The sequence below is a fragment of the Kitasatospora sp. NPDC127060 genome, from assembly GCF_042724935.1.
Lineage (GTDB): Bacteria > Actinomycetota > Actinomycetes > Streptomycetales > Streptomycetaceae > Kitasatospora.
Genome location: NZ_JBHXEG010000005.1, coordinates 74435 through 115538, shown reverse-complemented (window position 1 = coordinate 115538; position 41104 = coordinate 74435). Strand labels below are relative to the sequence as shown.

Here is a 41104-nt window from a genome sequence, read left to right as displayed (position 1 = left end):
GATTGACCGGGGACTGCTCTGCCGGACAGATCCCGTTTCCCGCCCCGGTACACCGGGGACGGCGCCCGGCCGGAGCGGGGCGCCGCCTGGTGTTCGGCCCGTGTTCAGCCCACGATCAACGCCGGCCGACCGGCTCCGGCGACATCGTGGCGCCGACCCGCGGGGCGTGGCCCGCACCCGGACGGGCGTCGCCGCCGTGGCCGGGCCACCACGCGCGCCGGCCGAGCAGCGCCGTGACGGACGGGGTGAAGAACATCGCCATCACGAAGGCCGCCAGCACGATGCCGAAGGCCAGCGAGAAGCCCAGCTCCATGAAGAGGACGTTGCCCGCGAGCATGAAGGTCGCGAACGAGGCCGCCAGGATGAAGCCGGCCGCCGCCACCGTCGGGCCGCCGTGCTTGACGGCCTCGCGGGCCGCCTCGCGCGGGCTGCGGCCCTCCCGGGCCTCCTCCCGGAGGCGGGCGATGATCAGGATGTTGTAGTCGGTGCCGATCGCCACCACGAAGAGGTAGATGAAGATCGGCAGCATGAACATCAGCCCCTCCTCACCCTTGATGTTCTGGAACAGCAGGGTGGTGGCGCCGAGGGTGGCTCCGAAGCCGAGGCCGACCGAGGCCATCAGGTACCACGGTGCGACGAGGCTGCGCAGCTGGAGACCCAGGATGATCATGATGAGCAGCGCGGCGATCGGGAAGACCAGCTTGTAGTCGTGGGCCATCGCGGCGTTGATGTCCTTGAAGACGGACGTCATGCCGCCGACCAGGGCCTTGGTGTCGGCGGGGGCCGCCGCGTGCGCGGCGTCGCGCAGCTTCACCACGGTGTCGATGGCCTCGTTGGTGGCCGGCGCGTCCTTCAGCTCCACGGAGAAGTCGGCGGTGGCGCCGTCCTTGCTGAGGCCGCGCTCCTTGGTGGGCATGACCACGTTGGCCACCCCGGCGACGCCGCCGATCCGGCCGGCGAAGTCCTTCAGCTCGGCGTCGTTCAGCTTGGCGCCGTTGGTGCTGGTCAGGAAGACGTGGCTGGGGTCGGTGGCACCGGCCGAGAAGGCCGTCATCAGCTTGTCCTGGACGACCATCGACTCCTTGTCCTTGGGCATGGAGCTGCCGGCCAGGTCGTAGGTCCCGGTGTAGTTGATGCCGGCCAGGGCGAGGACGACCAGCAGACCGCCGGAGACCAGGGCGACCAGGCCGGGCTTCTTGCCGGTCATCCGGCCGAGCGCGGCGAAGCGGGCGTTCTGGGGCTCCCGCATCCACTTCCGGCCGGGCCAGAACACGGCCCTGGAGGGGATCACGGCGAGCACGGCCGGGGCCAGGGTGAGCATCACGAGCGCGGTGGCGAGGACGGCGATGGCCAGCGCCGGGCCGAGCGCGGTGAACATGCCGAGGCTGGAGAGGATCAGCACCGCGAAGGCGACCGCGACGGCACCGGCGGCGGAGGCGATCGCCTCGCCGACCCGGCCGACCGCGCTGGCCACGGCCTGCTTGCGGTCGTCACCGGCCCGCAGTCGCTCCCGGTAGCGGAACGCCAGGAAGAGGAAGTAGTCGGTGCCGACTCCGAGCACCACGATGATGAGGATCGCCGAGGTCATCGGCGTGGTCTGCAGGTCGAACGCGCTGATCGCGTCGTTGATCAGCCCCTTGGAGACCGGCATCGCGACCACCAGCGAGAGCAGCACCGGCAGCAGGCCGGCCAGGATGCTGCGGAAGATGATGCCGACGATCACGATGACCAGCACCAGACCGCCGAACAGCACGATGGCGTCGGTCGAGCCCGAGGAGTCCTTCTGGTCCAGCTGGCTCGCCGCGTCACCGCCGACCCGGAACTTCAGCCCGGTGCCCTCGGCGAGCTTGGTGCCGTCGTCACGCAGCTTCTTGGCCGCGTCGGTGAACTGCGGGTCCTGCTGCTTGGTCTGGTCGATGGCGACCTGGGACAGCGCGTACTTGCCGTCCTTGGACTTCGACTGGTCGAGCACCGGCAGGATCTGCTGGACCAGCGGGATCTGCGCGTCCGTCAGACCCTTGACGACCTTGTCCATCGAGGCCTGGTCGTCCTTGGTCAGCTGGCCGCCGTCGTTGCGCTCGAAGAGCAGCAGGGCGGACGGCGTGAAGCTGGACGGGAAGGCCCGTGACTGGAGTTCCGAGGCCTGGATGGACTCGTAGTGGGTGGGCAGGAACTTCGACTGGTCGGTCTGGTCGACGACCTTCGCAGCGCTGATCGATATGACGACCGCCCCGACGATCCACGCGGCGATCACCCACCAGGCGCGGCGAACGACGAATTGTCCTAGTCGGTGGAACATGCTCGATGCCTCCTGGGCATGGTTCACCGCAGCCCTTGGGGGACGGGACGCTGGGCGACGGCAGGACCGGCGGGTCACACGCGTCGGCGTGCCCTTGCCGGTCGGCAGGTAAGTAGGTCTGGGCGTCGTCCTACGAGTACGTGCTCGCCCTCGGCAAGGCGCCCCCGTGGTCCAACCCCCGTTGCGGGCCGCCCCGAAGCAGCCCCGACCCAGTCTCTCCCGGGCCGTACCCCGTTGACCTCGTACTCCGGGTGGAGTCTCCTCCCCCTCAGGGTGGAGCCGACCCCCTACCTCCGAGGAGGAGGGCTCAGGGTCCCGAGTGAGGGATGACCCCGCCCCGCCCCCGCCCCGCCCCCGGATCGCCGCGGGCCCCGGGGTCCGTCCGTCATCGCGTGCGTCATGATGATCACCGTCCGGAGTCCCCCGGACGAGCGGATGAACGACGGCGGAACGGAGCCCAGCCATGATCCCCTTCGACGAGGGCCGCGCCCGACTGCTGCTCGCCCGGGCCTGCGAGGCCGCCGGACTACCCTCCCCGGACGGGGCCCGGCTGCTCGCGCTCGGCGAGAACGCCGTCTTCGACCTCGGCGACCCGGCCGTGGTCGCCAAGGTCGGCCGCGGCCCCGAACTGTACGAGCGGGCGCAGCGCGAACTGGCCTTCGCCCACTGGCTGGCCGACCAGGGCCTCCCGGTGGTCCGCCCGTACCGGGGGGTGGCGCCCGGGCCGCAGTCGGCGCACGGGCACCCGGTCACCTTCTGGCACCGGCTCGCCCCCGCCGTCCGCCCGGCCCGCCCGGCCGACCTCGCCCCGCTGCTGCGCACCCTGCACGCGCTGCCGCTGCCGCCGTTCCCGCTCGGCCGGCGTGACCTGCTGGCGCCGGTCGAGCGCTGGCTGGCCTCCGCCGAGGGTCAGGTGGACCCGGCGGACGTCGCCTTCCTGCGCGAGCGCCGGGACGCCTTCGCGGCCGCCCTGCCCGGCCTGGAGCCGCGGCTGCGGCCCGGGGTGATCCACGGCGACGCGCTGCCGCGCAATGTGCACGTCGGCCCGGACGGACCGGTGCTGCTCGACCTGGAGACCTTCTCGCAGGACCTGCGCGAGCACGACCTGGTGGTCCTCGCGCTCGCCCACGACCGCTACGGCGTGCCCGGCGAGGAGTACCGGGCGTTCACCGAGGCGTACGGCTGGGACGTCCGCGACTGGCCCGGCTTCGCGGTGCTGCGCGGGGCCCGGGAGACCGCCAGCGCCTCCTGGGTCGCCCAGCAGGCGGCCGGTAACCCGGCGGCGCTCGCGGAGTTCCGGCGCCGGGTCGACTCGCTCCGCGACGGGGCGACCGGGGTGCGCTGGTACCCGTTCTGACGGGGCGGCCCTACCCGGCCCGAGCGACGGCCGCCAAGCCCGTCGAGTGTGAGAAGACTCTTAAGCGGGATCGGTCCGGCGCGCAACCGGGACACGTACGATCGGCGTCCTATCGCACAGTCATCCTGACCGATGGATCGGCACCCCTCTCGCCCTCAGGAGCCGCCGCCATGCACCGGACCGCCCCTCGCCACCCCTCCCACCCGACCCGTACGGCCACCGGTCGCCGCCGGCTGATCGCGGGCTGCGTCGCGGTGGCCGCCGTCCTGGGGCTGGCCGCCTGCGGCACCGCCAGCGGGGCGCTCCAGCCGAGCAGTTCCACCAGCGCCACCGGGGCCGCCGGAGCCGCCGGCAGCACCGCGGCGGGCACCGGCACGGGCAGCGCCGCCCCGCAGCAGCCGACCGGCGCGCCCACCGCCGGCTCGGACGCCGTCGACACCGGCACCGGCAGCGGCAGCGGCAGCGGCGCCGACCATGCGGCCCCGCCGGCCGGCGCCAAGGCGCGCACCCCCGCGGCCCCGGTGGCGTCCGGCCGGCCCCAGCCCACCGGCACGCCCGCGCCGCCCGCGCCGCCCGCCCACCCCGGATCGGCCACCAAGGTGATCGGCTCCACCGCCTCCGGCGGGCGCACCGTCGCGCTCACCTTCGACGACGGCCCCGGCCCGGCCACCGGGCAGGTCCTCGACCTGCTCGCCCAGTACCACGTCAAGGCCACCTTCTGCGAGATCGGCCAGAACGCCGCCGCCAACCCGGCCCTGGTCAAGCGGATCCTGGCCGAGGGCCACCGGCTCTGCGACCACAGCGTCCACCACCCGCAGCCGTTCGAGAAGCTCCCGCACGACAAGGCGGTGTACGAGATCGGCGCCGCCCGCGACATGATCGTCAAGGCCGGCGGGCCGGGCACCCGGATCGACTGGTTCCGTGCCCCGGGCGGCGGCTTCAACGCCGACAACGAGCACATCGCGGCCGGCCTCGGGATGGACTCGCTCGGCTGGTCCGTCGACCCGCGCGACTGGTCCCGCCCGGGCGTGCCGGCGATCGTCTCCACCGTGCAGAAGCAGCTCAAGCCCGGCGGGGTGATCCTGATGCACGACGGCGGCGGCGACCGCAGCCAGACCGTGGCCGCGCTCAAGCAGCTGCTGCCCTGGCTGGTCTCCCAGGGGTACACCTTCGACTTCCCTGCCTCCTGAGGCAGTCGGGCCGCCCGACGGAGTCCGGGGCAGCGACCGTAGGGTGGGCGCCGTGACCGCCACCGCGCCCAGCGCCGCCGACCTCGTGGCCGCCGTCCCCGGCCTCGCCCGCTACCTGCGGCCGGCCACCCTGCTGCACCCCCACCCCGGCCCGCCGCCGCCCGGGGCGAGCCGGATCGGCGGGCCGGCCGAGTGGCCGGCCGGCGCCCCCTGGCCGCACTGCACCGCGCACCACCCGGACGACGACTTCGGATACCCCCGACCGGCCCCCGCGGAGTCCCCGGCCACCGCCCTCGTCCCGGTCGCCCTGATCCGCGCGGAGGACGCCCCGCACCTGCCCTGGCCGGAGGGCACCGACCTGCTCCAGGTGCTCTGGTGCCCCAACGACCACGACGACCTCCAGGGCGAGCGCTACTACTACGGCCCCGCCGTCGAACTCCACTGGCAGCGCGCCGCCGCACTCGCCCCGGCCACTCCCCCGCCGCCGCTGCGCAGCGCCGGGGAGTACCTGCCCGAGCCCTGCGCGGTGCGCCCCGAACAGCTCCTCGACCTGCCCGACCGGGACGAACTGCCCGGGGAACTCGCCCGCGCCATCGCGGAGTTCGCCGAGCGGCGGGGCGTCGAGTACGAGCGCGACCACGGCCGCGCGGACGGCTGGAAGCTGGGCGGCTGGCCGTCCTGGCACCTCACCGACCTGCTCCCGGTCGACTGCGGCCGCTGCGGCGAGCGGATGACGCACCTGCTGACCGTGGAGAGCGGTGACGGCCCGGACCTGTCGGTCGGGCGGCACGGCGAACTGCACGTGTTCGTCTGCCCGGTGGACGTGACGCACCCGGTGGGGCTGGACCTCCAGTAGGACCGGCCGCCCGGATGCCGCCGGTCCGGAGAGCGCCCCCGGGCCGTCAGGTCAGGTCAGGTCGGCTGAGGCCGGGCCAGGTGAGCTCAGACGCAGCCGGTAGACCTGGCGGGAGCCGCCCTCCGGGCCGGGGTCGGTGGGTTCGGCCGGGGTGAAGCCCAGCCGTTCGTAGAACAACCGGGCACCGCTGGTCACCGCCCCCGGGTGGTCCGGGCCGAAGGTGACCACCTCGACGATGGCCGGGGCGCGGACGTGGCGGCGCAGCGCGTCCTCGACCAGTGCCCGGCCGACGCCGGTGCCCCGGGCGCGTTCGGCGACCACCAGCCAGTGCAGGTGGTGCGGCCCGTCCGGCTCGGTGCCGAACAGCAGGCCGCCGAGCGGGCCCCGCTCGTCCTCCGCCACGGTGGCGAGGCCCCGGGCGGCGGTCCTCCGCACCGCGCGGTGGAAGCCGGGCTCGGCCACCATGGGGCCGAACCAGTGCTCGACCTCGGCGGCGAGCGCGAGGAAGCCGGGCAGGTCCTCGGGGCGGGCGAGGCGTACGGTCGTCACCCGTCCCCCGGGTCCGGCCTGGACGGCCAGCGCGGGTCGACCACCGCGAGCGGGTCCTTGCCGCGGCGCAGCCAGTCCTGGAGGCCCTGGGCCCACTCCCGGTACCAGCCGATCTGCCGCCGGTGCAGCTCGGCCGGGGCCACCTCCCCCACCTCGGCCGGGTAGCGGGCGGCCAGCGCGACGGCGACCCGGACGGCGGCCAGTGCGTCGCTGCCCGCCTCGTGGGCGTCCGTCAGCTCCACCTCGTACACCTCGCACACCCGCTGGAGGGTGCGGGAGCCCTTGCGGTACTTGTCCACGGTCCGGTCGATGACCAGGGCGTCCAGCACCGGCCCGACCGGGGCGCCGAGGCGCTCGGCGAGCGTGGGCAGCCCGTAGCGGCGCAGCTCGGCGTCGAGCAGTGAGAGGTCGAACGGCGCGTTGAACGCCACCACCGGCCGACCGTCCGCGATCCGCGCGCACAGCGCGGCGGCTATCTCCTCCACCGCCTCCTTGGGCTGCCGGCCCCTGCTGCGCGCGACCGCGTCGCCGATGCCGTGGATGGCCTCCGCCTCGGCGGGGATCGGCACTCCGGGATCGATCAGCCAGTGGGCGGCCTCCACCCGGACGGCGCCGACGGTGTCCACGAGGGCGGCCGTGACGATGCGGTCCACGGCCGGGTCGGTGCCCGTGGTCTCCAGGTCGAAGCCGACCAGTGGCTGCTGCCACCAGGTCATCAGGTCTGTCCTTCCGTCCGCCAGCGAAACAGCCCCTATCATCACCCGCCCCACCGACAACCCGGCCGTCAGGGCGGCCGTCACGGTCCCGGCCGACCGGCCAGGGTCAGGGGCGTGTCTGACAACTCCCGCTGATCCGACGCGAATTGTCAGACACGCCCCGGCCGCCCGGCCAGCGCGAGCCGGCTGGGCAGCACGCTGGCCGCCGCGGCGAGCAGCAGGCACACGGCCGCGCCCGCGCCCAGCGGCAGCCAGGGCAGCCGCAGCGCCACGCTCGCCTGCCCGGCCAGGATGCGGTGGTTGAGCAGCGCGGTGGTGCCGTACTGGGTGAGGGCGGTGACGGCGAGGGCCAGCACGGCGGCGGTGGCCACCACCAGGACGGCCTCCAGGGCGACCATCTGGAGCACCTGGCGGCGCACCGTCCCGGTCAGCCGCAGCACGGTGAAGTCGCGGCGGCGGTCGGCGGCGCTCATCACCATGGTGTTGACGATGGCGATCAGCGCGTAGAGCAGGGCGGGGCCGAGGATCGTCGTGGTGGCGATCCAGGCGTAGTGGGCGTTGGGGTCGGGCCCGGGGTCGTGGGCGTCGGTGAGGGCGCCGCCGAGCCGGTCGGCGGGCTCGGCGCTGAGGTGGACGGCGCCGGGGCGGGCGCCGCCCAGGTGGCCGGCGACGGCCTCGCCGCTGAGCAGGACCTCGTCCAGGCCGAGCTGGGTGCGGTAGACCAGGGCGAGCCGCAGGCCGGTGACGGTGCCGTCGGCGAGGCGCAGGTTGACCTGGTCGCCGAGCTTCCAGCCGTGGCCGCGGGCCTGGTCGGTGGAGGCGGCGAGGGTGGCGCCGTGCAGGTCGGCGGGGCTGCCCTGGACGGCGGGCAGGGTCCAGGCGGTGGCGAGGTCCCCGTCGACGACGGTGGCGGCGGAGGGCACGGTGGCGGGCGAATCCTCGCCGTGGTCGTCGAAGGCGGGCCGGTCGGCGCCGAGGCCGGTGACCACGGTGGCGGTGGTGGCGGTGGCGCGCAGACCGGGCTGGGCGGCGGTGAGCCGGTGGGCGGCGTCGGCGGGCAGCGGCTGGCCGCCGGGGCGCAGCACGTACCGGGCGGCGGCGGTGGCCCCGGCCTGGGCGGTCATGGCGTCGGCGAAGGCGGCGGTGGAGCCGACCACGGTGCCGGCGAGCGCGATGGTGAGGAAGGCCGGGGTGGCGGTGGAGACGGTGCGGCGCACCGCGGTGAGCGCGTTCTGCCGGGCGAGCAGCGGGGCGGCGGCGGTGAGCCGGGCCAGCGGGGCGCTGAGCAGCCGGACCAGGGCGGGGACGACCACGGGCGCGAACAGGGCGAGGGTGGTGATGGTGATCAGGTCGGCGCCGAGCACCCACTGGGAGGCGAGTTGGGGGTCGTCCGGCTGGTCGCCGGGGGCGGGCGGCATGGTGGCCGCGGACAGGTAGTAGGCGACGGCGCCGGCCAGGGCGAGCAGCGAGAGCAGGGCGAAGGCCCAGCGCGGCTTGGTCATCACCGTGCGGTCGACGGCGGCGTCACCGAGCGCCTCGACGGCCCGCACCCGCCCGGCCCGGAGCGCCGCGGTGACCGCGCCGAGCAGGGCGACCAGCAGGCCGACGGCGGCGGCCAGCAGCATCGGCCCGACGGCGGGCCGGGCGCTGAACCCCTCGGGGGCGGCGCCGCGGGCGACCAGCCAGGCGGCCAGCGCGGGTGCGCCGGGCAGCGAGAGCAGGCAGCCGCTGACGGCGGAGACCAGGGCGACGACGGCGGCCTCGCCGGTGATCAGCCAGACGATCTGGCGGGGCGTGGCGCCGACGGCGCGCAGCATCGCGATCTCCTGGCGGCGCTGGGCGACGGCGAAGGCGAAGGTGCCGGCGACGACGAAGACGGCGACGAACGCGGCCATCGCCGAGGTGAACTGGAGCACCTTGTGCAGGGAGGGGGCCCCGAGCGGGGAGTCGTCCCCGGCGGTGTCGCCCAGCAGGGTGCCGGTGGTGGCGACCAGGGTGACGCCGAGGGTGAGGGCGACGTAGGAGCCGGCGAAGGCGGCCTTGCGGCGGCGCAGGCTCGCGGCGGCGACGGGCAGCAGGGTGCCGAGGGACGTCATGCCGGCGTCCCCGCCGTCTCCAGGGCGGTCATCCGCTCGGCGATCCGCTGGGCGCTGGGGCCGGTCAGGTCGTCGACGATCCGGCCGTCGGCGAGGAAGAGCACCCGGTCGGCGCGGGAGGCGGCGACCGGGTCGTGGGTGACCATGACGGTGCTCTGGCCCTCGCGGTCGACCAGTTCGCGCAGCAGGGCGAGCACGTCGCGGCTGCTGGAGCTGTCCAGGGCGCCGGTCGGCTCGTCGGCGAACAGCACCCGGGGCCGGGTGATCAGGGCGCGGGCGATGGCGACGCGCTGCTGCTGGCCGCCGGAGAGCTGGGACGGCAGGTGGCCGGTGCGCTCGCCGAGGCCGACCTGGGCGAGCGCGCGGTTGACCTCGGCGCGGTCCGGCCGGCGCCCGGCCAGGCGCAGCGGCAGGCCGACGTTCTGCTCGGCGGTGAGCGAGCCGACCAGGTTGAACGCCTGGAAGACGAAGCCGAGTCGCTGTCGGCGCAGGACGGTCAGCTGGGTCTCGGTCAGCCCGGCGAGGTCGGTGCCGTCCAGGACGACCCGGCCGCTGTCGGGGCGGTCGAGGCCGGCGCCGCACTGCAGCAGGGTGCTCTTGCCGGAGCCGGAGGGGCCCATCACGGCGGTGAAGGTGCCCCGCTCGAAGGTGACGTCCACCCCCCTGAGCGCCCGCACGGCCTCCGGGCCGGTGCCGTAGGTGCGGTGTACGTCTTCGAGGCGCAGTACGGCCCCGTCATCCCCCGTGATCTTCACGGGGCCTACACCTACCACGGCCGTGGCCGCGTCGACCAGGGGCTTTGGGAGAATCGTTACTCCACGTGACGAGCCCGCGTCGGCCGTCGGGCCTCGGCGCGGATGCCCTCGTCCCGTTGCTCCCGGCTCCGGCGGGCTTCGGCGGGGGTCACCGGGCCGGCTCCCGGAGCATGAAGACGTCGATCGGGTCCTCGTGGACGACCCTGAAGCCGTGCCGCTGGTACAGCCGCTGGGCGGCGCTGCCCTGCAGGACGTTCAGGCGGACCGGTTCGCCCGCCGCGTCCGCCTCGGCGAGGAGGTGGCGCAGGACGGCGGTGCCGAGGCCGCGGCCCTGGAGGTGCGGGGCCAGGTAGAACAGCTCCAGGTGGCGCCCGCCGTGCTCGTCGGGTCGGATCGTCACCGAGCCCGCGAAGGCTCCTTCGACCCGCAGCACGGACGTGTGCCGGGTGGAGAAGGACTTCCGCACGCGGTCCCGGGAGCGGTCCGGGTCCCAGCGCCCGAGGCGTTCCAGGTCGGTGCGCATGACCTGGGCCTTGAGCTCGACGATGGGTTCGAGGTCCTTTGGTCCGGCGGGTTCCAGGGTCCAGGCGGGGAGGCTGTTCACGGTGCGCAGTGTTCCACCGCCCGCACGGCCTCCACCAGCGGTTATCTCATGATGCGGACCGTCAGGAGACGTTCCGGGCGTCCGCCCAGACCCCCTCGAACTCCTCCCGGTACACCTCCAGCAGCCCCGGCTCGGTGCCGCCCGGCTGCTGGCCGGCGCCGCCTCGCAGGATGAGTGCCGGGGACTCCATGCCCCGGGAGCGGCGCAGGTAGGGCTGGATGACGCCGAGGTCGCGGCTCTGCCGGCGGCCGGCCACCGGGCCGGTGGGGCGGGGGCCCTCGACCAGGTAGGCGGTGAAGCGCGGGGTCTCGTCGAAGACCCGGATCTCGAAGCCGCCCTGGTCCCGCAGCCGGGCCCGGACCCGTCGCACGTGCATGATGTTCATCTCGATCGAGCGGGACAACTCGCCGCGCGAGAGCCCGAGTTCGCGTTCGCGGCGGCGCACCGCGCTGCTCGCCGGGTTGAGGAACAGCAGCCGGACCCGGCAGCCCTCGCCGGCGAGGCGGACCAGCCGTTTGCCGGTGTAGTTCTGACAGAGCATGCCGAGGCCGATGCCGAGCGCGTCCAGGCGCCGGGCGCCGTCCAGCAGGTCCTCCACCGGCAGGTCGCGCTGCAGCCGGACCCGGTCGGCGTGCACCGCGACCACGTCCGCGTAGCGTCCGGCGACCAGCGACTCCACCACGTCGGCGGGCACCCCGCCCGCGCCGCCGTCCAGGACGGCGAGCAGCCGGGCGGCGGCGCGTTCGGTCTGGGCCAGCACGGTCTGGGTGAGCACCCGGTTGCGGGAGACCACGTGCCGGGCCACCTCCAGCTCGTCCAGGGCGAGTTCGATCTCGCGCCGGTCGGCGAGGAAGGGCTCGAAGCAGGGCCAGTGCTGGACCATCAGTTCGCGCAGCTGGGGCAGGGTGAGGAAGACCAGCGGGTCGTCGTCGGCCGGGTCGAGGAGGTAGCCCTTGCGGCGGCTGACCTCGCGCACCGCGCCGGCCCGGTGCGCCCACTCCTCGCCGGCCGGACCGGCGGCGGCGGTGACCCAGTCCTCGCCGTGGGCGGGGGCGTAGATGGGGTGCAGCACCTCGTCGACCAGGGAGCGCAGCCGCTGCTCGACCAGGTTGAGCCAGACGTACGCGCGGCCGGACAGCCGGACCCGCTGGTAGGCGTCCTCCCACTCGCCGGCCGACCAGGCGAGCGCGGGGACCTCCACCGGGCCGCTCTGGGCCGGGACGAGCGCGCGGCCGGTCATGGTGGGGCGCATGACCACCGTGGGCGCCTCGCTGCGGGCACCGCCCCGGTCGGGGCCGTCGGGCCCGGAACCACGGCCGCCGCCAGCGGGGAACACCATGCGCCACCTCATCTGCGGCTGACCCCCGCGGGCGCGGGGACCATTGACGGGCCGTTGACTAGCACCGGTCGGCCGGGGCGGCCGGACGATCAAGGGTACTGCCCGCCGCGAGCCGCCCGCAGCCGGATGGCCGACGGGCTCCCGCGCACCACCGGCCCGGCTCGCGCGCACCACTGCCGCCGGACGGGCCCCGACCCCACTCTTCACACGAATGCCCGCCGGACACCCGTTCGGCCCAACCCCGGCGGTACCTCCCGGCCGTCGGGGAAGGGCTCGGGGAGTATCTCCGGGAGTGTGCGGGCTGTGCGCGCGTCACGGCGCGCGGGCGCCGCACATGCCCGGCCGCCCGGCCGGGAAGAGAGCGTCCGGGTCCGGGCAGGTTGTCGGACACCTGTCGGACTACACATCAGTTTCCGCATGTCACAAGGAAGTTGAGGACTCATGCAGGTCTGGCCCGGAAAGCCCTACCCCCTCGGCGCCACCTACGACGGGGCCGGTACCAACTTCGCGGTGTTCTCGGAGAGTGCCGACCGGATCGAGCTGTGCCTGATCGACGAGGACGGCTCGGAGACCGCCGTCGAACTGCGCGAGACGGACGCCTTCGTCCGGCACGCCTACCTCCCCGGCGTCCAGCCCGGCCAGCGCTACGGCTTCCGGGTGCACGGCCCGCACAATCCGGGCCTGGGCCAGCGGCACAACAGCGCCAAACTGCTGCTGGACCCGTACGCCAAGGCGATGAGCGGCCACATCGACTGGGACGAGTCCGTCTACGGCTACCACTTCGGCGCCCCCGAGCGCCGCAACGACCTCGACTCCGCCCCGCACACCATGCACTCGGTGGTGATCAACCCGTACTTCGACTGGGGCACCGACCGCCCGCCGCGCACCGACTACCACCGCACCGTCATCTACGAGGCCCACGTCAAGGGCCTCACCCGGCTGCACCCCGGCATCCCCGAGGAGATCCGCGGCAGCTACGCGGCGCTGGCCCACCCGGCGGTGATCGAGCACCTGGCCAAGCTCGGCGTCACCGCGATCGAGCTGATGCCGGTGCACCAGTTCGTCCGCGACCACCGGCTGCGCGACCTCGGCCTGGCCAACTACTGGGGCTACAACACCATCGGCTTCTTCGCCCCGCACTCCTCCTACTCCTCCACCGGCGACCGCGGCCAGCAGGTGCAGGAGTTCAAGTCCATGGTGAAGGCGCTGCACGCGGCCGGGATCGAGGTGATCCTGGACGTCGTCTACAACCACACCGCCGAGGGCAACCACCTCGGGCCGACGCTGTCGCTGCGCGGCCTGGACAACGTCTCCTACTACCGCCTCGCCAAGGACCAGCGCTTCTACGAGGACACCACCGGCACCGGCAACAGCCTGCTGATGCGCAGCCCCCACGTGCTCCAGCTGATCATGGACTCGCTGCGCTACTGGGTCACCGAGATGCACGTGGACGGCTTCCGCTTCGACCTCGCCGCCACCCTGGCCCGGCAGTTCCACGAGGTCGACCGGCTGTCCTCGTTCTTCGACCTGGTCCAGCAGGACCCGGTGGTCTCCCAGGCCAAGCTCATCGCCGAGCCCTGGGACCTCGGCGAGGGCGGCTACCAGGTCGGCAACTTCCCGCCGCTGTGGACGGAGTGGAACGGCATGTACCGGGACACCGTGCGCGACCTGTGGCGCGGCGAGAACGCCACCCTCGCCGAGTTCGGCTCCCGGCTCACCGGCTCCTCCGACCTCTACCAGGACGACGGCCGCCGCCCCATCGCCTCCATCAACTTCGTGACCTGCCACGACGGCTTCACCCTGCGCGACCTGGTCTCCTACAACGACAAGCACAACCAGGCCAACGGCGAGGACAACCGGGACGGCGAGTCGTTCAACCGCTCCTGGAACTGCGGCGTCGAGGGCCCCACCACCGACCCGGCCGTAGAGGAGCTGCGGGCCCGCCAGCAGCGCAACTTCATCGCCACCCTGATGCTCTCCCAGGGCGTGCCGATGCTCTCCCACGGCGACGAACTCGGCCGCACCCAGCTCGGCAACAACAACACCTACTGCCAGGACAACGAGCTGTCCTGGGTGCACTGGCCCGACGGCGACGGGCCGGCCGCCCGGCTGCTGGAGTTCACCCAGGGGATGATCTGGCTGCGCCGCGACCACCCGGTGTTCCGGCGCCGGCGGTTCTTCCACGGGCGGGCGGTGAGCGGCTACGACGACCTCACCGACATCGCCTGGTTCACCCCCGCCGGGGAGGAGATGACCAAGCGCAACTGGGGCGCCAGCTACGCCAAGTCGCTGACCGTCTTCCTCAACGGCTACGCCATCTCCGAACCGGACCGGCGCGGCGGGCGGATCGTCGACGACTCCTTCCTGCTGATGTTCAACGCCCACTTCGAACCGCTGGAGTTCACCGTGCCCGCCGACCACGGGCAGGAGTGGCAGGTCGTGGTCGACACCGCCCAGCCCCGGCTGCCCGCCCCCGGCACCGGCACCCGGGTCAAGGCCGGGGACGCGCTGTGGCTCACCGACCGCTCGCTGCTGGTGCTGCAGCGGCCCGCCTGATCCCCCGGGCGCTCACCTGTTCGGATCAGCAGCGGGTCTTGGCGGCGGGCCGGGCCGGGTACCTATGGACCTATGACCTCCGCCGCCGAGCCCGCGCAGCCCCGCCCGGCCGCTACCCACCCCACCGCCACCCACCCCACCGCTCCCCGCCCCACCGCCACCCACCCCACCGCCAGCTACCGCCTCCAGCTCCAGCCCGGCTTCACCCTCCGCCACGCCACCGCCGCCGTCCCCTACCTGGCCGCACTCGGCGTCTCCCACCTGCACCTCTCCCCGCTGCTGGAGGCCGCCCCCGGCTCCACCCACGGCTACGACACCGTCGACCACACCCGGATCAGCGAGCAGCTCGGCGGCGAGAGCGCACTGCGCGCCCTGGCCGCCGAGGCCCACCGGCACGGCCTGCGGCTGATCGCCGACGTGGTGCCCAACCACATGGCCGTGCCCGTCCCCGAGCGGCTCAACCGGCCGCTCTGGCAGGTGCTGCGGGACGGGCCCGACTCCCCGTACGCGCGCTGGTTCGACATCGACTGGACGGCGCAGCCCGGCCCCGCCGACGCCCCCGGGCGCGGGCGGGTGCTGCTGCCGCTGCTCGGCGACCGGCTCGGCGCCGTCCTCGACCAGCTGGTGGTGGACGGCGAGGTGCTGCGCTACCACCGGCACGAGCTGCCGCTGCGCCCCGGGACGGCCGGGCTGCCGCTCGCCGACCTGCTCGCCCGGCAGTGGTACCGGCTGGCCTGGTGGCAGCTGGCCCGCACCGAGCTCAACTACCGGCGGTTCTTCACCGTCAACGAGCTGATCGCCGTCCGGGTCGAGGACCCGGAGGTCTTCGCCGCCACCCACGCCGTACTGCTGCGACTGCACGCCGACGGCGTCCTGGACGGCTTCCGGATCGACCACCCGGACGGGCTCGCCGACCCGCGCGGCTACCTGCGCCGCCTGGCCGACGCCACCGGCGGCGCCTACACGGTGGTCGAGAAGATCCTCACCGGCGCGGAGCGGCTGCCCGAGGACTGGCCGGTGGCCGGGACCACCGGCTACGACGCGCTGCGCCGGATCGACGGCGTGCTCACCGACCACGCGGGCGCCTGCCGGCTCGCCGGGGCGTACGAGGCCTTCCGGCACGGCGGGCCCGCCGCCGGGCTCTGCGCCGACCCGCACCCGGCGGTGGCCGCCGCCCGGCGCGGCCGGGCCGACATGACCGGGCCCGGGGGCGAGCTGGCCGCCGAGATCGAACGGCTGGTCCGGATCGCGCTGCGGATCGGCGCCACCGACCCCGCGCACGCCGACCACGCGCCCTGGCAGCTGCGCGCGGCGCTGCGCCGGCTGCTCACGGACTACCCGGTGTACCGGCCGTACGCGCGGCCCGGGGAGGCGGCGCTCGACTTCGGCGGGGTGCTGGGGGCGGATTTCGAGGATCCGACCGAACGCCTGGTCGCCGCCCTCGCCCTCGGCCGGCTGGGGCCCGGCGCCGACCGGGACGAGTTCTGCGCCCGGTTCGCCCAGACCGCCGCCGCGGTGGCCGCGAAGGGCGTCGAGGACACCGCCTTCTACCGCTGGAACGCGCTGCCCGGCCTCAACGAGGTCGGCGGCGAGCCGGGCCGGCCCGGACTGCCTCCGGCCGAGTTCCACGACTGGTGCCGCCAGCTGGAGCGCACCTGGCCGCACAGCATGACGGTGCTCTCCACCCACGACACCAAGCGCAGCGCCGACGCCCGGGCCCGGCTCGCCGTCCTCGCCGAGCAGCCGGAGTCCTGGGCCGCCGAGGCCGCCGCCTGGTCCGCGGCCGCCGGGCCGCCCGCCCCCGGCCTCGACCGGGACGCCGACTGGCTGCTCTGGCACACCCTGGTCGCCGGCTGGCCGATCGGCCCCGACCGGCTGGTCGCAGCCCTGCTCAAGGCCGTCCGCGAGGCCAAGCTGCACACCTCCTGGACCGCCCCCGACGCCCGGTACGAGCAGGCCCTGGAGCAGCGGGCCCGCGCCGTCTTCGGCAACGCCGGACTGCTCCCCCGGATCGAGGGCCTGGTGCACGCGCTCACCCCGTACGCCCGCTCCAACACCCTGGCCGCCGCGCTGCTGCACCTGACCGTCCCGGGCGTGCCCGATCTCTACCAGGGCAGCGAGGAGCCGCTGTACACCCTGGTGGACCCGGACAACCGGGGCGTGGTCGACTTCGGCGCACTCGCCGTCCGGCTCACCGACGCGGCGACCGCGCGCCCCGGCGACCTCGCCCGGGAGAAGCTCCACCTGACCGCCACCGCCCTGCACCTGCGCCGCTCCGGCCCGCTCGGCGCCTACCGGCCGCTGGCCGCCGAGGACCTCTCCCGTGACCACCTGCTGGCCTTCGCCCGGGGGGAGGACGTGGTCACCGCCGTCACCCGGCTGCCGTACGGGCTGGCCAAGGCCGGCGGCTGGCGGGACACCGTACTGGACCTGCCGGCCGGCGGCCCCTGGACGGACCGGCTGTCGCTGCGCACCTTCCCGGCGGGCCCGGTGCCGGTGGCGGAGCTGCTGGCGACGTACCCGGTGGCACTGCTGACGAGGAGGGGTTGAGGGTGTCGCGCTACGAGGTGTGGGCGCCGAGCGCCGCCAGCCAGGTCGCCGTCGAAGTCGACGGCGTGGCGCATGAGTTGTCCCGCTGCCCGGACCGGGACGGCTGGTGGGCCGGCGAGGCCCCGGAGGGGGACTACGCCTTCCGGCTCGACGGCGGTCCGCCGCTGCCCGACCCGCGCTCGCCCCGGCAGCCGCACGGCCCCGACGGCCCCAGCCGGGCGGTGGACCACGGCGCCTTCCGCTGGTCGCGGACCGGCTGGCACGGCCGCGCACTGCCCGGCGCGGTGCTCTACGAGCTGCACATCGGCACCTTCACCGCGCGCGGCACCTTCGACGCGGCCGCCGAACAGCTGGACCACCTGGTCGAGTTGGGCGTGGACTTCGTCGAGCTGATGCCGGTCTGCCCGTTCCCCGGCCGGCACGGCTGGGGCTACGACGGAGTCTCCCTGTGGGCCGTGCACGAGCCCTACGGCGGACCGGAGGGCCTCAAGCGCTTCGTGGACACCGCGCACCGCAAGGGCCTCGGGGTGGTGCTCGACGTGGTGCACAACCACCTCGGCCCGTCCGGCAACCACCTCCCCGCGTACGGCCCGTACTTCACCGACCGGCACCACACCCCGTGGGGCTCGGCGGTCAACCTGGACGCGCCCGGCTCGGACGAGGTGCGCGACTACCTGATCGGCAGCGCGCTGGCCTGGCTGCGCGACTACCGGATCGACGGCCTGCGGCTGGACGCCGTGCACGCCCTCGCGGACGACCGGGCCGTCCACTTCCTGGAGGAACTGTCGTACGAGGTCGAGAAGTTGGCGGTATCGGTGAACCGTCCGCTGTTCCTGATCGCCGAGTCCGACCTCAACAGCCCGCGCACCACCGCCGCCCGGGAGGCCGGCGGCCAGGGCCTCACCGCCCAGTGGAGCGACGACTTCCACCACGCCCTGCACTGCGCTCTCACGGGCGAATCCCAGGGCTACTACGGGGACTTCGCGCGCCGGCCGCTCGCCGCACTCGCCAAGGCGCTGCGGCACGGGTTCTTCCACGACGGCGGCTGGTCCTCCTTCCGGGGCCGCAGTCACGGGCGGCCGTTCGACTCGGGCGAGGGCCACCGGCTGCTCGGCTACCTCCAGACCCACGACCAGGTCGGCAACCGGGCGCTCGGCGACCGGATCTCCACCTCGCTGCCCCCCGGCCGGCTCGCCTGCGGCGCGGCCCTGGTGCTCACGTCGCCGTTCACCCCGATGCTGTTCATGGGCGAGGAGTGGGGCGCCGCCACCCCCTGGCAGTACTTCACCGACCACACCGACCCGGCCCTGGCGGAGGCCGTCCGGCGGGGCCGGCGGCGGGAGTTCGCCGAGCACGGCTGGGCCGCCGAGGCCGTCCCGGACCCGCAGGAGCCGGCCACCCTGCTGCGGTCGGTGCTCGACTGGACCGAGCTCCGGCGTGGCCCGCACCGCGAACTCCTCGACTGGTACCGGACGTTGATCCGGCTGCGGCGCGAGCGGCCGGAGCTCGCCGACCCGGACCTCGGCGCGGTGCGGGTCGAGTACGACGAGGCCGCGGGCCAACTGGTGGTGCACCGGGGGCCGTACCGGGTCGCCGTCAACCTCGGCCCGGCCGAAGCGGCGCTGCCGCTGGGGGGCTCCGGACGGGAGGTGGTGGCGGCCTTCGGGGCGGCCGCGCTGGACGGCGCGGCGGTGCGGCTGGCGGCGGACTCGGTGGCGGTGGTGCTGGTCGCCCGAGGGGTCACGGGCTGAAGGTGAGGGCTCACCGGAGGTGCCTGGGGGCCCACCCGCGGAACCGGAGGGATCACCAGAGGAAGGTGCCGATCCGCTCCTTGAGCGAGCCGGCGTCCAGGCCGTAGGCGGCCAGGTGCTCGGCCATCGAGCCGTACTGCCGGTGCTCGCCGCGCGGCACGCCCAGGCCCAGCACCCGGTGCGGGCGGTCGGCCAGCGCCGCGTGCGCCTCGTTCGCCGAGGTGCCCGCCAGGTACGGCTCCACCAGCACCACGTCCGCCCGGTCGCCCAGCGCGGCGCGCAGCCCGGCGGCGTCGAAGGGCCGCACCGTCGCCGCGTACAGCACGGTGACGTCCAGGCCCTCGGTGGCCGCCAGCACCGCGTCCAGCGTCGGGCCGACGGCCAGCACCACGCCGCGCGTGCCGGTGCGCACGGTGGTGAAGCGGCCGGGCTCGACGGCGAGCGGCGCGGTGTTCTGGTGGTTGGAGAGCCGGACGTACACAGTGCGGTCGCCGTCGGCGACGGCGTGGCGCAGCAGTTGCTCGGCCTCGTCCGGGTGGCCGGGGACGTGCACCGTCCAGTCCGGGAGGGTGTCCAGCAGGGCGACGTCGCCCGGGGACATGTGGGTGCGCCCGGCCGCCGGGTTGTCGTAGGAGCCGCCCGCGCTCACCAGGACGGCGCCGACACCCTGGTGGACCAGACTCAACTTGATCTGCTCGAAGGGCCGTTCGACCAGGAAGCTGGCGAAGGTGTGGGCGATCGGGCGCATCCCGCTGAGCGCCAGTCCGCCGGCCGCGCCGACCAGCAGCTGCTCCCGGATGCCGACGTTGACCACCCGGTCGGGGTGGCGCTCGTGGGCGGGCTCGAAGGCGGCGGCGCTGATGTCGGCGAGCACCACGGCCAGCCGGGGGTCCTCGTCCAGCAGGCGGGTGGTGACGTCGACGAAGCGCTCGCGCATGGTGTCCATCGGTGAAGTGCCTTTCGTGTGCGCTGACTCGGGGGGGGTGTGATTCAGGAGTTCTTCGGCTCGACCCGGGCGACGACCACGTGCGGGCGGCCCGGGTGCGCGGTGGTGTAGGCCCGGTGCAGCGCCTCGTGGTCGCGGCCGTCCACCGTCGCGGTCGACCAGCCCGCGGCGGCGAAGCGCTGGGCGATCCCGCCCTGCCAGCCGTGGGTGGCCGAGGAGTTGTCGATCACCACCGCGTGCAGCCGGTCCAGCCCGTAGGCGCCGGCGAAGGCCACCGCCTCGTGGTTGGAGCCCTCGTCGAACTCGGCGTCGCCGACCAGCACCCACACCGCCGGGTCGGTCAGCCCCTGGGCCCGCAGGCCGAGCGCGGTGCCGACGGCCAGCGGCAGGCCGTGCCCGAGCGAGCCGGAGGAGATCTCCACGCCGGACAGCAGGGTGCGGTCCGGGTGGTAGCCGAGCGGCGAGTCGTAGCCGCCGAAGCTCGGCAGCACGGCCGGGTCGAGGAAGCCCTTGGCGGCCAGCACGGCGTAGTAGGCCATCGGGCCGTGGCCCTTGGAGAGCAGGAAGCGGTCGCGGTCCTGGGCCTCGGCGGTGTCCGGGGCGACCCGCAGCACCCGGTCGTACAGCACCCAGAGCGCGTCCAGGGTGGAGGTGGCCGCGACGTCGTGCTTCTCGTCGCCGGTCATCAGGGCCATCAGCGGCTGGAGGTCCTCGAAGCGGGCCGGAGCTGCGGTTTCCGCCGGGGCTTCGATGTCGGTGTGCGTCGTCATGCGTCGATCGTGCAACTTCAAGCCGACTTGAGGTCAAGCGGCTACAGTGAGTTCCCATGACCGCGATACCCGACGCCGGCCGCACCCGCGGCCCGCGCCCCGGCGACCTCCTCACCATCGGCCAGCTCGCCGCCCGCAGCGGACTCGCCGCCTCCGCGCTGCGCTACTACGAGAGCCTCGGGCTGATCCACGCCACCCGCACCGCCGGCGGCCAACGCCGCTACCCGCGCGGCACCCTGCGCCGGATCGCCTTCGTCCGGGCCGCCCAGCGGGTCGGCCTCTCCCTGGACGAGGCCCGGGTCGCCCTCGACCGGCTGCCCGAGCGCCCCGCCCCCAGCGGCACCGAGTGGGACGGCGTCGCCGCCTCCTGGCAGCACCGGATCGACGAGCAGATCGCCGAACTCGAGCGGCTCAAGGCCAAGCTCAGCGGCTGCATCGGCTGCGGCTGCCTCTCGCTCACCCGCTGCGCCCTCTACAACGCCGACGACCGGGCCGCCCAGGCCGGCCCCGGCGCCCGGTACCTGCTCACCCGCGACCCGGACACCGGCCCGGAGCCCGTCCCGGCGGACCTCCCGAGCGGCCGCGGGCCCGAGCGCGCCACGGGGCACTGAAAACGCCGTTGCCACCGGACCGTTGGCGTGCCTACGGTGCGGACATGCTGCCCCTGGTGGAGACGGACGAGCAGTGGGACGCGGTCGTCCCCGACGAGTCGGTGATGCGCCCGGGCGCCGAGGCGCTGTGCGCGCGGCTGGGCGTCGGCGGGCAGCCGCTGGAGCGCTTCGCGGAAGGGTCCGTCCCGGTCTACGCGGTGGGCACGGAGCACGTGCTCAAGCTGTTCCCGGCGGCCGGCGCGCAGGACGGCCGCACCGAGGAACGCGTCCTGTGCTTCTTGGACGGCGCGCTGCCGATCCCCACCCCGGCACTCCGGGCGGCGGGCGAGTACGTCAACGGCTGGCGCTACGTCCTGATGTCCCGTCTGCACGGCGAGGGCCTCGCCCCCGCCTGGCCGGGCGTCCCGCCCACCGATCGCGAGCGGATCGCCCGGGACTGCGGCGAGGCACTCGCCGCCCTGCACGCCCTGGACGCCGAGCCGCTGGCCGACGTGCTCCGCCCCGGTGACTGGCCCGCCTTCCTCGACCGGCAGCGGGCCGGCGCCGTCGCCCGCCAGCGCGAACGCGGCCTGCCCGAGGTCTGGTCGGAGCAGATCCCGGGCTTCCTCGCCGCCGCCCCGCTCCCCCGCACCGAACAACGCGCCCTGCTGCACACCGAGTTCATGCGCGAGCACCTGATCACCGACCCGGCCGGCGGCTGGCGGCTCACCGGCCTGATCGACTTCGAGCCCGCGATGATCGGGGACCCTGCCTACGACCTGGTCGCCGTCGGCCTGTTCACCACCCGCGCCGACCCCCGCCTGCTCGGACAGCTGCTCACCGCCTACGGCCGCCCCTTCGAGCCGCGACTGCTGATGGCGTACACCCTGCTCCATGTGTACAGCGATCTGCCGTGGTACCTCAGGGAGTTGAAGCCATCGGCGCGGACCCTGGACGACCTGGCCGAGGAGTGGTTCGGGGTCGGCTAGGGGCGGGGGTCGGTGCGCAGCAGGCTGTAGTAGACCATGTCGCGCCACTCCCCGCCCCGGAAGGCCATCGCCCGGTGCACGCCCTCGCGGGTGAAGCCCAGCTTCTCCAGGACGCGCTGCTCGGCGAGGTTGCCCGCCTCGGTGTCCGCCTCCAGCCGCATCACCGGGGTGTGCGCGAACAGGTAGTCCACCAGGAGCCGTTGGGCCCGGGTGCCGACGCCCCGGCCCCGGGCCCGCGGCAGCAGCTGCGCGCCGAGGCTCCAGTACGGGGCGGTCGGCCGGGCGCCCTTGCGGGTGGCGGCGACGAAGCCGAGGAACTCGCCCTCGGCGGCCACCGCGAAGATCCACTGCTCCTCACCGAGCAGCCCGTTCTCGGCCCACCGGCGCCGGAACCGTTCAGGATCCCCCCAGCCGTACCACTGGAACTCGCCCAGCGCTTCGGGGTCGTTCAGCATTTCGCCGAGGGCGGGGAGGTCGGCTTCGGCGATCGGGCGGAGGAGGGTCTTCGCTGGGTCCACGAAGCCGCCAACGCGCCGGTCCGCCCGACCGTTCCTCAGCCCGACGTCGACCGGGCGAGCCGGAAGCCGACGTCGTCGATCCGCAGCGTCGGGTGGCTGCGGCGGCGGACGGAGGCGCGGCAGCTCCAGTGCTCGTCGAACCATCCGCCGCCGCGCAGCACGCGGTAGCCGCCGTACACCTCGGGGTCGTAGAGCTCCCAGCACCACTCCCACACGTTGCCGAGCAGGTCGTACAGCCCGTACCCGTTGGGCCGCAGCCCGCCGACAGCGTGCGGGCGCTCGCCCGAGTTGCCGCGGTGCCAGGCGATCTCGTCCAGCGGGCCGTAGCGCGGACCGTCCGTCCCGGCACGGCAGGCGTGCTCCCACTCGGCCTCGGTGGGCAGCCGGTAGCCGTCGGCGGCGCGGTCCCAGCGGACGTCCTCGCCGTCCACCTCGTAGGCGGGCGTACGGCCTTCGCGCCGGGACCGTTCGTTGCAGTACCGGACGGCGTCCAGCCAGGAGACGCTGTGCGCGGGCCGGCGGTCGCCCGCGGCACCCTCGTACTCCTCGCGGGTGACCGGACAGCACGCGAGCTCGAACGGCTCCACCTCGACGCTCCAACTCCGCCGGGTGCGGCGGTCGGAGAGCGTGACGAGGCCGGGCGGAACGGCGGCCAGTCCGGTGCGGGTGTCCATGACCGGCGATCCTACGCGGCGCCCGTCCCGTCGGCCCGGCCCTCAGCGGGCGGCGGTACCGTACCCGGCGCGGTGCGGATACCCGACCCGATCGCGGTCACCTCCGATGGCAACCCCTGGGCGCACACCGCCCACGGCGAGACCAGCAGCAACACCATCTCCGACAGCAGGAACGACGAAGGAACCGACTTCTACCAGGAGAACCGCGGTGACGGAATCCGACGGCGAGTCGGTGCTGGTTCTCACCAGCCGCCTCGACTCCACCGCGGATCTGGTGGTCGAGCACCCGAACAGCCGGGGCGTCCCCGTGTTCCGGTGCGACAGCGCCGAGTTCCCCACCGAACTCACCCTGACCGCGACGCTGGAAGACGACTGGGCAGGACGGCTCGACAACGGCCACCGCACGCTCGACCTGTCCCGCGTCCGGTCGGTGTACTTCCGCAGGCCCGAGGAGTTCCGGCTGCCGCTGGGGCGGCCCGCGCATTGCACGCTGGGCCGCCCGATTCCGTGGTCGTCACGCTCAACTGGGCTGGCCGGTGGGCATGATGGTGACCTGCTGGAGGTTGACCCGAGGCGGGAGGGCCGCGATGAAGCCGACCGTCTCCGCGACGTCCTCCGGCGTGAGCCACTCCATCGCGTCCTTCGAGCCCTCCAGCCACTCCAGCGCGCCCTGATCCGTCACATGGCTCTGCAGTTCCGTCGCGACGATGCCCGGCTCGACCGCCGACACCCGGACCTTCTTCGCGCCCAGCTCCGCCCGCAGGTGGCGCGACAGGTGGCTCACGTACGCCTTCGTGCCGGAGTACACGGCGAAGTTGGGGAAGATGTTCTGCGCCGCGATGGACGAGGTGTTGATCAGGTCGGCCACGCCCCGCTCACCGGCCGCCTGCACCAACTGCGGGGTGAAGACGCCGATCGCGTTCATCAGACCGGTGATGTTCAGATCGATCTGCTGCTTCCACTGGTCCGTCGCCAGCTCCTCGATCGGGGCCGGCAGCATGACGCCCGCGTTGTTCAGCAGCAGGTCGGCTCCGCCGAACTCGTCCTCCACCCGCTCGGCGACGGCCTTCAGCGCCTCGGCGTCCGTCACGTCGGCGGCGATCGCCACCGCCCGCCCGCCGTTCCTCTCGATCCGCTCGACCAGCTCCGCCAGTCGGTCCGCGCGCCGTGCCAGGACGACGACCTGGGCTCCCAGCGACGCCAGCTTCTCGGCCGACGCCTCACCGATGCCGCTCGACGCGCCGGTGACGACGGCGACGCGACCGGCGAGGGGCTGGACCGAAGTGCTCGTGGACATGTTGTTCACCCTCCAGGGGCCTTGGTTTCCCGTCGGCCGATCTCCGCCGGCCGCAGATCCAGTACAAGCCGTGCGCCACCCCTTCGGGACGCCATGACTGGCCCTGCCCAGGCAGGTACTGCCAGGGCCACCCGGAACCGCCCACCCACGCCGCCACCGCAGCGACAATGAACGCATGGACCGCGCCAAGGAAATCGCCGACTTCCTCCGTTCACGCCGCGCCCGCGTCGCCCCCGAGGAGGCCGGACTGCCCGCCGACGGCCGGGTGCGCCGGGTGCCCGGCCTGCGTCGGGACGAGGTGGCCCGCCTGGGCGGCGTCAGCACCGAGTACTACACGCGGCTGGAGCAGGGGCGGGCCCGCAACCCCTCCCCCGAGGTGGTGGACGCGATCACCCGCGCCCTCCGCCTGGACGACACCGAGCGCGAACACCTCACCGACCTCCTCCGCTCCGACTCCCGGCCTGCTCGCCGCACCCCGGTCAGGGCCCAACGGGTGCGCCCAGGCCTGTACTTGATGCTGGAGACCCTCGACCGCGTACCGGCCTTCATCCTGGGCCGGCGCACCGACGTCCTGGCCGCCAACCGGCTGGCGAGGGAGGTCCTCACCGACTTCGACGCCCTGCCCGCCAACCGCCGCAACCTGGCCCGTTACTACCTCCTGGACCCCAAGGCCCGGGAGAGCGTGGGCGATTGGGCGAGGATCGCCGCGGAGACGGTGGCGATGCTCCGACTCGAAGCGGGCCGCTACCCGCAGGACCGCCAGCTCGCCGACCTGGTCGGCGAACTCACCCTCCAGTCGCCGGAGTTCACCGGCTGGTGGAACGACCACCGGGTGCTGCGCCGCACCCACGGCGCCAAGCACTACCACCACCACCTGGTAGGAGACCTGCACTTCTCGTACGAGTCCTTCCAGGTGCCCGGCGACGCCGAACAGACCCTGTGCGTCTACAACGTCGAACCGGGCTCCGAGACCGCCCGGTCCCTCCAGGTCCTGGCCGGCTGGACCGCCCCGGCGATCCCGGCACCGTAGATCACGCCCCCCAGCTACCCTTTCCCCGTGCCCCACAGCGAGATCGAGATCACCGCGGACCTGATCCGGCAGTTGCTGAACGACCAGCACCCCGACCTGGCCGATCTCCCCCTCCGCCTCGGCGCCCGCGGCTGGGACAACCAGATGTGGCGCCTCGGCGACGACCTCGCCGTCCGGCTGCCCTGGGCCACCGAACAGGCAAGTGCCCTGCTGCGCAAGGAACACGCCTGGCTGCCAGCCCTGTCGCCGGATCTCCCCCTGCCGATCCCGGCTCCCCGCCGCCTCGGTGAGCCCTCCGAGCGCTTCCCGCGCCCCTGGCTGGTCACCACCTGGGTGCCGGGCACCCCCGCCGACCGCGCTCCCGTCACCCGCGCCGCCGCGGCGGCCGAAGCCCTGGCCGCCTTCCTGACCGCCCTCCACCAGCCCGCCCCGGCCTCCGCCCCGACCGGCGAGCGCGGCCGGCCCCTCGCCGCCCTGGCCGACCGGGTCGCCGAGGGGATCACCTCGGCCGCCGAGCTGGGCCTGCTCCCCGCCCCGGACGCCGTCCGCGCCGTCTGGGAGGACGCCGTCACCGCCCCCGTCTGGACGGGCCCGGCCCTGTGGATCCACGGCGACCTCCACCCGGCCAACGTCCTCACCGCCGACGGCACCCTCTGCGGCGTGATCGACTTCGGCGAGCTCTGCGCCGGCGATCCGGCCGGCGACCTCGCCGCGGCCTGGTCCCTTCTCCCGGACGGCGCCGCGGACCTCTTCCGCCGGGCCTACCGCCCCGTCCTCGACCCCGCGACCCTGCGCCGCGCCCGCGGTTGGGCCGTCGTGCGCGCCCTCGGCGGCATCCACGTCGGCGAGGCCGGCCGCCGCAACCGCCCGGGCGGCAAGGCCACCTGGGGCCCGCCTGCCCACGCCGCCCTCCACCGCCTGACCGCCGGCGCCCACCCGCTCCCCGACGATCCGATCCCCGACCACCCGCTCCCCGACCGCCCAGTCCCCCACCCCACCGAAGGCGTCGCCACGGAAGGCGTCCGATGACCGGGCAGGTGCCCGACTCCGAGCGCGGCGTCCCGCACGCCGACTTCACCGTCTGACTGCGGCCCGGCTCCCAGCCGTCTCCCAGGCCACCCTCAGCGAACGACCAGCCTTTAAGCCCCTTCTCATCCGCCGGACCTAGCCTCCGCGCATGAACGTCTCCCTGCTCGACGGCTGGTTCCCCTGGACGGTCCAGGCCGCCGCACTCGCCCTGTTCCTGACCGCGGTGGGCTGGCGGGACCGGAGCTGGCAGCGCAAGTGGGGACCGATCGCGCTGGGCACCGCGCTGGCGATCACCGCGGTCGTCGCCGTCGCCGTGCTCACCCTGGCCGGGATCACCGATCCGATCCCGTTCGGGGTGTGGCTGTGGAGCGGGGTGGCGATCGCCTCGTTCGCCGTGCTCGGCTTCGGCTGGCGGGGCGCGCGGTGGTGGCGGCGGGCGCTGGTCGCGCCGACCGTACTGCTGGCGCTGTTCTGCGCCGCGAACAGCGTGAACATCGCGACCGGCTACTACCCGACGGTGGACGACGCGATCGGCGAGCTGAGCGGTCAGCCGCTGCCGGACCAGATCACCGTGTCCGAGGTGTCGTCGATCCACGGCAAGACCAAGACCGGCCGCATCGTCCAGGTCGACATCCCGGACACCGCGAGCGGCTTCGCCCACCGCCAGGAGCTGGTCTACCTGCCGCCCGCCTGGTTCCGCAGTCAGAACCGGCCGAAGCTTCCGGTGCTGGAGATGATCGGCGGCGAGTTCGCGGCGCCGGACAACTGGATCCGCTCCGGCAACGCGGTGAAGACCGCCGACGAGTTCGCCGCGAAGCACAACGGCTTCGCCCCGATCCTGGTCTTCGTGGACGCCACCGGCGGCTTCCGGGTGGACACCGAGTGCGTGGACGGCCCGCACGGCAACTCCGAGAGCCACCTGCTCAAGGACGTCCCGCCGTACGTCGAGAAGACCTTCAACGCCGCCACCGACCCGCACAAGTGGGGCATGGCCGGCTGGTCGATGGGCGGCACCTGCGCCTTCGACATGGTCGTCGAACACCCCGGCCGTTTCGCCCACTTCGGTGACTTCTCGGGTGACAAGGGCCCGTACATCGGCGACAAGGAGCACACCATCCAGGAGCTGTACGGCGGCGACGCGGCCGCCTGGGCCGCCCACGACCCGCTGACCGTGCTCGCCCACCACGCCAAGTACCAGGGCGTCTCCGGCTACTTCGGCCAGGGCGACGAGGAGCACGGCCAGATCGAGTCCGCCAAGGCCCTGGAGGCCGCCGCCAAGAAGGACGGCATCCGCACCACCAACGTGGTCGGCTCCGGCAAGCACACCTGGCAGACCGGCTCGGCGACCTTCGCCCAGGCCCTCCCCTGGCTCGCCGCCCAGCTGGGCGTCCCGGGCACCCACGCGTAACCGTCACGGGCCCGTCCCGGTCCGGTCCGGATTCGGTACGGATCCGCCCTCGGTTCCGCTCCCGGTCCTCGGTTCCGGCCCCGGTCCCGCCCCCGGATCCGCGCCGGCGCCCGGCCGTACCCGAACCGCACCCCCCGCGCGGACCGTCCGGAACCGGACCGTGGGTGGGATCACATCTGTCCGCCGCCGGGGGAAAGCCTTGGTGTCGGCCGCCCGTTCACACCCGGCCGGCACCGCCCCGAACGGGCACGATCCACCGCCGAACCGCCCGCGCGGCAAGGAGATCCACTGCGCACGGTGGGTTCCGGGCACCGGCCCGTCCGCCGGATCCGGCTCTCCCGTCGCGCATGGCTTCCTCGGCACTCGCACACATGTTCACCACCAGCTCGCTGCAACTGCCGCACGCCCCCGGCGCCCGGGAGAAATCCCGCTTTGCTCCGGGCGCCGCCGTGTCATAGGTTTCGTCCGCCGTCGACGCAGCAACCGCTCTGACCGTGCCTCAGACCCTGCGGTGAGCTGTGGAGCCAGGGGGCCTGGCGGCTGCACCAACGGGGGAGGAACAGCCATGCCGAGTGCCCGCGGCCACGGGTCGACCGGTCGGCGAGGACGGGCGGCCGACGCGCCACCGGCCCCCGCCCCGGCCCAGACCCATGACACCGGACACCCGAGGGATCGTCAGTTGCGCAACAGCACCCGCCTGGCCACCGCCACCGCCGCCGCCCTGCTCTGCGCGGGCGCCCTGAGCGCCTGCGGCCCGGACAACAGCGGCCAGGACGGCGGCAAGAGCGCCGCCCCGTCGTCGCCCGCCACCGCGGCACCCACCGCGGGCGGCACCAACGCCGGCACCGGCACCGGCAAGCCCACCGGCGGCGCCGACAAGGACAAGGGCGTCCCGGCCAAGGCCTGGATGGACACCAAGAGCATCCCGATGGACGAGGCCTACCACTTCGCCCCGCTGGCCGCCAACGCCAAACCGGTCACCGGGTCGGTCGACTTCAAGGGCATGGAGCTGTGCCACGCCGCGCCCCCCAAGGGCGAGGAGTACATGTACACCGACGGCGCTGCGCGGGCCAAGGCCGCGGTCGGCTTCGGCGGGGACCGCTGGACGGCCCAGCAGACCGTGGACTTCTGGGGAGACCCGACCCACAGCAGCGGCAACGCCCAGACCGCCGGCGCGATCAAGCGGGGCCTGGTCGACGCCGTGACGAACTGCGCCAAGACCGCGCCGGGCGCCACGGTGAAGGTGACCAGCGCGGGCGACGCACCGTACTTCGCCGCCACCGTGACGGCCCCGCAGCCCGACGGCTCCACCGCCACCCTGCACGAGTACGTCGTGCTGAGCGCCGGGACGGTCAGCGAACTGTCCGTCTGGGCGACCACCAAGGGCGGCGCCCAGCCCAAGGACGCCTGGAAGGCGCCCGAGGACAAGTACGTCGCCACCGGCATGACGGCCCCGCTCTGCGAGGCCTTCCCGGGCTGCGGCTGACGCACCCGCTGCGGCCGGCGCACCCGGGCCGGCTGACGCACGAACCGCAGCCGACGCACGAGCCGCTGCGGACGCATCACGCCACAGCTGACGCACCGGTCACAGCTGACGCACCCACAGACGGCCGCCAGGCCCGTCCGGCACAGGGGACCGGACGGACCTGGCGGCACCACTTCAACCGCTCACAGCCCCAGGCGGCTGAGCGCCGTGGTCCAGTCGCTCGCGATCGCGCTGCGGGCGGCGTCCAGGGTCACCTTGTGGCCGCACACCGCGTTCTTCAGTCTGGTCTCGACCGAGTCCTTGCTCTGCGCCGGCTCGTTGCCGTAGCGCGGCTCGGGCCACAGGTTGCGCGGGTCGCGCGGCGCGCCGCCGAGCTCCAGCGGGACGAAGTGGTCCTCCTCGTAGTCCGAGGGGTTGGTGTCCGAGTAGCCGTACTGGGCGATCTGCTGGGCCTTCAGGGCGTTGGTGTAGCTGGTCGGCGGGCGCACGGTGGCGGTCCAGCCGGAGACGCAGATGGTCTGCCCGATGGTGGCCTGGGTGACCGCCGGGTTGTACGCGCCGGGGGTGCAGGACGGGTCGGGCAGGGGCAGGTTTGCCTGCGAACAACTCGCCGCGAAAGTAAGGGACTTGAGCGGTTCGTGGTTCCCCGGAACGGCGGCCTGCGCGGTGCCGGCGGCGAGGCCGGCGACGGCGAGGGTGGCCGCCGCGGCGACGACGGTGAGACGCTGACGGAGCATCATGGTGGCGCTCTCCTGGGCCGGCCCGGCCGATCGCCGGGCGACTGTGCCCATGACAGCACCGTTCGCTCGACCACCGTCAGGCCCGGGACGTGAACGAGTGGTGTCCACGCCTCCACACCGGCACGACACGACGGCCGACGGCCGACGGGCGGCGACCGGCAACCAGCGACGGGCGACCGGCGAAGGCCCCTACTCCACCAGCAGCCGAGCCAGCAGCGCCGCCGGCCCCTCCGGCAGGCTGCCGTGCACCAGCTCCGTGCGGTGCACCAACCGCGGTGCGGCGATCGGCGCGTGGGCGATGCCGGGGGCCCGGACCACCGCCGGTTCGGGCAGCAGGGTGAGCCCGTGCCCGGTGGCGACCAGGGCGAGCAGCCCGTGCAGGTCGGTGCCCCGGTAGCGGGTGGCGGCCCGGAAGCCGTCGGTGCCGGCGGCGGCGCGCAGCCGGGCGGCGGTCGGGGTGAGGTCGGGGGCGTCGAGCCAGCGCGCGGCCGAGAGGTCGGCGAGGGCGATGCCGGTGCGGCCGGCCAGCGGGTGCCCGACGGGCAGGGCGACGGCGACGGGCCGTTCGTCGACGGCGACGGTGGTCAGCGGGCCGACCTCGGGCAGCGGCAGCGGGTCGCTGGGCGCGGCGAGGCCGTCGATCAGGGCGAGGTCGACCTCGCCGGTGGCGACCCGAGCGGGCAGCACGTCCTGGGCGAGTACCCGGACGACCGGTTCGACCTGCGGATACACCCGGCGCACTTCGCCGAGTGCGCGCCCCAGGGTCGCCCCGACCGCCAGCGGGGTGGCGCCGAGCACCAGTCGGGCGCTCGGGGCGTCGGCCAGGCGCGCGACGTCGGCGCGCGCCGCCTCCAGTCGGACCAGCAGCGGTGCGGCGTGCTCCAGCAGCCGCCGCCCGGCCACCGTCGGCCCGACCGGGCGGCGGACCAGCAGCGCGGTGCCGAGGTCCGCCTCCAGTGCGGCGATCTGCTGGGAGACCGCGGACTGGGTGTAGCCGAGGTCCCGGGCCGCCTCGGAGAAAGAAGCGAGCCGGGCGACGGTGACGAAGGTGCGCAACTGCTGCGGATCCACGGCGGTCATCAACCGATCTGATCGATAAGTAAGAAATCATCGTTGGCGCTGATCTCGGGTGCGGGGCCAGGATAGCCGCATGACCTACCTGACCCCGCGGATCGCCCTGGTCGGCGACCGCTCCCCCGCCGTCCGCTCGCACGCCCGCATCCCCGGCCTGCTCGACTCCCTCGCCGAACGCGACCGGCTCGTCCTGGACGCCTACTGGATCCCCACCGAGGACGCCGGAGCGCCCGGCGCGCTGGACGGCTTCGACGCCGTCTGGCTGCTGCCCGGCAGCCCGTACCGCAGCGAGGCGGGCGCCCTGGCCGCGATCCGGACCGCCCGCGAGCGGGGCATCCCCTTCCTCGGCACCTGCGCCGGGTTCCAGCACGCGGTGCTGGAGTACGCCCGCGACGTCTGCGGCATCACCGACGCCGTCCACGGCGAGGAGGACCCGGACCGCGACCAGCAGGTGATCGTGCCGCTGTCCTGCTCCCTGGTCGGCCACGAGGGCACGGTCGTGGTCACCCCCGGCTCCCTGGCCGAGCGGGCCCTCGGCACCACCCGCACCCTGGAGCGCTACCACTGCAACTACGGCCTCAACGCCGACTACCTGGACCGGCTGCGCGCCCACGGACTGCGCTTCACCGGGGCGGACGAGTCCGGTCAGGTCCGCGTCCTGGAGCTGCCGGACCACCCGTTCTTCCTCGCCTCGCTGTTCCAGCCCGAGCTGTCCGGCGACGGCACCCGGGCCCACCCGATGATCCGGGCCCTGGCCGCGGCCGCCGTCGCCCACGCGGCCGAGGGCGAGCCGACGCCCGCCTGAGCGACGACCCCGCCGGGGAGCGGTCGCCCACCCGTCACATCGGCAGCGACCGCAGCCGTACCGGCCCCTCCGGCCACCCGGCGCCCTCCGCCAGCGGCCGCCACATGGTGCGCAGCGGCATGACCGCGAGCCGCCCCTCCGGCTGTTCGACCGTCACCTCCTCGGCGACCTCCCGGAAGCCCAGCCCCCGGTAGAACGCGGCCAGCGGCGGGCGGCAGAACAGCAGCGCGTACCGGAGGCCGAGCGCGCGCCCGTGGTCCAGGGCGGTTTCGACCACGGCGTGCGCCAGGCCCTCGCCGCGCCGGTCGGCGGCGACGCAGACGCCGCCGACGCCCACAGCCGCCAGGTCGGTGCCGCCGACGGTGAGCGGTATCGGGAGCAGCCCGGTGTGGGCGACGAGCCGGCCGTCGGCGGCCCGGATGCCGAAGTGCACGTCCTTGGAGCGGAAGGTCAGCCCGGTGTAGGCGACGCCGTACGGGTCCTCGCCGGGGCCGAGGATCTGCTCCTGTTCGGCGCGGGTGTAGCGCTCCAAGCGTTCGACGGCCAGCGGTTCAGCGGAGAAACGATCATTCATCACTCCATGCTCCCTTCCCCGCGGACGGGCCTCCGAGTCCCCTCCCGACCACCGGATCGGTCACATGGTCCGAGCCTACGAAGCCGCCCGCTCCACCAGCTCCGCCCACACCTCGTCGACCCGCGCCACCAGCGCCTCCAGCGACCCGCCGTTGTCGATCACCAGATCGGCGATCGCCAGCCGGTCCGCCCGCGCGGCCTGGGCGGCCATCCGGGCCCGGGCCTCCTCCACGGCCATCCCGCGCAGCCGGACCAGCCGGTCCAGCCGCACCTCGTCGTCCACGTCGACGACCACGACCAGGTCGAACAGCGGCGCCAGCCCGTTCTCGGCGAGCAGCGGCACGTCGTGCACCACCACCGCGTCCGGCGCGGCCGACGCCTCCAGTTCGGCGGAGCGGGACCGCACCAGCGGGTGGACGATCGCGTTCAGCGCCCGGAGCTTCTCCGGGTCGGCGAACACGATCGCCCCGAGGGCCGGGCGGTCCAGCGCGCCGTCCGCCCGCAGCACCTGCGGGCCGAACTCGGCGACCACGGCGGCCAGGCCGTCCGTCCCCGGGGCGACCACCTCGCGGGCGATCAGGTCGGAGTCCACGATCACCGCGCCGCGCGCGGCGAACAGCCGGGACACCTCGCTCTTGCCCGCGCCGATACCGCCCGTGAGTCCGATCTTCAGCATGGCGTCAGGCTACCGGCGCACCACCGCGGGCGTCAGGCCAGGTCCAGGCTCTCGCCCTCGCCCAGTACGGTCAGCTCGGCAGGGCTACCCGGTCCGTCCGGCCCCAGCAGCCGGGTGGCGATCATCTGCCCGATCGGGCTGAGCGTGGCCTCGTGCACCGGCACCGCCACCCGCGAGCCCGCCTCCCGGACGTAGTCGACCACTTCACCGGCTTTGCTCCAGGGCGCGGCGAGCGGCACCAGCAGGGTGTCGACGGCGTGCGGCGGCACGGTGAAGGCGTCGCCGGGGTGGAACAGCCGGCCGTCCAGCAGGAAGCCGATGTTCTTCACGAGCGGGATGTCCCGGTGGATCTCCGCGTGCCACTCGCCGTGCACGCTCACCCCGACCCCGCCGATCTCGAAGGCGTCGCCCTCGCCGACCGCGGTGATCCGCTGCCCGAGGCCCTCCAGCTGGCCGGCGACGTCGCCGTTGGTCCACACCCGCAGCGCCGGGTCGGCGTCCAGGGCGGCGCGCAGCCGGGACGGCTCGAAGTGGTCCATGTGCTCGTGGGTGATCAGGACGGCGTCCGCCCCGGCCAGGGCGGCGGGGTCGGTGAAGGCGCCGGGGTCGATGACGAGTGTGGTGCCGTCGTGCTCGACGCGTACGCAGGCGTGTCCGAACTTGGTGATTCGCATGCGGGAAACCATACAGCATGGCTGTACAGTTTTGCTGCACATCTTCCGGATAGACTTCTCCCATGACCAGCGACGCCCCGCACCGGGACACCTTGGACCTCGCCGCCGACCTGCGCGCCGCCCTCGGCAGCCTGGTCCGCACACTGCGCGACAGCGACGACCTGCCGCCCAACCAGGCCGCCGTGCTCGGCCTGCTGGTCCGCGACGAACGCTCCTACACCGTCGCCGAACTCGCCGACCGCCGACGCGTGCGCCACCAGTCGATGGCCCGCACCGTCGCCCTGATGTCCGAGGCCGGCCTGGTCGCCCAGCAGCCGCACCCCACCGACGGCCGCAAGCAGCTGATCGCCGCCACCGAGGCCGGCCGGCTCGCCCTGCTGGATCAGCGCGCCCGCCGCGAGCACCACATCGCGACCGCCATCGAGTCCCGCCTCAGCACCGCCGAACGGGAGCAGCTGCGCGCGAGCGTCGAACTGCTGCAGCGCCTGAGCTGACCCGCCGCCCCGGCGCCCGGACCGACCCGCCGCTACCGCGCCCGAACCGACCCGACCGGCTCCGGCCGCGGCGCCGGGACGGCCGGCCTCCCGAGCTCCGGCAGGTCGACGTGCTCGCTCAGCCCGAACCGCCGGTGCAGCCGCCGCAGCGGGGCCGGCGCCCACCAGTTGAACTCGCCGAACAGGCTCATCGCGGCGGGCACCAGCAGGCAGCGCACCAGGGTGGCGTCCACCGCGACGGCCACGGCCAGCGCGATGCCCATCTGCTTGACCATGAGCATGTCCCCGAGCGCGAAGCCCGCGAAGACGATCACCATCAGCAGCGCCGCCGAGGTGATGATCCGACCGCTGCGCTGGACACCCAGCTCCACCGCCCGGACGCAGCCGTGCCCTCGCTCGGTCAGTTCCTTGATCCGGGAGAGCAGGAACACCTCGTAGTCCATCGACAGCCCGAAGGCGAAGGCGAAGACCAGCACCGGGATGAAGGTCTCCAGCCCGCCGGTCGAGCTGAAGCCGAGCAGCCCGCTCAGCCAGCCGTCCTGGAACACCAGGGTCAGCGCGCCGAGCGAGGCGCCCAGCGAGAGCAGGTTCATCAGCAGCGCCTTGACCGGCATCACCACCGAGCCGGTCATCAGGAACAGCAGCACCAGCGTCCCGGCCGCGACCAGGCCCAGCGCCCACGGCCCGCGGGACATCAGCTCGTCCTGGAAGTCCACCACCGAGGCCGCGCCGCCGGTGACGTAGGTCTTCAGTCCGCCGCGGTCGGCCCGCAGTTCGTCCACCACCTGCTTGGCCGTGGCGCCCTGCGGGTCCCCGTGCACCAGCACGTCCACCGTCGACACCTTGTCGCCGACCGGCGTGACCGCCCGCACCCCGCTCACGCCAGGCAGCTTGGCGACCACCTCGTCCGCGTACGCCTGCGCCACCGGCGCACCGCCCTCGACCACCACCGTGATCGGCGCGGCCGCGATCTGCGGGAACCGCTGGTCGATCGTCTCGGCGACCTGCCGCCCGGCCGAGGAGGCGGGCAGCACGGCGGCGCCGGAGCTGCGCATCTCGGCGTGCAGGAAGGGGGCGCCGGCCGCCAGCAGCAGCCCCACGCAGGCGAGCGTGACCAGCACCGCCCGCTTGCGGACCCGGCGGACGGTCCGGCTGAAGAAGCCCTCGTCCGGGACGGGCTCGGTCGGTGTCCGGATCCGGCCGCCGGCGAAGCCGAGCAGCGCGGGGATCAGGGTGAGGGCGGCAGCGACCGCGATCACCACCACGCTCACCCCGGCCGCGGCGACGGCGCCCAGCACCGGGCTGGTGAAGACGAACAGGCCCGCGAGCGCGACGGCCACGGTCAGTCCGGAGAAGGCGACGGTGCGCCCGGCGGTCGCGGCGGTGCGCTCGACGGCGGCGGCGATGTCCGCGCCGTGGCCCCGTTCCTCACGGAAACGATTCACCATCAGCAGCGCGTAGTCGATCGAGAGGCCCAGCCCCAGCACGGTGGCGATCGGCAGCACGCTGGTGTCGATGTCCATGATCCGGCTGAAACCGAACATGGCCAGCAGGGCCCCGCCCACCGAGGCGACGGCGCCGATCACCGGCAGGGAGGCCGCGGCGAGCCCGCCGAAGACCAGCACCATGACGACCAGGGTGAGCGGCAGGGTCACCATCTCGCCGAAGCGGGTGTCCTGCTCGGTCTGCTTCTTGACCTCCTGCTGGAGGACGAGGTCCCCGCCGACGGTCACCTGCGCCCCGCCCGCACCGTTCAGCGCGGCGAGGCGGTGGACGACCCCGTCGGTCTGGGCGGAGGTCGCGGTGTCGGCCATCCGTACGCTGATCAGGCCGGCCGTCCCGTCGGCGGCCCGCAGCGCGGCCGGGCCGGGCCCGGCGCCGTAGCCGTCCTGCGCGCCGGCCACCCCGGGCAGGGCGGTGATCTCGGCGGTGGCCTTCTGCACGGCGGCGCGCACCGCCGGGTCGTCCACCGGCCTGCCGTCCACCACCGCCGTCACGGTGCCCTTGACCGGATCGGCCGCGGTGACCACGGCGCTGCCCCGGTCCGCCTCGGCGGAGGCGGAGGAGGCCCCGGCCACCGAGCCCTCGAAGACCCGCCCGCCGATCAGCACCCCGACCACCAGGACGACGGCCCAGAAGCCGAGCACCCAGCGCCGGTGGCGGAAGCAGAACCGGCCGACGGCGGCGAGCCGGCCGCCGACCACAGCGGTGGGGACGGCGGAGGTGGGGTTGACCATGAGGAGCCTTTCGGGCAGTTCAACTCAATGTAGGTGCAACCCGAACTCCGGCCTATAGCAGGGCGATGAGCCCCATCTCACACTTTCCTTCACATAAAACACACATAAGTCAAACCGGAAAACGAAGGCCCGTCGGCGGGGTTGGAAAACACGAAACGGACAACACGAAACGGGCCCCACCCGGACGAATCCGGGTGGGGCCCGTTCCCTAGCTGTCAGCTAGCGGGGGGCGAGAGCCTCAGCTCTGGCCGCCGGCCAGCTTCTCGCGCAGGGCGGCCAGGGCCTCGTCGGAGGCCAGGGCGCCCGAGCCCTCGTCGCTGCTGGACGAGTAGGAGCCACCGGCAGCGGCGGCGACGGCGTCGCCACCCTCGGCAGCGGCCTCGGCGTCGGCCTCGCGGCTCTTGATGACCTGGGCCTGGTGCTGCTCGAAGCGGGACTGCGCCTCGGCGTACTGGCGCTCCCACTCCTCACGCTGCTTCTCGAAGCCGGGCAGCCAGTCGTTCGCCTCGGGGTCGAAGCCCTCCGGGTAGATGTAGTTGCCCTGGTCGTCGTACGAGGCGGCCATGCCGTACAGGGTCGGGTCGAACTCGACCTCGGCCGGGTTGGCACCCAGGGCCTCGTTGGCCTGCTTCAGCGACAGGCTGATGCGGCGACGCTCGAGGTCGATGTCGATGACCTTGACGAAGATCTCGTCGCCGACCTGGACGACCTGCTCCGGGATCTCGACGTGGCGCTCGGCCAGCTCGGAGATGTGGACCAGACCCTCGATGCCCTCGTCCACGCGGACGAACGCACCGAACGGAACCAGCTTGGTGACCTTACCCGGAACGACCTGGCCGATCTGGTGGGTACGGGCGAACTGCTGCCACGGGTCCTCCTGGGTCGCCTTCAGCGACAGGGAGACGCGCTCGCGGTCCATGTCAACGTCGAGAACCTCGACGGTGACCTCCTGGCCGACCTCGACGACCTCGGACGGGTGGTCGATGTGCTTCCAGGACAGCTCGGAGACGTGCACGAGGCCGTCGACGCCACCCAGGTCCACGAAGGCACCGAAGTTGACGATCGAGGAGACGACGCCGGAGCGCACCTGGCCCTTCTGGAGGGTGGTGAGGAAGGTCTGGCGGACCTCGCTCTGGGTCTGCTCCAGCCAGGCACGGCGGGACAGGACCACGTTGTTGCGGTTCTTGTCCAGCTCGATGATCTTGGCCTCGAGCTCCTTGCCCACGTAGGGCTGGAGGTCGCGGACGCGGCGCATCTCGACGAGCGAGGCCGGCAGGAAGCCACGGAGGCCGATGTCGAGGATGAGACCACCCTTGACGACCTCGATGACGGTACCGGTGACGATGCCGTCCTCTTCCTTGATCTTCTCGATCGTGCCCCAGGCACGCTCGTACTGAGCGCGCTTCTTGGACAGGATGAGACGACCCTCCTTGTCCTCCTTCTGGAGAACCAGGGCCTCGATGTTGTCACCGACGGCGACGACCTCGTGCGGGTCAACGTCGTGCTTGATCGAGAGCTCGCGGGACGGGATGACGCCCTCGGTCTTGTAACCGATGTCGAGGAGGACCTCGTCACGGTCGACCTTCACGATGACGCCCTCGACGATGTCGCCATCGTTGAAGTACTTGATGGTCTCGTCGATGGCGGCGAGGAAGGCCTCCGCGTCGCCGATGTCGTTGACCGCGACCTGCGGGGTGGTGCTGAGGGAGGAGTCGGTGGGGCTCGTCATTAGGAAAAGGGCTCCGGTACGGACATGAAGTCGTAGGTAATGCCACGCGGAGGGCCCGTATCGCTCCCACCGAAAGCCGGACAGCCAAGAACACGGCGCACCGGGATCCCGTCGAAAACGAGGAATCCGGCGTCCGTCTTGCGACCGTGGGGTCTTCGACAGATGCGAGCGCGACCTGCTCCGTCCGAGGCGCGCAGGCCCGCAGCGCAACTTGTAGCATACGGGGACGGCCAGGCACGGTCAACGCCAGAAGAGGCAAGACGGTGGAGCCCGGTACGGATCAGGCCATATCCTCCGATTGCGCACCTCGCGGTGGCGCTCGCAGGGGCCCTTCTCCCCGGATGCCACCGCCAGGACCCGACCCTGAACGAGTCGGTTCGCGGCAGCGGCGCTTCCGCAGTTCCATACCCTACGCGATGGGCATTGTCACCGTGGCCACCACCCCCCAGTCCTCCCTTCACGATCTTGACACCTCCCCGGCAGGGACCGGTGAGTTCGAGGAGGTCGAGGAGTCCGAGGAGTCCGAGGAGGACGGCGACGACGCGGTACGGCGCGAGGCCGGCGTCGGGGAGAGCAGCCGGGCCAGCCGGCACTGGTGGGACCGCAACGCGGACGAGTACCAGGACGAGCACGGCGAGTTCCTCGGCGACGACCGCTTCACCTGGTGCCCCGAGGGCCTGGACGAGGCCGACGCCCACCTCCTCGGCGAGGTCGCGGGCAAGGACGTGCTGGAGATCGGCGCCGGCGCCGCCCAGTGCTCCCGCTGGCTCGCCGCCCAGGGCGCCCGCCCGGTCGCCCTGGACATCTCCTACCGCCAGCTCCAGCACTCCCGCCGGATCGACCTCGGCCGGGGCGTCGAACCCGTCGCGGTGGTCCAGGCCGACGCCGCCGTCCTGCCCTTCGCCGACGGCTCCTTCGACCTCGCCTGCTCCGCCTACGGCGCCGTCCCGTTCAGCGCCGACACCGAGCGGCTGATGCGCGAGGTGCACCGGGTGCTGCGGCCGGGCGGGCGCTGGGTGTTCTCGGTCACCCACCCGATCCGCTGGGCCTTCCCCGACGAGCCCGGCGTCGAGGGCCTCACCGCGATGTCCTCGTACTTCGACCGCACCCCGTACGTCGAGCAGGACGAGAACGGCCACGCCACCTACGTCGAGCACCACCGCACCGTGGGCGACCGGGTCCGCGAACTCGTCGCCGCCGGCTTCCGGCTGGTCGACCTGGTCGAGCCCGAGTGGCCGGCCGGGCTGGAGCAGGAGTGGGGCGGCTGGTCCCCGCTGCGCGGGCGGCTGATCCCCGGCACCGCGATCTTCGTCGCCGAGCGGGGCTGACGCCTTGCACCCGTCGTGGCGCGAACTGCCCGTCCGCACCGCCCTGCCCGCGCTGCACGATGCCCTGGACGGGGTCGGCACGGCCGTCCTGGCCGCCCCGCCCGGGACCGGCAAGACGACGCTGGTGCCGCTCGCGCTCGCCGGGCTGCTCGCTGACGGCCGGCCGGTACGGCGGGTGCTGGTCGCCGAGCCCCGGCGGCTCGCCGTCCGGGCCGCCGCCCGGCGGATGGCCTGGCTGCTCGGCTCGTCGGTGGGCCGCGAGGTCGGGTACACCGTTCGCGGGGAGCGTCACGTCGGGCCGCAGACCGTCGTCGAGGTGGTCACCACCGGGGTGCTGCTGCAACGGCTCCAGCGCGACCAGGAGTTGCCCGGCGTCGACGTGGTCGTCCTGGACGAGTGCCACGAACGGCACCTGGACGCCGACACCGCCCTCGCCTTCCTGCTGGACGTCCGGGCGGCGCTGCGGCCGGAACTGCGGCTGGTCTGCGCCTCGGCCACCTCCGACACCGCGGCCTGGGCCGGACTCCTCGGCGGCACACCGGTGGTGGAGGCGCACGGGACGTCCCACCCGGTGGACGTGGTCTGGGCGCCGCCGCCGCGCGCCGTCCGGCCCGCGCACGGGACGCGGGTCGACCCGGCGCTGCTCGACCACGTCGCTTCCGTCATCCGGCGGGCGCTGGGCGAGCGGGACGGGGACGTGCTCTGCTTCCTGCCCGGCGTCGGCGAGATCTCCCGCGTGGCGGGGCAGTTGGCGGGAGTCGGCGCCGAGGTGCTGCAACTGCACGGGCGCGCTCCGCAGACGGTGCAGGACGCCGCCCTCACGCCGTCCACGGCGCGGCGGGTGGTCCTCTCCAGCGCCGTCGCCGAGTCCTCCCTCACCGTGCCCGGCGTGCGGATCGTGGTCGACGCCGGGCTCGCCCGCGAGCCGCGCACCGACCACGCCCGGGGCCTGGCCGGGCTGGTCACCGTACGGGCCTCGCTCGCCGCCGCCCGGCAGCGCGCGGGGCGTGCCGGGCGCGAGGCCCCCGGCACGGTGTACCGCTGCTGGCACGAGGCCGAGGACGCGCGCGCGGCCCGGTTCCCGACGCCCGAGATCGCGCTCGCCGACCTGACCTCGTTCGCCCTCCAGGCCGCCTGCTGGGGCGATCCGGACGCCACCGGGCTCGCCCTGCCCGACGCCCCGCCCTCGGGGGCGATGGCCGCCGCCCGGCAGACGCTCCAGGCGCTGGGTGCGGTGGATGCGGACGGCCGGGCGACGCAGCGCGGGGTCCGGCTCGCCCGCACCGGGCTGCACCCCCGACTGGGCCGGGCCCTGGTCGACGGCGCGGCGGCGGTCGGGGCGCGGCGAGCGGCCGAGGTCGTCGCGCTGCTCTCCGAAGAGCCGCCGCGCGCCCTCGGGGACGACCTCGGTGCGGTCTG

The 41104-nt window shown here is 74.0% G+C and carries 35 protein-coding genes and 1 pseudogene (1 of these 36 only partly in view); 17 read left to right on the top strand and 19 right to left on the bottom strand.

The window, feature by feature from the left end:
* Positions 1-115: 115 nt before the first annotated feature.
* Complete coding sequence (locus ACFWIS_RS05215) at positions 116-2299, bottom strand: MMPL family transporter (RefSeq protein WP_380451752.1); 2184 nt, start codon at positions 2297-2299, stop codon at positions 116-118.
* Positions 2300-2762: 463 nt separating this feature from the next.
* Between ACFWIS_RS05215 and ACFWIS_RS05210 the strand changes: the two genes are divergently transcribed.
* From ACFWIS_RS05210 to ACFWIS_RS05200, 3 genes are all read left to right on the top strand, one after another.
* Positions 2763-3656, top strand: coding sequence for a phosphotransferase enzyme family protein (locus ACFWIS_RS05210; RefSeq protein ID WP_380451754.1), 894 nt, complete (start codon positions 2763-2765; stop codon positions 3654-3656).
* A 170-nt stretch (positions 3657-3826) separates the two neighbouring features.
* Positions 3827-4846, top strand: a complete 1020-nt coding sequence (locus ACFWIS_RS05205) for a polysaccharide deacetylase family protein (protein WP_380451756.1) — start codon at positions 3827-3829, stop codon at positions 4844-4846.
* A gap of 52 nt (positions 4847-4898) precedes the next feature.
* Positions 4899-5702 (top strand): hypothetical protein, encoded by an 804-nt coding sequence (locus tag ACFWIS_RS05200; RefSeq protein WP_380451758.1) that lies wholly within the window; start codon positions 4899-4901, stop codon positions 5700-5702.
* A 51-nt stretch (positions 5703-5753) separates the two neighbouring features.
* Here ACFWIS_RS05200 and ACFWIS_RS05195 read toward each other — a convergent pair whose 3' ends face one another.
* The 6 genes from ACFWIS_RS05195 to ACFWIS_RS05170 all read right to left on the bottom strand — a co-directional run bounded on the left by ACFWIS_RS05195 (position 5754) and on the right by ACFWIS_RS05170 (position 11761).
* Complete coding sequence (locus ACFWIS_RS05195) at positions 5754-6251, bottom strand: GNAT family N-acetyltransferase (RefSeq protein WP_380451760.1); 498 nt, start codon at positions 6249-6251, stop codon at positions 5754-5756.
* Positions 6248-6967, bottom strand: a complete 720-nt coding sequence (locus ACFWIS_RS05190; RefSeq protein ID WP_380451762.1) for an exonuclease domain-containing protein — start codon at positions 6965-6967, stop codon at positions 6248-6250. The genes ACFWIS_RS05195 and ACFWIS_RS05190 overlap by 4 nt, the downstream gene beginning before the upstream one ends.
* A gap of 149 nt (positions 6968-7116) precedes the next feature.
* Positions 7117-9063, bottom strand: a complete 1947-nt coding sequence (locus tag ACFWIS_RS05185) for an FtsX-like permease family protein (protein ID WP_380451764.1) — start codon at positions 9061-9063, stop codon at positions 7117-7119.
* Complete coding sequence (locus ACFWIS_RS05180) at positions 9060-9812, bottom strand: ABC transporter ATP-binding protein (protein WP_380451883.1); 753 nt, start codon at positions 9810-9812, stop codon at positions 9060-9062. Before ACFWIS_RS05180 ends, ACFWIS_RS05185 begins: the two co-directional genes overlap by 4 nt.
* Before the next feature lie 154 nt (positions 9813-9966).
* A complete protein-coding gene (locus ACFWIS_RS05175; protein ID WP_380451885.1) occupies positions 9967-10431 on the bottom strand; it encodes a GNAT family N-acetyltransferase in 465 nt (154 codons plus the stop codon).
* A gap of 52 nt (positions 10432-10483) precedes the next feature.
* Entirely contained in the window at positions 10484-11761 is a 1278-nt protein-coding gene (locus tag ACFWIS_RS05170) for an SAV2148 family HEPN domain-containing protein (RefSeq protein ID WP_380451766.1), read from the bottom strand.
* Between the two features lie 441 nt (positions 11762-12202).
* On the opposite strand from ACFWIS_RS05170, the gene glgX reads away from it, so the two are divergent.
* The 3 genes from glgX to treZ all read left to right on the top strand — a co-directional run bounded on the left by glgX (position 12203) and on the right by treZ (position 18618).
* The gene (gene glgX / locus ACFWIS_RS05165) at positions 12203-14317 is read left to right on the top strand and encodes a glycogen debranching protein GlgX (protein WP_380451768.1); all 2115 of its coding nucleotides are present in this window, start codon (positions 12203-12205) and stop codon (positions 14315-14317) included.
* 72 nt (positions 14318-14389) lie between these two features.
* Positions 14390-16867, top strand: a complete 2478-nt coding sequence (gene treY / locus ACFWIS_RS05160) for a malto-oligosyltrehalose synthase (RefSeq protein WP_380451770.1) — start codon at positions 14390-14392, stop codon at positions 16865-16867.
* Positions 16868-16869: 2 nt separating this feature from the next.
* The gene (gene treZ, locus ACFWIS_RS05155; protein WP_380451772.1) at positions 16870-18618 is read left to right on the top strand and encodes a malto-oligosyltrehalose trehalohydrolase; all 1749 of its coding nucleotides are present in this window, start codon (positions 16870-16872) and stop codon (positions 18616-18618) included.
* Positions 18619-18670: 52 nt separating this feature from the next.
* On the opposite strand, the gene ACFWIS_RS05150 is transcribed toward treZ, so the two are convergent.
* Together ACFWIS_RS05150 and ACFWIS_RS05145 are read right to left on the bottom strand one after the other, a co-directional pair.
* Positions 18671-19564 carry a transketolase family protein gene (locus tag ACFWIS_RS05150; RefSeq protein ID WP_380451774.1) on the bottom strand — a complete coding sequence of 298 codons (894 nt, stop codon included), beginning with the start codon at positions 19562-19564 and terminating at the stop codon, positions 18671-18673.
* 44 nt (positions 19565-19608) lie between these two features.
* The gene (locus ACFWIS_RS05145; RefSeq protein WP_380451776.1) at positions 19609-20334 is read right to left on the bottom strand and encodes a thiamine pyrophosphate-dependent enzyme; all 726 of its coding nucleotides are present in this window, start codon (positions 20332-20334) and stop codon (positions 19609-19611) included.
* 56 nt (positions 20335-20390) lie between these two features.
* Between ACFWIS_RS05145 and soxR the strand changes: the two genes are divergently transcribed.
* On the top strand, positions 20391-20945 hold the full coding sequence (gene soxR / locus ACFWIS_RS05140; RefSeq protein ID WP_380451778.1) for a redox-sensitive transcriptional activator SoxR: 555 nt from the start codon (positions 20391-20393) through the stop codon (positions 20943-20945).
* A gap of 44 nt (positions 20946-20989) precedes the next feature.
* A complete protein-coding gene (locus tag ACFWIS_RS05135) occupies positions 20990-21913 on the top strand; it encodes a phosphotransferase family protein (RefSeq protein WP_380451780.1) in 924 nt (307 codons plus the stop codon).
* Here the strand turns inward: ACFWIS_RS05135 and ACFWIS_RS05130 are convergent.
* Complete coding sequence (locus ACFWIS_RS05130) at positions 21910-22431, bottom strand: GNAT family N-acetyltransferase (protein WP_380451782.1); 522 nt, start codon at positions 22429-22431, stop codon at positions 21910-21912. The two genes, ACFWIS_RS05135 and ACFWIS_RS05130, sit on opposite strands and share 4 nt — an antisense overlap.
* Positions 22432-22466: 35 nt before the next feature.
* Entirely contained in the window at positions 22467-23105 is a 639-nt protein-coding gene (locus ACFWIS_RS05125) for a formylglycine-generating enzyme family protein (RefSeq protein ID WP_380451784.1), read from the bottom strand.
* Here ACFWIS_RS05125 and ACFWIS_RS05120 point away from each other — a divergent pair.
* Positions 23104-23541 (top strand): annotated as a pseudogene (locus tag ACFWIS_RS05120) (MvdC/MvdD family ATP grasp protein); the annotation flags it as partial. The gene ACFWIS_RS05125 and the pseudogene ACFWIS_RS05120 overlap by 2 nt on opposite strands.
* 84 nt (positions 23542-23625) lie before the next feature.
* Here ACFWIS_RS05120 and ACFWIS_RS05115 read toward each other — a convergent pair.
* Positions 23626-24402, bottom strand: a complete 777-nt coding sequence (locus tag ACFWIS_RS05115; protein ID WP_380451786.1) for an SDR family oxidoreductase — start codon at positions 24400-24402, stop codon at positions 23626-23628.
* Between the two features lie 175 nt (positions 24403-24577).
* Here ACFWIS_RS05115 and ACFWIS_RS05110 point away from each other — a divergent pair, with 175 nt between their 5' ends.
* The 4 genes from ACFWIS_RS05110 (at position 24578) to ACFWIS_RS05095 (ending at position 29355) form a co-directional block, all read left to right on the top strand.
* Positions 24578-25432, top strand: coding sequence for a helix-turn-helix domain-containing protein (locus tag ACFWIS_RS05110; RefSeq protein WP_380451788.1), 855 nt, complete (start codon positions 24578-24580; stop codon positions 25430-25432).
* Between the two features lie 27 nt (positions 25433-25459).
* Entirely contained in the window at positions 25460-26461 is a 1002-nt protein-coding gene (locus tag ACFWIS_RS05105; RefSeq protein ID WP_380451790.1) for an aminoglycoside phosphotransferase family protein, read from the top strand.
* A 148-nt stretch (positions 26462-26609) separates the two neighbouring features.
* Positions 26610-27869: an alpha/beta hydrolase gene (locus ACFWIS_RS05100; protein WP_380451792.1), complete on the top strand. Its 1260-nt coding sequence runs from the start codon at positions 26610-26612 to the stop codon at positions 27867-27869.
* A 679-nt stretch (positions 27870-28548) separates the two neighbouring features.
* Positions 28549-29355, top strand: a complete 807-nt coding sequence (locus tag ACFWIS_RS05095; RefSeq protein WP_380451794.1) for a hypothetical protein — start codon at positions 28549-28551, stop codon at positions 29353-29355.
* 182 nt (positions 29356-29537) lie between these two features.
* Here ACFWIS_RS05095 and ACFWIS_RS05090 read toward each other — a convergent pair whose 3' ends face one another.
* Both ACFWIS_RS05090 and ACFWIS_RS05085 read right to left on the bottom strand, forming a co-directional pair.
* Positions 29538-30146, bottom strand: coding sequence for a hypothetical protein (locus ACFWIS_RS05090; RefSeq protein WP_380451796.1), 609 nt, complete (start codon positions 30144-30146; stop codon positions 29538-29540).
* Positions 30147-30284: 138 nt separating this feature from the next.
* The gene (locus ACFWIS_RS05085) at positions 30285-31175 is read right to left on the bottom strand and encodes a LysR family transcriptional regulator (RefSeq protein WP_380451797.1); all 891 of its coding nucleotides are present in this window, start codon (positions 31173-31175) and stop codon (positions 30285-30287) included.
* A gap of 70 nt (positions 31176-31245) precedes the next feature.
* Here ACFWIS_RS05085 and ACFWIS_RS05080 point away from each other — a divergent pair, with 70 nt between their 5' ends.
* Positions 31246-31974, top strand: a complete 729-nt coding sequence (locus ACFWIS_RS05080; protein WP_380451799.1) for a hypothetical protein — start codon at positions 31246-31248, stop codon at positions 31972-31974.
* 34 nt (positions 31975-32008) lie between these two features.
* Here ACFWIS_RS05080 and ACFWIS_RS05075 read toward each other — a convergent pair whose 3' ends face one another.
* The 3 genes from ACFWIS_RS05075 to ACFWIS_RS05065 form a co-directional block, all read right to left on the bottom strand.
* Entirely contained in the window at positions 32009-32548 is a 540-nt protein-coding gene (locus tag ACFWIS_RS05075) for a GNAT family N-acetyltransferase (RefSeq protein WP_380451801.1), read from the bottom strand.
* Positions 32549-32623: 75 nt separating this feature from the next.
* A complete protein-coding gene (coaE, locus tag ACFWIS_RS05070) occupies positions 32624-33223 on the bottom strand; it encodes a dephospho-CoA kinase (RefSeq protein ID WP_380451803.1) in 600 nt (199 codons plus the stop codon).
* A gap of 32 nt (positions 33224-33255) precedes the next feature.
* Positions 33256-33897 carry an MBL fold metallo-hydrolase gene (locus tag ACFWIS_RS05065; RefSeq protein ID WP_380451805.1) on the bottom strand — a complete coding sequence of 214 codons (642 nt, stop codon included), beginning with the start codon at positions 33895-33897 and terminating at the stop codon, positions 33256-33258.
* Positions 33898-33959: 62 nt separating this feature from the next.
* On the opposite strand from ACFWIS_RS05065, the gene ACFWIS_RS05060 reads away from it, so the two are divergent.
* Positions 33960-34391 (top strand): MarR family winged helix-turn-helix transcriptional regulator, encoded by a 432-nt coding sequence (locus tag ACFWIS_RS05060; protein ID WP_380451807.1) that lies wholly within the window; start codon positions 33960-33962, stop codon positions 34389-34391.
* A gap of 32 nt (positions 34392-34423) precedes the next feature.
* Here ACFWIS_RS05060 and ACFWIS_RS05055 read toward each other — a convergent pair whose 3' ends face one another.
* Complete coding sequence (locus tag ACFWIS_RS05055; protein ID WP_380451809.1) at positions 34424-36628, bottom strand: MMPL family transporter; 2205 nt, start codon at positions 36626-36628, stop codon at positions 34424-34426.
* 238 nt (positions 36629-36866) lie between these two features.
* Complete coding sequence (gene rpsA / locus ACFWIS_RS05050; protein WP_153460312.1) at positions 36867-38357, bottom strand: 30S ribosomal protein S1; 1491 nt, start codon at positions 38355-38357, stop codon at positions 36867-36869.
* Between the two features lie 416 nt (positions 38358-38773).
* Here rpsA and ACFWIS_RS05045 point away from each other — a divergent pair, with 416 nt between their 5' ends.
* Positions 38774-39685, top strand: a complete 912-nt coding sequence (locus tag ACFWIS_RS05045; RefSeq protein ID WP_380451811.1) for a class I SAM-dependent methyltransferase — start codon at positions 38774-38776, stop codon at positions 39683-39685.
* A 4-nt stretch (positions 39686-39689) separates the two neighbouring features.
* Positions 39690-41104 carry the 5' portion of an ATP-dependent helicase HrpB gene (gene hrpB / locus ACFWIS_RS05040; protein ID WP_380451813.1) on the top strand. It continues 1096 nt past the right edge of the window, so only the first 1415 of its 2511 coding nucleotides appear in the window; the start codon lies at positions 39690-39692; its stop codon lies off the right edge, out of view.

Coding starts and splice junctions, on each gene's coding strand:
- ACFWIS_RS05215 (WP_380451752.1), bottom strand. CDS start 2,299: ATGTTCCACCGACTAGGACAATTCGTCGTTCGCCGCGCCTGGTGGGTG.
- ACFWIS_RS05210 (WP_380451754.1), top strand. CDS start 2,763: ATGATCCCCTTCGACGAGGGCCGCGCCCGACTGCTGCTCGCCCGGGCC.
- ACFWIS_RS05205 (WP_380451756.1), top strand. CDS start 3,827: ATGCACCGGACCGCCCCTCGCCACCCCTCCCACCCGACCCGTACGGCC.
- ACFWIS_RS05190 (WP_380451762.1), bottom strand. CDS start 6,967: ATGACCTGGTGGCAGCAGCCACTGGTCGGCTTCGACCTGGAGACCACG.
- ACFWIS_RS05185 (WP_380451764.1), bottom strand. CDS start 9,063: ATGACGTCCCTCGGCACCCTGCTGCCCGTCGCCGCCGCGAGCCTGCGC.
- ACFWIS_RS05170 (WP_380451766.1), bottom strand. CDS start 11,761: ATGGTGTTCCCCGCTGGCGGCGGCCGTGGTTCCGGGCCCGACGGCCCC.
- glgX (WP_380451768.1), top strand. CDS start 12,203: ATGCAGGTCTGGCCCGGAAAGCCCTACCCCCTCGGCGCCACCTACGAC.
- treY (WP_380451770.1), top strand. CDS start 14,390: ATGACCTCCGCCGCCGAGCCCGCGCAGCCCCGCCCGGCCGCTACCCAC.
- ACFWIS_RS05150 (WP_380451774.1), bottom strand. CDS start 19,564: ATGGACACCATGCGCGAGCGCTTCGTCGACGTCACCACCCGCCTGCTG.
- ACFWIS_RS05145 (WP_380451776.1), bottom strand. CDS start 20,334: ATGACGACGCACACCGACATCGAAGCCCCGGCGGAAACCGCAGCTCCG.
- soxR (WP_380451778.1), top strand. CDS start 20,391: ATGACCGCGATACCCGACGCCGGCCGCACCCGCGGCCCGCGCCCCGGC.
- ACFWIS_RS05135 (WP_380451780.1), top strand. CDS start 20,990: ATGCTGCCCCTGGTGGAGACGGACGAGCAGTGGGACGCGGTCGTCCCC.
- ACFWIS_RS05125 (WP_380451784.1), bottom strand. CDS start 23,105: ATGGACACCCGCACCGGACTGGCCGCCGTTCCGCCCGGCCTCGTCACG.
- ACFWIS_RS05115 (WP_380451786.1), bottom strand. CDS start 24,402: ATGTCCACGAGCACTTCGGTCCAGCCCCTCGCCGGTCGCGTCGCCGTC.
- ACFWIS_RS05110 (WP_380451788.1), top strand. CDS start 24,578: ATGGACCGCGCCAAGGAAATCGCCGACTTCCTCCGTTCACGCCGCGCC.
- ACFWIS_RS05100 (WP_380451792.1), top strand. CDS start 26,610: ATGAACGTCTCCCTGCTCGACGGCTGGTTCCCCTGGACGGTCCAGGCC.
- ACFWIS_RS05090 (WP_380451796.1), bottom strand. CDS start 30,146: ATGGGCACAGTCGCCCGGCGATCGGCCGGGCCGGCCCAGGAGAGCGCC.
- ACFWIS_RS05085 (WP_380451797.1), bottom strand. CDS start 31,175: ATGACCGCCGTGGATCCGCAGCAGTTGCGCACCTTCGTCACCGTCGCC.
- ACFWIS_RS05080 (WP_380451799.1), top strand. CDS start 31,246: ATGACCTACCTGACCCCGCGGATCGCCCTGGTCGGCGACCGCTCCCCC.
- ACFWIS_RS05075 (WP_380451801.1), bottom strand. CDS start 32,548: ATGAATGATCGTTTCTCCGCTGAACCGCTGGCCGTCGAACGCTTGGAG.
- coaE (WP_380451803.1), bottom strand. CDS start 33,223: ATGCTGAAGATCGGACTCACGGGCGGTATCGGCGCGGGCAAGAGCGAG.
- ACFWIS_RS05065 (WP_380451805.1), bottom strand. CDS start 33,897: ATGCGAATCACCAAGTTCGGACACGCCTGCGTACGCGTCGAGCACGAC.
- ACFWIS_RS05060 (WP_380451807.1), top strand. CDS start 33,960: ATGACCAGCGACGCCCCGCACCGGGACACCTTGGACCTCGCCGCCGAC.
- ACFWIS_RS05055 (WP_380451809.1), bottom strand. CDS start 36,628: ATGGTCAACCCCACCTCCGCCGTCCCCACCGCTGTGGTCGGCGGCCGG.
- rpsA (WP_153460312.1), bottom strand. CDS start 38,357: ATGACGAGCCCCACCGACTCCTCCCTCAGCACCACCCCGCAGGTCGCG.
- ACFWIS_RS05045 (WP_380451811.1), top strand. CDS start 38,774: ATGGGCATTGTCACCGTGGCCACCACCCCCCAGTCCTCCCTTCACGAT.